We start from the raw sequence: 51,178 nt of genomic DNA, 5'->3' as shown, positions 1-51,178 counted from the left end.
CTAAATTTACGCTTGGTTCGGTATTGCATACACTTCCTCACTCTGAAGAAGTGTCTACTTATTCGGGGCCATTCCAAAAGCGCCCAGCGCCCGACTCCAAGCGCCGAGTAAGAAAAACACTTACACCACGTATGCTGTTGCAGCACGTAGCAGCGATAAATAGCGAAACACTACAGGGTCTTTATTTAGCTGGGTGCCGGGCGCTTGATGCTCGGCACTGCACTGCACTAGAGAACATAAGTTAACTGCGTCATGATGCGTCCGCATAAATTGAGGGCCTGTATAAAACGGCCACTTTTTAGCTTATGCTGAACTGATGCTGCTGGACTAATGCTGCTGGACTAATGCGTTAGCAATTATTTGTCACTTATATTGAGGTTTGCCATGACACCCATCTGGATTAAAAAAACGCCGCTGTGTTTAGCTCTAGCACTGTTCGCGTTACCGGCCATGGCCGACAATATTTTTAGCGGTGTGGTTAATTTCGGACGTGAAATATTGGATGAAACACGAAAGCTGGCCCCTGGCATTCAAAATGATCGCCGCACCGAATCGCCTGCCGACGTGCGCTCTGCGCTTAATGATGGCCGTGATCGCCCCGCCATCGAAATGCCGAGCAGTAATCAAGCTAGCAACAACCAATCTGGCAACCATCAGCCGACTAATAATCTGCCTAGCGTTAATCAGGCTGGTAATACTCAGCAGAGCTATAACCAAAACGGCAGCCGTCAGTCCAATATCGAAGTGGCGCCGCCGGTCAATGGTCAGCCCACCGGCTCTAACCTAAATTACACCTATGGCGAGAGCCAGCGTTCCAAGACGTCACGGGCAGCCAACGCTGGGGCTAATGCAAACAACAATGCTGTTAGCAACCATAGCGTCAGTAACAGTGCATCCAGCAATAATGGTTACAACGATAATCGTCATTCCGACGGTAACTCGGGTGCAAACGACAATTATGGTTCGAGCGACAGCTATAATTCTAATCAGGGCAATAACCAAGGCCAACAGCAGCAAGCTCCACCATCTAACTTTGGTTGGCAAGAAGAAAGTAATTTATAACCCCTAGCTTTACGCTGTAGGCCGTACGCTATACGCAAAGAGCAAAACAGGGCCTCTGAACAATATAGAGAGTACATAGCGTAAGCTGCTGTTCTGCCCTGAATTTAAAAGCCCCGAACTGCATACAGTTCGGGGCTTTTTTATGCGCTACCCACGCGGGAAGGGTCAACGCTCTGCGACTAGTCGCAGTTGTAATACCAATCTGTAAAACTAACTGATCAAAACCTTTTTGCCACACTTCTTTGTAACGAGAGGCACGGAAGAACAGGTCAAAATAGTGATCAGATCTGAAAAGACCACGGTATGGGTAAGAGCGAAACATCACAACCTGAACGAGAGGAGCTCTTACCATATACAGTATTGATCACTTGTCGCACGTGAACTTCGTCCGTGCCTTCTGTGTTCTTCCGTGGCAAAAATAGTCTTTGATCTTTAGTTTTTGCCTTAATGTAAATCGATCAAATACTTACTTTGGTACGGCGCAAAACGTAAGGCGTAAGGCTTTGTTAATTAGCATAAACCAGCGCCAACATTTGACTCGTCAAGATTAAGGACTAGTAATTAACGGTTTTTCATCCATTAATAAAATGTTATGGTAAAAGCTCATGCATTTAAAGAACGATATAAAAAGGAGCGCACATGAAAACCACTTCAGTAGCCCTATTTCTTGCACTGAGCGCCGGTTATTTAGGCGTAGCCAATGCCGCATCACTCACCAATAATATGCCGCGTGCCGTCGATACCCCCCTCGCCTGTGAGCACGATACTGAGTCCCAAAAAAACAGCGTGGCAGCGGTAAATAAAAAGCAGCGGTAAATAAAAAATAACACCCGCGCTAAACGATAACACTCGCCCCTATGTTCAGCTTGCTCACTATTCTTCTGTGGGAGAGGTTGTTTTTTCTCTATTCCTTAGCTGATAGCTTACGGCTTAACGCTTCTAGCCATGTATTAACTTACCAATCAAAGCTTAACTGTTGACGTTCGGCGTCGGTATTGTCTTCTGTGTCATGATCCAGCTCTACACTCACCCCCACTAGACGCACGCTTCGCCCCTGCGCCCGTTGCCACACTTCAACACACAATTGCTCTGCTAATAACACATCCAACACGCTGGTACGCCGCGACAAGGTAGTCTGGGTAAAATCACTAAATTTAAGCTTCAGGCATAAGCCTTTAATAGTCCGCTCGTTTAGCCGTTTCACTAATTCCGGCCATAACTCCGCCAGCACAATTACCCCTTGCTCTGGCTGCTGAATATCTTCCAGCAGCGTGGTTTCTACGCCCACCGACTTTCGAATGCGGTGCGGTTGTACCTCCCGCTCATCAATACCCTGGGCACGTTGCCATAGCAGAGCGCCAAATTTACCAAAGCGAGCCACCAGCTCGGCTTCACCAAAAGCCAACAGTTGATGGCAATGGGTTAAGCCAAGGGCATTTAGCTTTTCGGCAGTTTTAGCCCCCACGCCGGGTATCTTTGTCAGCGGCAGCTGATACACAAAATCTGCCACCGCTTCTGGCGGTAACACAAATAAGCCATCAGGTTTATTTTCATCGGAGGCGATTTTGGCTAAGAACTTATTGGGCGCCACGCCGGCGGAGGCGGTGAGATCTAATTCTTGCTCAATAGTATGACGAATGTGTTCGGCGATGCGGGTGGCACTGCCGGCAAACCAAGGGCTGTCGGTGACATCCAGATAGGCTTCGTCTAAAGACAAGGGTTCGACTAAGTCGGTGTAACGATGAAAGATTTCACGAATTTGCAGCGACACGGCTTTGTAGCTGGCCATGTTGCCGGGCACTAATAATAAATGCGGGCAGCGTTGCAGCGCTTGATGGCTAGACATAGCCGAGTGAATACCAAACTTACGGGCAGGATAATTACAGGTGGTGATCACACCACGTCGCTCACGCAGACCGCCCACCGCCATGGGAATATCGCGCCACTCAGGATGAGCGCGCATTTCCACTGCCGCATAGAAGCAGTCCATATCCACATGAATGATTTTACGCATGGCTAACAGACGGTGAGGAGTGAGGTGTAAAGGGTGAAGAGTAAAACACCACCTCGATTAGCCGGCGGCGTTTTTTGTAGGCGTTTATTTATTGAAAACAAGTCATTGAATCAACTCATTAAACAGCAAGCGGTCGAATAAATTCGACCATACATACAGCGACATTTATGTTCAGCGCCTGGCGCCGTATGTTTACGCCTCTCGCCTCACCCTTCACGCCTCACAGACCTTAAATAATTCGGTTTTCTTCGAGCATCTGGCGTTTGGCTTCTGCTTTGGCGATTTTCTTCTTGCGATTCTCACAAGGGTCATCGCAATCACAGGCTTTTTCAATACCGACGCTACCTAAGCCACCGCAAGAACCGGCTATGGTCTTGCGCTGTAAAATATAACCTATGGCCATGGCAAAAAAGACCAGACCAAATGCGGCAAAGGTTATCAGAAAGTACATCATATCAACCTCTTAAATACTTTTTAAAGGCAGGGGTCATATCTACTTTAAAGCCATCATCCGTTTTGGTCAGCAGATACACAGCCAGCTCATGCTGCTCGGCAAAGGCCAGAGCACGCTCGGTGCCCATTACCGTCAATGCCGTAGCAAGTCCGTCTGCAATCATACAGGACGGGTGAATTACTGTCACGGACGCCAAGTTATGAGTAATAGGATGGCCGGTTTTGGGGTCTATGGTGTGCGATAAACGCTGCCCGTCCAGCTCATAATAGTTACGATAATCGCCCGAGGTGGCCACGCTATTATTGCCCGGCAGCACCACTTGCTGCACTAACCCCTCGCCGGCCCCTGGTTTTTCAACCGCTATGGACCACGGCTGGTGGTGGCCATTAAGGCCGCTTAGGCGCACTTCACCGCCAATTTCGACTAGGTGATTACTGATGCCCTGCTCGCTTAAATACTCAGACACGGCATCCACGCCAAAACCTTTGGCAATCGAGGATAAGTCGACATACAGCTCAGGAATGGCCTTGTATAAATACTGGCCCTGAACGTCATAGGCCACACGCAAGTGTTGCAGCCCAGTGTGCGCGCGAGTGTCGTCTAGCTGTTGTGGTGTTGGCACCTGTTGTGGCCGTGCATCTGGACCAAAGCCCCAGAGATTAACCAGCGGTCCCACAGTCACATCTAAGGCGTGGTCGGTTTGATGGCCCAGCTGCAGCGCCGCCGTCACTACCTTGGCGGTATCCGCTGATACGGCAAAGGGACCGGGATCACCAGACTGATTAAAGCGGCTCAGCTCAGAGTCCGTCAAATAGGTCGACATCTGTTGATTAACCGTGTCTAGCCGCTTATCAATCTGGACTTGTAAAGCCTCGGCTTGAGCGGCGTCCACACCCACAATTTTAATCGAATAATAGGTGCCCATGGTGTTGCCGGTGAGGTGTTGCTGGGCATTGGCCATGGGTATTGCAGTATCGGCCGGCTTACAGGCGACCAATAAAAAGGCCAGCCCCATTGGGGCCAGCCATTTAGTTACATAAGAGCTCATTTAGATCTCATCATCTGGTTTGAACAAAGGATGTAAGCGGCTGTGCTATACAGCCGCTTACTCGCCTCTTTAACCGCCAAAGTCATCCAACATAATGTTGTCTTCTTCTACGCCCAAGTCTTTGAGCATATTAATGACGGCAGCGTTCATTATTGGTGGTCCACACATGTAGAACTCACAATCTTCCGGCGCTTCGTGATCCTTCAGATAGTTTTCATATAACACGTTGTGGATAAAGCCTGTGTAACCGGTCCACTCATCTTCAGGCGTGGAGTCACTTAAGGCCACATGCCATTGGAAGTTATCGTGATCCGCGGCCAAGCCGTCGAAATCTTCCACATAGAACATTTCGCGACGTGAACGGGCACCGTACCAGAAGCTGATCTTACGCTTAGAGTCTAAGCGCTTGAGCTGGTCGAAAATATGCGAACGCATCGGCGCCATACCGGCACCACCGCCCACAAACACCATTTCTGCATTGGTATCTTTGGCAAAAAACTCACCAAATGGACCCGAGATAGTGGCTTTATCACCCGGCTTCAAGGACCAGATGTAAGAAGACATCTTGCCTGGAGGCGCATCCCAGTTACGCGGTGGCGGCGTGGCGATACGCACATTAAGCAAGATCAAGCCTGCTTCTTCCGGATAGTTGGCCATGGAGTAAGCGCGGATGGTTTCCTCGTCTACTTTTGACTCAAGTTCGAAGATCTTAAACTTGTCCCAGTCTTCACGGTACTTTTCGGGTACATCAAAATCTTTGTACTTAACGTGATGCGGCGGCGCTTCAATTTGAATATAACCACCCGCACGGAAAGGTACGCTTTCACCGTTCGGAATTTGTAGCTTCAATTCTTTAATGAAGGTCGCTTTGCTGTCATTCGACAACACTTCGCAATCCCACTTCTTGATGCCGAATACTTCTTCTGGCAGCTCAATTTTCATATCTTGCTTGACGTTTACCTGACAAGACAAACGCTCGCCATGGCGTGCTTCGCCTTTAGAGATATGATCAAGCTCGGTCGGCAGAATTTCACCACCGCCGTCCAAGATGCGCACTCGACACTGACCACAAGTACCGCCGCCGCCACAGGCAGACGAAACGAAGATGCCGTTATTGGCCAAGGCGCCCAGCAATTTACCGCCAGCACCCGTGGTAATAGTCTTGTCGGGATCATCGTTGATGCTGATGACCACATCCCCTTCCGCGACCAGCTTGGACTTAGCAAACAGGATAATGCTTACTAGGACCAGCACGATCACGGTGAACATGACCACGCCTAGAATGATTTCCATCGTTTATTCCTTTTCTATCACCGGATTACAGGGATATGCCAGAGAAAGACATGAAGCCAATTGCCATCAGGCCGGCTGAGATAAAGGTAATCCCCAAGCCACGCAGCCCTTCAGGCACATCTGAATACTTCATCTTCTCGCGTATACCGGCTAACAATACAATTGCCAGCATCCAGCCTACACCTGAGCCAAAGCCGTAAACGATGGACTCGGCAAAGTTATAATCGCGCTGCACCATGAAGGACACACCACCGAAGATGGCGCAGTTTACGGCGATCAAGGGTAAGAAGATGCCCAAGGCGTTATAGAGAGCCGGGAAGAACTTATCTAACAACATTTCCAGTATTTGAACCAGTGCTGCAATAACACCGATAAAGGTAATGAAGTTCAAAAAGCTCAAATCAATGCCTTCAACCAAGGCGCCGTCTTTCAACACATAGTTGTAAACCAAGTTATTGACCGGTACTGCCAAGGTCAACACCACGACCACAGCTACGCCCAAACCAAAAGAGGTTTTTACCTTTTTCGATACGGCCAAAAAGGTACACATGCCGAGGAAGAAAGCCAATGCCATGTTTTCGATGAAAATGGCACGAACAAACAAACTAATAAAATGTTCCATGCTTACTCCTTCGCCTCAACCTGTTCGGGACGCATGGTACGCAGTACCCAGATAATGCCGCCGATAATAAAGAAAGCACTTGGGGGTAACAGCAGTAAACCGTTCGCCTGGTACCAACCACCGTTCTTAATCAACGGCAGGATTTCGATGCCAAACCAAGTACCAGAGCCAAACAACTCACGGATGGTCGCAACGATCAGTAAGATCAGACCATACCCCATGCCGTTACCGATACCGTCATAAAACGACATCAAAGGTGGGCTCTTCATGGCATACGCTTCGGCACGACCCATAACGATACAGTTGGTAATAATCAAACCGACGAATACCGACAACTGCTTAGAGATGTCATAGGCGTACGCTTTAAGGATCTGATCCACCACTATTACCAAAGAGGCAATGATCGCCATCTGCGCGATAATTCGCACCGAGTTTGGGATCTGATTACGCACTAATGAGATAAACAGGTTTGAAAACGCCGTTACCGAAATTACCGCCAACGACATCACGAATGCAGTTTGCATCTGTGACGTCACCGCCAAGGCCGAGCAAATGCCCAGCACCTGCAGCGTAATGGGGTTATTGCCGATAATAGGTCCAAAAAGAACCTTTTTAACTTCTGCTTTATCAGCCATTGTTGAGCTCTCCTTTCCGTACCTTAGTCAGGAAAGGACCAAAGCCCTTGTCGCCTAACCAGAAATCAAAGGTATGCTGCACACCGTTAGAGGTTAAGGTAGCGCCAGATAAACCATCGACACTTGAAGGCGCATCGGCAGGTGCACCGCCTTTCACGATTTTAATCGCGGGCGTACCATTTTCGTCATACAGCTTCTTACCCACAAACTGAGCGCGCCAGTTAGGGTTTTCCACTTCACCACCCAAACCAGGTGTTTCGCCCTGTTCGTAGTAAGTGATGCCTTTAACGGTGTTGCCATCGGGTGCGATTGCAACGAAGGCGTACATGGTAGACCACAGACCCTGACCGTGAATGGGCAGAATAATACTGTCCAAGTTACCGTCTTCGTCTTTGGCCATATACACAGGCACCAAGTTCGCACGACGACGAATACTACCTGGATCTTCGCTGGCGTTTAACTTAATGCTGGTGTCGTTTTCTTTGGCAGCGGCGCGTTGGTCGTAACCTTCAGCCGACTTATCAGAAAACTCGCCTTTTTCGATGTCCCACAAGCGAGCATCTATGTATTTACCATAGTTTTCTGCCACGTTTGCACGGCCAAGGCCGGCGACGTCTACTATGTTGGTTTGCACGTCCAGCGCTTTGTTAAGTTCTTGAGTCGGCTTGAGCAATACAGCTGCCCCAGATACCACCACAGAACACACTAAGCACAAGACGATAATGACAGTAAAGGTTCTGCCAACAGATTCTTTCTTAGCCACGAGCCAGTCTCCGTTTGATATTCGCTTGCACCACCAAGTGGTCAAACAAGGGAGCGAACAGGTTGGCGAACAAAATAGCCAGCATCATACCTTCAGGGAAGGCGGGGTTAACCACGCGGATCAGCACAACCATCACGCCGATCAATGCGCCGTACCACCATTTACCTTTATTGGTAAAAGAAGCCGATACCGGATCTGTCGCCATAAACATCATACCGAACGCGAAGCCGCCCACCACCAGATGCCAATACCAAGGCATGCTGAACATGGCGTTGGTGTCGGAGCCGATGAAGTTAAACAGCGCAGACATGGCAACCATGCCCAGCATAACGCCGGCCACTATCCGCCAAGATGCGATGCCCATGTAGACGATAAAGCCGCCGCCCAGCAAAATAGCTAAGGTAGACACTTCACCAATCGAGCCTTGCATATGACCAATAAAGGCCTGCGTCCAGCTGATTGCGGTATCTGTGTTCACGTCCATCAAGGCCGAAACACCACCTGCAGACCACTGGCCAAGTGCAGTTGCCCCCGAGAAGCCATCTACGGCAGTCCAGACGGTGTCACCTGAGATTTCCGCCGGATAGGCGAAAAACAGGAAAGCACGGCCAGCCAACGCTGGGTTCAAGAAGTTCTTACCGGTGCCGCCAAAGATTTCTTTGGCCATCACCACACCAAAGGTGATACCTAAGGCTGCTTGCCACAAAGGCAAAGTGGCAGGAACAATCAAGGCGAACAGCACAGAGGTCACGAAGAAACCTTCATTCACTTCATGCTTGCGCACTGTGGCAAAAATGACTTCCCAGAAACCACCAACAATAAATACAGTGGCATAGATAGGCAGGAAGTAAGTGGCACCCAATAGCAACTTACTGCCCCAGCCTGCGCCTTCACCTAAGGTTGCCCCTAAGGTTTGCGCAAGGCTGTAACGCCAGTTGCCATCAATAATGCCGGCCAGATCCGCTGGGCTATACATGTTCATTAGGGCAGCAATAGTTTGCCCACCTGAGTTGTACATACCAAAGAACATGGCAGGGAACGTTGCCAACCAGACCATGATCATGATGCGCTTCAAGTCGATACTGTCGCGCACATGAGAGGCATTACGCGTGACCATACCTGGGGTATAGAGCACGGTAGCGACCGCTTCATACAGGGCGTAAAACTTTTCGTATTTGCCACCCGGCTCGAAATGGTGTTCAACCTTTTCCAGAGTGTGTTTTAAGCTCATTACTTAACCCTCTAGCTCAATTGTGGTCAGACACTTGCGCAGCGCTTGGCCATAATCGTATTTGCCTGGACACACATAGGTACAGAGCGCCAGATCTTCTTCATCCAACTCTAAGCAACCTAAGGTGACGGCACTGTCGGTGTCGTTAGACAATAAATCACGCAGCAACAGGGTCGGTAAGATATCCAGCGGCATAATGCGCTCGTAGTTACCGATTGGCACCATGGCTCGTGAAGAACCATTGGTGGTGCTGGTCATGTCAAACAACTTGCCCTTAGTTAGATGGCTCAGGTAGGCACGGGTGACCGAGAACTTATTGCTGCCTGGTACTAACCAGCCAAACAATTCTTTCTCACGGCCTTCAGCAATGACAGATACCTGCAGGTGGTAGCGACCTAAATAAGCATGAGGACCATTTGCGGCTGTGCCGTACAGCACAGAGCCGGAAATAACGCGGTTCTCACCTTCTTGTAGCTCACCACTGGTCAGTGTTTCTAATGAAGCACCGATGCGGGTACGCAATAAGCGCGGCTTTTGCACCACGGGACCTGCCAAGGCAATCACGCGATCGGTAAACAACTCACCACTAGTGAACAATTTACCCACTGCAATCACATCTTGGTAATTAATAGACCACACCACTTTGCCCGGTACTATAGGGTCAATAAAGTGGATATGCGTGCCCGGCAAACCGGCAGGGTGCAGGCCCTTGAACACGTGATCTTGGATGTTAGCGGCTTGTGCTTGCGGCAGGTTGCCCTCGCCCTTACAGACGTTAACCTTGCCATCGGTTAAGCGGCTTAACACTAACAGACCATCGGTAAAGGCTTGCGCGTTTTCCTTGATGATCAGCTCAGCGTTAGCGCTCAACGGATTGGTATCCATGGCGGTCACGAAAATAGAGCTAGGGGTCGAGCCTACAGCAGGAACTTTGCTGAACGGACGCGTACGCAGTGCCGTCCACATGCCAGATTCAACCAGCTGCTCACGCACGGTATCGCGCTCTAGTGTAGAAAGCTCTGCAGAAGCGTATTTTGAAAAAGTAATCTGCTCTTCACTGTCATCAACGGCAATCACTACCGATTGCAGTACTCGCTTGGCGCCACGGTTGATTTCAACCACGGTACCGGCGGCGGGAGCTGTGAATTTAACGCCAGGATTCTTCTTATCTTCGAAGATAACCTGACCCTTTTTAACATGATCCGCTACCTTGACATACATGGTAGGGCGCATGCCCACAAATTCTTCACCGAGCGTAGCAACGCGCTTGATGGCAGGGCCATCGTAGATTACTTGCTCTGGTGCCCCGGTAATCGGGAGGTCCAGTCCTTTTTTTATTGTAATCATACTCACTTGCACTACTTGTTAGAGGAAGACAGGTACTTGCCATGTCAGACATGACAACATGCTGATGAGTCGCTACCGGTCTGTCCACTATCATGTCATCAACAGCCTGACCACAGTCCGGTAACATCCAGCCCGAAATTAAGGGCGCGTAATGTTACCACTTTTCACACACTGGCTGCCATGGCAAATCCCAACATTTAATGCCTGTTTACATAAACCAATAGCCGTTATGTAAAACTGACACAAAAATCAGGTAATCACTGGCGGTGCGTTAGTAGACAGTTGGCTTTTTACATGATGAGTGGACATTCACTAATGGTAGTGCTCGTCAATAAAGGGCCAGTGAAGTTAGGTCGATACGCCTCCTTGACCGCGACACGGCGGGCTCTCGGGTACTGTCTCTCGGGCTTGCCATTCACTCGGCGTAAGCGTGTGTAGCGCCAAGGCATGCACACCTTGATTAAGTTCATCGGCCAGCAATTGATTTAACATTCGATGGCGCGCCAGTAAGCGCTTACCCTCGAATTGTTCACTCACCAGCACAACTTTAAAGTGCGTTTCTGAGCCAGGTAGCACCCGGTGCATGTAACTTTCATTAATCACTTCCACGTGCTGGGGCATAAATGCCGCCTGCACTTTCTGCTCAATTTGAGCTTGTATCGACATGATTAACTCCCAGATAAGGGCAATGAATTAAAGACCGTGCGCGGCAAAATTCGCTTTCAGGCGTACGGATTATTTGCTCAGCCAGCGAAATGTTAAATTGATACGCGGTTCTCGGCAGGCGGCCATTTTCGGTAAGGCGTGCTGCCAATGATGCTGCATTTCGCCGGCCATCACCAGCAAACTGCCGTGACTTAATGGTAACTCTGTGAGCTCGCCTATGTGATGACCTAACTTATGCCTAAGTTTAAAACGCCGCGTGGCACCAAGACTGACCGAGGCAATGGTGGGATTTAGGCCCAGCTCGGCTTCATCGTCCGCATGCCAACCCATGCTGTCTTGACCATAGCGGTATAAATTAAGCAAGACGCCATTAAACGGCTGGCCGCAGATCTGACTCACCCGCCGCCCAATATCTTGCACCAGTGGCTGCCACGGCACGGCTAACCGTGTTTTGCCCGAATAGCGATAAGGCTGCTCGCCCATCCAGCACGACAAACGGGGCTCATTGAGTTCACGGCCAAACATGCGCAAACTATGTTGCTGCCAAGGAATATCATTTTCTAACTGTGCTAGCCACTGGTCGGCCTGATCCACGAATGCGCTGGGCCACCATAATAGCTTCCCTTGAGGTAATAACAACCAAGGCGGTGGGCTAAGATCTGGTGGCGTTTGGGGCTCAGTGAAGAGTGGCATGCTGCTTTTCCTCTAGTAACTGTTAAAATGGCTTTTTTCCTATGGGCCTAACTTGTATGAATCACCATTTTCCCCTGCCTGCGGGTGGCGAGCTGTCGTTACTCCGTTACCCTCGTAAAGCTCAAGACAAGCTGCAAGCCTGGGAAGCCGCCGATGAATATCTGATAAACCAGCTGGCCACCTTGGAGTTAGACACCAGTGCTCAGGTGTTGATTTTAAATGACGGCTTTGGTGCCCTTACCTTGGCACTGCATCAATATCGGCCTTATAGCCTGAGTGACTCACGCATTAGCGAGCTGGCTTGCGCCGCCAACGCCCATGACAATCAACTTTCTGAAAGCTGGCAAAATCTGTCGAGCCTAGCAACTTGGCCTGCGGGCGATGAGGCACCGGATGTGGTGCTAATCAAGCTACCCAAAAATAATGCCATGCTCGAATATCAATTGGCGCAATTAAGCCAGATAGTGACGCCCACTACCCGAGTGATAGCGGCCGGCAAAGCCAAAGATATTCATAGCTCTACGCTAGCCTTATTTGAGCGCCACCTTGGCCCCACTAAGACCAGTTTGGCGTGGAAGAAAGCGCGTCTGATCTTCTGCACCCCAGATCCTAAACTTAAAGCGGCCACTTTGCCCGAACCAGTAGCCTGGCCCTTAGATGGCACAGATTTTACTCTTTATAACCATGCCAACGTATTCGCGCGCGCCAGCTTAGATATTGCTGCCCGCTTGTTTTTAGAACATCTACCCAAAGAGCAAAGCGGTCACATTATCGACCTAGGTTGCGGTAATGGTGTGCTCGGCTTAATGGCCTTGGTGCATAACCCACAAGCCGAGGTGACCTTTACCGATGAGTCGTATATGGCCATCGCGAGTGCACGGCACAACGTGCGCCATAATTTACCGAAAGCCGAGGCTCGCGCACATTTTTCCGTCAATAATTGTCTCGATGGTGTGGCCTCGGACAGCATAGATCTTATCTTGTGCAACCCGCCGTTTCACCAGCAACAGGCCATTACCGACCATATTGCGTGGGAAATGTTTGTGGATGCCAAGCGAGTGCTGCGCTCTGGCGGTGAGCTATGGGTGGTAGGTAACCGCCATCTTGATTATCATCACAAATTAATCCGTTTATTTGGCAACCAAACGGTCGTGGCCTCTAATCCTAAATTCGTTATTCTTAAAGCCATTCAACCTCGTTAAGGACGCATTATGAAAGTAATTAAGTGGTTAATAACAGCGGCTGTTGCGCTAAGCCTCACGGCTTGCGCCAGCTACTACCCCGTAGGCGTGAATGTACAGCCTAGCGTCAGTGAGCAAGGCGGTGTCTATCGAGGCCAAGCCGTCAGTGTCAGCAGCCAAGATAAACGCAGTAACGACTACATAATACAGATTGAGCAAAACAATAAAGCGCCGGTCGTGGTAGTTGCCAGTAATAATCTCAAGGTGCAACTGGAGCAAGCATTAGCCCAAGGGTTAAGCCAACAAGGCGCCTTTATTGAGCAAGGCTCAAATAGCCAGATACAGCTGGAAATAGATGAAGTGTTGGCGCGGGTGATCCGTGGTCACATTAGTTATGACGTAGTACAACAAATGCGCATAAGACTGGTATTAACTCGCGATGGTCGCAACTTAAGCAAAATATTTAGCCGTAAAGCCCAGGCTGAGTTTCCGGGTCGCCTGCACCCTGAGCTAGATAAAGTAACAGCCGCCATCGACGAGCAATTATCCTTGATCTTGAAAGAGATGCTGTCTGATCGTGACGTACAGCAATTTATTGGAGCTCAATAATGAAATCGGTACTCATATTTGCTGCCAGCCTGCTGGCAGCCACAGCTGCGTGGGCCGGTCCTAAAGTCGAATTAGTGACCAACTTGGGCACCCTGCAAGTAGAGCTGAATGAAGCAGCAGCGCCGGCGACAGTCGCTAACTTTTTACGCTATGTAGACGACGGCAGTTACGATGGCAGTATTTTTCATCGTCTCATTCCCGGCTTTATGGTGCAAGGCGGCGGCTATGATAGCGAGTATCAGACGCTCCCTACTTATAGCCCTGTGGTTAACGAGTCCAACAATGGCTTAGCCAACGTCGTCGGCAGCATTGCCATGGCGCGCACTCAAGATCCTAACAGTGCCACCCGTCAATTTTATATCAACTTTAGCAATAACAAATCCCTCAATGGTGGCCGTGCCGCCGGTTATACGGTATTTGGTCAAGTCACGGCAGGCAAAGAAGTGTTAGAGCAAATGGCGCTTGTGCCCACCGGCATGAATTTAACGCTGCGCGCCCGCGACGTGCCCAAGCAAGCCATAGTATTGCAAAGTGTGCGCCGTTTAGACGTAAAGAGTGAAATAAAGAGTGAAGCACAGAGCATGGCGACTAAGGCAAATGCAAACGCAGCTCCAGCCGTAAAACCTTAAGTCGATGATGCCTATTAGCGATACCAAACCCAGCTGGACGCAACAACTGGCGCTCTATACCGAGCGCCGTGTGCTCACCTTATTGGCGCTCGGCTTCTCCGCAGGGCTGCCGTATTTATTGGTATTTGGCACCTTGTCGTTTTGGCTGCGCGAAGCCGATGTTAGCCGCACTAGCATTGGCTTTTTTAGTTGGGTAGCCTTGGCTTATGGGGTAAAAGTGTTGTGGGCGCCTTTGGTCGACCGACTGCGCTTGCCGATTTTGGCCAGGCTTATGGGTCGGCGGCGCAGTTGGATGCTACTCTCGCAGCTGATTATTATGGCGGCGCTGGTTGGCATGGCTTATACAGATCCCAAGACACAACTGGTGTATTTGGCGGTATTTGCCTTAAGCGTGGCCTTGGCCTCGGCCACCCAAGACATAGTAATCGATGCCTATCGCATAGAAGCGGCACCCGTGCATTTGCAAGGCGCACTGGCCGCCGCCTATATGATGGGCTATCGGTTAGGCATGATTTTGGCGGGTGCTGGCGCGCTCGCCATCGCCGCGTGGATGGGCTCTGATCTGGGCTATAGCCTGATGGGTTGGCAAACCGCCTATCTGTGCATGGCGGGTTTTATGTTAGTGGGCGTGTTCACTTGCCTGATACTGCACGAGCCAGACGTCGACTTACAAACCCAAGCCGCCAGCCAAGCGCAACACTGTGCGCGGTTAATTGCGGCAGGCCGCTCAGTCAAGACGGCCAAGGCACTGTCGTTTCTGTACAGCGCCTTAGTGGCACCCTTTCTCGACTTCTTTACGCGTTTTGGCAAACAAGCGCTGCTTATTTTGGCGCTGATCGCCTGTTATCGGGTGTCAGATGTGGTGATGGGGGTGATGGCCAATCCGTTTTACGTGGACATGGGCTTTAGCAAGTCACAAATTGCCACAGTGACCAAGGTATATGGCGTCATTATGACCTTAGTCGGCGCGGCGTTAGGCGGCGTGCTAGTGAGCCGTTTTGGCACGCTGCGTATCTTAATGTTGGGTGCTGTATTAGCCGCCGCCACTAATTTAATGTTTGCGCTAATGAGCCAGTTTGGCCCGAATGTGCAGCTGTTAACTGCGATTATCTCACTGGATAATCTCAGCGCAGGTATTGCGACAGCGGCCTTTATTGCCTATTTATCTAGCCTGACAAATGTGGCATTTTCCGCCACTCAATATGCCTTGTTCAGCTCCATTATGATGTTGTTCCCTAAATTTTTGGCGGGCTTCTCCGGCGTGGCGGTGGATGCCTTTGGTTATGCTCCCTTCTTTATCGCCACCGCCGTGATTGGCCTGCCAGTATTATGGTTGATCTGGCAAGTGCATAACCGAGTGCCCAGCGCTGAGCGCAAAGCTAGAGACAGTGTTGAATTGTAAATATTGAATGTTGAATGAAAAAAAACACCAGCCCAAATTGAGCTGGTGTTTTTTTTGAGATCGAGTTTATTTGACCACTTTGAGTTTTGCTACGCAAAAACGGCCGGCTCACAAGCGGCCTCTACCCGAACCTCATGCCTCACGAATAAAAGATTAATCGCGAAAGTTATTAAACTGCAGCGGTTGCTCTTGCTCAGAGCCGCGCAGTAACGCCATGACTTGCTGTAGATCATCGCGCTTTTTGCCAGTGATACGTAGCTGCTCACCCTGAATAGACGCCTGCACCTTAATTTTACTGTCCTTGATTTGCTTGACCAGCGTCTTAGCAAGCGCCGTCTCGATACCTTGTTTGAACCCCATTTCCTGAATATGACGTTTACCTGAGCGCACTATGCTTCCCGGATCCAATACCTTGGTATCTATGCCTCGCTTAATCAAGGCTCCCCGCAGTATGTCTCGCATCTGTTGTAACTGAAACTCAGCGTCAGCACTCAGCTTTACCTTCTCATCTTTCAGCTCAAAGCTGGCTTCAACACCACGAAAGTCAAAACGGGTTTCCAATTCGCGGTTGGCATTCTCCACCGCATTACGTACTTCATTCATCTCAACTTCAGACACAATATCAAAAGACGGCATGCTGGCTCCTTTAAATGGTTTTATTAACCGACAGCGATAAAAAAATACACTGGCAACAATGAAAATTCACAGCTAACGTATATGCTTAACTACACATGCATAATAACAAAATTTAGGGAATAGAGTGATGACGGAATGGACCATTCTTGGAGCTGGAGCTCTGGGTTGTGTTATCGCAGGTCAACTCCACCAAAAAGGTGAACGAGTTGGTTTTATGCTTTCTGAGCGTCATCGTGGTCATTTCCATCCTAATCTGGATTTGATTACGCTCAGTGGCCGCCACCAGTTAATTCAAAGTCAGCCTAGATTCCCTGAACATGCGCGCAAAGTAGAATGTTTAATGGTGTTTACTAAGGCTTATCACGTGCTCGGCGCCCTTAAAGAGCTGCAGCATTTACCTAAAAGCACACCCATTATTTTATTTAACAATGGCATGGGTTTAACCGAGCAAGTTAAAGAGTTAATGCCCGACAATCCCTTACTGGTTGGCGTGTGTAGCCACGGCGCCATGAAAGAACAAGACTGGCTGGTGCGCCATACGGGCAAGGGTGAAACCTGGTTAGGTGCCTTAAATGAAGCCGGTAAAGAATGGGCTCATTTACTTAAGCCGTTAGCGGCCGCCTTAGGTCATTGTGAATGGAGTGACGATATTGCATTACACCAACGCCGTAAGCTGGCCGTGAATGCTATTATAAATCCCCTCACCGCTTATAACAATATCAGCAATGGCCAACTCATTGAGCCCAGATTTAATGATGTACTAGAGCAACTCACAGACGAAGTTTATCAAGTGATAGCCCGTATAGATGGCAGTGACGCCGAACCTAAAGATGCGCTACGCCGTCGCTTGCATCAGGTGATAGAGGAAACGTCTATTAACCATTCTTCAATGCAGCAAGACTTGGCTAATAGTCGTAAAACCGAGATTGATTACATCACTGGGTTTATTCTCAAGCACGCAGACGGTATTCCTGTGCCAGTGAGCCAGCAATTGTATGATGAAATTAAGCGCTGCGAAGCGTAAGGTCGTCAACGGCAGTGTTGAATGTTGAATGTTGAATGTTGAATGCTTAACTTAATGCTTAACTAACCGTTTAACACTACTCCACTGACCATAAAAAACGCCATCCGATTAAGGATGGCGTTTTTGTTTGTGGAACTTTAGCTCAGTGCTCAGCGCTTCTTTTAACGCCTCACGCCTCACGCTTCACACCTTACTCTTCACCCGTAGGTTAAGGCTTATACACCTTAACATTATCAAAGCCTTGCTCTTTTAAATGAATGGCCTGCAAACGGCTCATCACGCCGCGGTCACAATATAAAAGATAGGTTTTGCTGGCGTCTAACTCAGCAAACTGGCTCGACAGCTTAAAGAAAGGGATCACCTTAATTTCACGGCCAGCAACGCTTAAGGGCGATGCTTCTTCTTCTTCGGGAGGCCTAATATCTAAGATAATCTCATTAGGCTCGCCATCGCCCTCGCTGGCAGTAAACTCCACCTCAGCCAAGACTCGCTTATGCTCAAGGGCACGGATATCTTCCACAAAGGCGGAGTCAATGGCATTTTCTAGCACACTGAAATCGAAGTGACCCTCTGCTTCCGTCACTCGTCCCATCTTGGCTTTAATGGTGGGGCTGCTGGAAATGACGCCACAATACTCAGGCATTTTTTCTGCATAAGCGGCACTACCAATGTGACGAGCTATGTCTATGATGTCTTGCTTATCGGTTGCCACTAACGGGCGCATGATCAACATGTCGGTCACCCGGTCGATCACATTTAAGTTGGTCACGGTTTGACTAGACACCTGCCCCATGGCCTCTCCTGTCACTAGGCCATTAATATCCAGCCTTTGTGCCACTACGGCTGCGGCGCGCATCATCATGCGCTTGAGGATCACCCCCATATAGCCGTTTTCAACTTTCTCTAGGATCTCACCTACTACGCCCTCAAAAGGCACAGAGATAAACTTAACGCGGTGCGAGGCACCGTACTTTTTCCACAAATAGTAAGTGACTTCACGCACGCCCGCTTCGTGCTCAGGGCCACCAAGATTGAAGAAGCAGTAATGCACCCGGCTACCGCGCTTAATAAACTGATATGAAGACACACCCGAATCATAGCCACCCGATATGAGGCTAAGCACGCTTTCTTGACTGGCAATCGGATAGCCGCCTAAGCCTGCATACTGTTGATTAACCAAGTACAGGCGCTCACCGTCCAGCTCAAGATTTACCTGTATATCAGGATTTTTTAACTTAACACCCGCGGTATTACAACGCTGGTTTAAGCCGCCACCCACGTAGCGCTCCACATCCAGTGAACTAAATATTTGCTGCCCTCGACGCTTAGCGCGCACACAAAAGGTCTTGCCTGCCAATTGCGGCCCAAATACCTGCTCGGTGTGGGTTAAAATTTCATCTAGGGTGCTAGCTTTATGTTCTTGTACTTCTAAGAAAGATTGTATGCCAGGCACGCAGGCCAAGACATCGATCATGGCTTGGCGATGTTCATCTTGCTGACTGCGAACGATCAGCTTGTCCCATTCGGAGCGGATCTTGACGTCTTCATCCAGATGTTTAACGACATTGCGAATGTTGCCCTGCAGCAGTTTGCACATGCGCTGGCGCACCGAGCGACTCTTAATGGTGATTTCTGGATGAAGCTTGATAATAAATTTCATAAATTCGACGCGCCTAGCACTGGGTAAAAAGACAGATCAAAACAACTAAAAGAGAGATCTGCATAAAACTAAAGCCGAATATGATACACCCTTTCGCCGAGATTTTGTGCAAAAAAAGTACATGAGGGTGAGGCAAAACTCTCTGTTTGGTAGTGTGCCAATTGATTCGGCACTGTGTATTCAGCACTGTCTTGTATTGAGCTGGCACTATTGTTACTGCGCCTCACTCTTTACTCTTTACCCCTCACGCCTGACCGTTTTCTTAGCGCGGTGCAGTTACATCCAATGGCGGCGTAAATTTAGGTTTGCCTTGGGAGATAGTGATCTCGACGCGACGGTTACGACGACGATTATCGCTGGTGTCGTTCGTGGCCAAGGGGCGCGTACCCGCCATGCCCATCACCACCATGCGATCTTCGTTAAAGCCGTCCACTTTAAGCAGCTGCTCAGCCACCGCCAAGGCGCGCTGGGAGGATAGATCCCAGTTAGAACGAAATAACTCGTTGTGGCTACGGATATCATCGGTGTGACCCGACACTAAGATTTCACCGGGAATATCTTTGATTAACGCACCAATCTTACGGACCACAGGCCAAAACTGCGGCTGCAAAAACGCTGAGCCTGAAGAAAAAGACGCATTTTCTTTAATGCGGATCACCACCTGTTGGCCGAGTGCTTCGATCTCGATGGCATCTTGTTCAATGGACTCGCTAAGCTCTGCTGCCAACTCTTGGGCGACGACCATAGTTTCTTGATCTACAGGCGGCGACTCTTGATCCTCGGCACCATCTTGATTACCGGTTTCTCGACTTTGACCCGCAGCGCGGTCCGACTCACCGGGCTGGAAGTCCAACTCCGCTTGCGTGGAGTCTGTGGTGTGTTGCATGATCACGTCAATCGGTGTGGGCTGGGGTTGGCCGGGACGAAATTCCAGCGCTATCACAGAGGTCCCCTTAGGGATCTCCGATACCTCTAATTGGTTTTGCACACCAAAGGCGTATTTCATGCTACCTGCCACTTGCTTAAACTTCACCACGTCCATTTCGGCAAAGGCGAGCAAGAGCACGAAAAAGCTCATCAATATGGTAGCCAAGTCCGCAAAGGTGGCCATCCAAGCCGGCGCACCTGCCGCTGCTTGTTTACACTTCTTGGCCACTACTCCTCCTTCGACCGCTTGTTATCGGCCAAATAGTTTTCTAGCAAGCCTTGTAACACCCGCGGGTTTTGGCCGTCTTGGATGCCTAATACCGCATCTAAGATTAAGGTACGATTCAGTCGTTCTTCTTCTGAGCGCAGCTCTAATTTATCGGCAATCGGCAGCGCTATCATATTAGCCAGCATGGCGCCATATAAGGTGGTCAGCAAGGCAATAGCCATGGCCGGCCCTATGGCTTTAGGGTCATCCATGTTGGCTAACATGGCCACCAGCCCAATCAGCGTACCTATCATGCCCATGGCCGGTGCTACATCGCCTAACGCGCGGAATATTTTGGCACCTTGTTCTTGGCGTTCGGCGTTGAGGTCGATGTCTTTTTCTAAGGCTTGTTTCACCACGTTTTGTTCGTGGCCATCCACTAGCATGTCCACGGCTTTTTGTAAGAAGGGATTGGTAATTTCCGCTTCTTCTAGCGCCAAAAACCCACCTTTACGGGCCGAATCGGCCAGTACTACGACGCGCTCAATCAAGTCTTCGGGTTTTTCTAGCTTAAATAGAAAGGCTTTAGCCGCTATTTTAGCCGCTCCCAAAAACTGACCAAAGTTAAACTTCATCATCACCACGAACAGGGAGCCGACGAACACAATAAAAAACGACGGCACATCAGCATACATGCCTAGGCTGCCTCCTAGGATCATGGCCATGCCCACAAAGGCTAATCCACCGATTAATCCGATTATTGTTGCTAAATCCAAAGCAATGCCCCCGTGGCTGATTTGATAACACTAAAATAAGGTCATAATGTTGACTGAAAAAATAGGTGTCAATCTTACCTTGTTATGCACCGTTTTGTCGCTACCGGTATTATCTGCATGCAGCGCCCATTTTAAAGGCTCGAATAACCATTGTGCGCTGCCCAGCCATAATTTTCGCCAAAAGCCGAACGGCAATGGTACTATTAGCCCTTATTTTGCCGTTTAATCACAGAGGATGCCCGTGGCTACTAAAAAACCTGAAAACATGGATTTTGAAAGCGCCCTCGCAGAACTGGAAAACTTGGTCAATCAGCTTGAAGAAGGTGACCTGAGCTTAGAGCTATCGCTTAAGTCCTTTGAACGCGGCGTACAGCTAGTGCGTGCGGGTCAACAGCGTTTGAGCCAAGCCGAACAGCAAGTACAGATTCTATTGCACCAAAATGATGAGCTGGCGCCCTTTGCCCTCCCCGAGGAGCAATAACGTGAGTAAGCAAAGCTGTCACCAAGTTGCGGTGAGCCAATTACAAGCACAGTATCAAGCGCGCATTGCCGCTGTATTGAGTCAGGCCATAGCGCGGCTCAGCCCCTTGGCACCACAGCTCAAAGCGGCCATGGAATACGGTCTGCTGCAAGGCGGCAAACGAGTGCGTCCCTTGTTGGTGTATGCCACAGGAGATCTCTTAGGTCAGGGCGATTTATTCGCTCAGGCCAACGCCGCATCCGTCAATAACACAGCCTTAGATGCCGCCGCCGCCGCCGTAGAGTGTATTCATGCTTATTCTTTAATTCATGACGATTTACCGGCCATGGATGACGACGACCTGCGCCGTGGCAAGCCCACAGTGCATAAAGCTTTTGATGAAGCCACCGCCATCTTAGCCGGTGATGCCTTGCAAGCCTTAGCCTTTGAACTGCTTAGCCAAACAAATTTAGGCTTAAGCGCCGAACGCCAACTGCGCATGGTGCAAGAACTGGCGGTAGCGGCGGGCTACCATGGCATGTGTGGCGGCCAAGCCTTAGATATTCAATATGAAGGCCAAGCCATTGATAGCGCCGCACTCGAGCAATTGCATTGCCACAAGACCGGCGCCTTGATCTTGGCGGCGGTGCGTTTAGGCGCGCTCTGTACTCCTGACCTGCAAGAGCCACATTTACAGGCACTCAGCCAGTATGCACAGGCCATAGGACTGGCGTTTCAAGTACAAGACGATATTTTAGATATTACCGCCGACACCCAAACGCTAGGGAAAACGCAAGGCAAAGATATCATGCAGCAAAAAAGTACCTATCCGGCTTTATTGGGGCTAGAAGGTGCGCGCCAGCTTGCGGATCAGTTGTTAGACCAAGCCTTATCTGCGTTAGCTGATATTCCCTACCCTACTCAAACACTGGAAGCATTCGCTCACTATATCGTGAAACGCGATTTTTAGGGCGAGGATAACAATACGCTTATGAGTCTGAATATTGCCGATTACCCGACCTTAGCCTTGGCAAACTTGCCCGATGAGCTACGCAGTCTGCCCCAAGACCGCCTACCCGCGCTATGTGCTGAGCTACGATCTTACTTATTACATTCAGTAAGCAGCAGCAGCGGACATCTCGCCTCAGGCCTAGGTGTGGTGGAGCTTACCGTTGCCCTGCACTATGTCTATAACACACCCTTCGATCGTTTGGTGTGGGATGTGGGCCATCAAGCTTATCCCCATAAAATTCTTACCGGTCGGCGGGATCGATTGCCAAGCATTCGCCAATTTCAAGGCTTGCACCCATTTCCGTGGCGCGATGAAAGTGAATACGACACCTTAAGTGTGGGGCACTCCAGTACCAGTATCAGTGCCGCGCTCGGCATGGCTATTGCCGCCGACCAGGAACAAAAAGGGCGCAAGGTGGCCGCCATTATTGGTGATGGCGCCATTACCGCAGGCATGGCTTTTGAGGCGCTTAATCACGCCGGTGATATTCATAAAGACATGCTGGTGATTTTGAATGATAACGAGATGTCGATCTCCGAAAACGTCGGCGCCCTCAATAATCATTTAGCACGCATCATGTCTGGCTCCTTGTACAGCACGCTACGAGAAGGCAGTAAGAAGGCATTAGAGATATTGCCGCCGCTCAAGGCGCTGGCCAAACGCACAGAAGAACACCTCAAAGGCATGGTGATACCTGGCACCTTGTTTGAAGAGTTTGGTTTTAACTACGTAGGCCCCATAGATGGCCACGACATTAATACCCTAGTTGAAACGCTGCGTAATATGCGCAAGCTCAAAGGTCCGCAGTTTTTACATATCATGACGCGCAAGGGCAAAGGCTACTTACCTGCCGAGCAAGACCCTATTGGTTATCATGGCGTGCCCAAGTTTGATCCCGCCCAAGACTTCTTACCTAAAGCCACCACCACCAGCCCCAGCTATTCCAAAGTATTTGGTGACTGGCTGTGCGACATGGCAAGCACCTGCCCTGAGCTGATGGCCATTACTCCTGCCATGCGCGAAGGTTCAGGCTTGGTACGCTTCTCAAAAGAGTTTCCTAACCGTTACTTCGATGTGGCGATTGCCGAGCAGCATGCCATCACCTTGGCGGCTGGCATGGCCATAGAAGGCAAGAAGCCGGTGGTCGCTATTTACTCCACCTTCTTACAGCGTGGCTACGACCAACTTATTCATGATGTGGCGCTACAAAACTTAGATGTGCTATTTGCCATCGACCGCGCCGGCATAGTGGGCGCCGACGGCCCCACCCATCAGGGCGCTTACGACTTAAGCTTTATGCGTACCATTCCTAATATGGTGATCATGACGCCGGCGGATGAAAATGAGTGTCGCCAAATGCTCTACTCCGGTTATCAACATTCAGGCCCGGCTGCGGTGCGCTATCCGCGTGGCACAGGCCCCGGTGTTGAAATTCAACAGCAAATGACAGCCCTTGAAATAGGTAAAGGGCGCATTGTTCGCCAAGGTAGCAAGCTGGCGTTACTTAACTTCGGCACCCTGCTCGCCGAGGCCGAAATTGCCGCCGAGCAGTTAGGCGCCACCTTAGTCGATATGCGCTTCGTGAAGCCGCTCGACGAAGCCTTACTGTTATCGCTATTGGATGAACATGAGTTGCTGGTAACGATAGAAGAAAACGCCATCATGGGTGGCGCCGGCTCGGCGGTAAATGAATGCCTGATGCGCAATAAAAAACTGGTGGCGGTATTAAATCTTGGCTTACCTGACATCTTTATTGAGCAAGGCAGTCAGGCACAGATTTTGGCTAAGCTAGGCTTAAATGCCGATGGCATAGTGCTGTCCATCAAAGAATATCAAGCACCTTAAGTAACCAGCATATAACCATAAAAAAGGCGCCGTGATTAACTCACGGCGCCTTTTTCTTATGCCCACCAATCCTATTCAGGCATAAAAAAACCGCAGCCTTGGCTGCGGTTTTATATAGAGCTTAAAGATTAAGCGCTATTACTTCTTGGCTTCAGCCGCTTTACGCTCTGCAACCTGAGCAACAACCTTTTCAGAGATGTTGTTCGGGCAAGCTGCATAATGTGAGAACTCCATGGAGAACTGGCCACGACCTGAAGTCATAGTACGCAGTGAACCAATGTAGCCAAACATTTCTGACAGAGGTACGTCTGCCTTAATGCGCACACCCGTCACGCCGGCCATTTGATCTTTGATCATGCCACGACGACGGTTCAAGTCACCAATAACGTCACCCACGTGATCTTCAGGAGTGAACACATCAACCTTCATGATAGGCTCAAGCAGTTGTGGCTTGGCTTTAGCGATAGACTGACGGAATGCGCCTTTAGCAGCGATTTCAAACGCAATGGCTGAGGAGTCAACCGCGTGGAAAGCACCGTCTAACAGGTCGAATTCAACGTCCAACACAGGGAAACCAGCAATGGTACCTGTGTTCATCATGCTGCCGAAACCTTTCTCGATTGCAGGCCAGAATTCTTTAGGAACGTTACCGCCCACTACAGAAGACTTGAACACGAAGCCAGTGTTTTGCTCACCAGGACGGATCTTATAGTCAATCTTACCGTATTGACCTGAACCACCAGACTGCTTCTTGTGGGTGTAGCTGTCTTCAACTTCGGCAGTAATAGTTTCGCGGTAGGCAACCTGTGGCTCACCTACAATCAGCTCAACGCCGTAGGTACGCTTCAAGATGTCAACTTTGATGTCCAGGTGCAATTCGCCCATGCCTTTCAGAATGGTTTCGCCTGAATCAATGTCAGTTTCTACGCGGAAGGTAGGATCTTCGGCAATCATCTTACCGATAGCCGTACCCATTTTCTCAGAACCGTTCTTATCTTTAGGCGCTACTGCGATAGAGATAACTGGCTCTGGGAACACCATGGCTTCCAGTGTACAAGGGTGCTTCACATCACACAGAGTGTGACCAGTTTGCACGTTCTTCATGCCCACGATAGCGATGATGTCACCGGCTTGCGCGGAGTCTAATTCATTACGCTCATCGGCGTGCATTTCAACCATGCGGCCAACGCGCTCGGTTTTGCCGGTGAAGCTGTTCAGGATGGTGTCACCCTTCTTAATACGACCGGTGTAGATACGTACGAACGTCAGGGCACCGAAACGGTCATCCATCACTTTAAAAGCCAAGGCTTTGAAAGGCAGGTTTGCATCAACGATAGCGAATTCGCCAGTTTCTGCGCCTTCTTCGTCGGTCAACGGCTGTGGATCAACTTCCATTGGGTTAGGCAGGTAGTCAACTACTGCGTCCAAGATCAGCTGCATACCTTTGTTCTTAAAGGCAGAACCACAGTAAGTTGGGAACAAGGCCATGGTACGAGTACCCTTACGGATACAACGCTTCAGCTCGTCGATAGAAGGCTCGTTACCTTCCATGTAGGCTTCCAGCAAGTCGTCATCTTGTTCAACGGCGCTTTCTACCAGCATTTCGCGGTATTCTTCAACCTGGTCAACCATGTCGGCTGGCACGTCTTCGATAGTGTAGTTCTCTGGGTCACCAGAGTTGTCCCACACGTAAGCTTTACGGGTCAGCAGGTCAACAACACCCTTGAACTCGTCTTCACGGCCAATTGGCAGCACCATTATGATGGGGTTAGCGGCCAGCACGTCGCGAGTCTGTTGTACTACGCGCAAGAAGTCAGCACCGATACGGTCTAACTTGTTTACGAAGATAATACGGGCAACTTCTGAGTCGTTCGCATAGCGCCAGTTAGTTTCAGACTGAGGCTCAACGCCGCCTGAACCACAGAATACACCGATACCGCCGTCCAGTACTTTCAGTGAACGGTAAACTTCAACGGTGAAGTCAACGTGTCCTGGAGTATCGATAACGTTAAAGCGGTGATCTTTCCAGAAGCAACTAACAGCTGCAGACTGGATAGTAATTCCGCGCTCAGCTTCCTGTTCCATGAAGTCAGTGGTGGATTCACCATCGTGGGTTTCACCCGCTTTGTGAATACGGCCGGTAAGTTTAAGGATACGCTCGGTTGTGGTGGTTTTACCCGCATCAACGTGAGCGAAGATACCAATGTTTCTGTATTTGGATAATTCGGTCATGATTCAACTTTAAATGATGAGTTTAAGAAGTAGACGGAGCATCCAAAATTCACTGACACACCGACACAGTTTTAGGTCGCATATTATGAATGAAAAGCTAGGGCTGCGCAAATGAGAAGACGAGGTGAAGCACACTTTTTAAGCAATTAAGTCATAAGTATAGAAAAATCAAAAGGCTACACACTTTCCTTGGTATGCTATTTGGCAAATTTTGTGCCTAATAGGCCGCAGATTTCCTCTACATGCGCCCACTGGCGACTTTGTAGTAAACCCAGACAAATAAACCAGCAAAGAGAACCACCGTCAGCGCTATCTTTAACAACATAAATTTCATCTTCATCTCCTTATCAGTGAGTGTTAACGCTTACCTTTTCATCGCATACGTTATAGGCCTAACAGTGCCGCCAAGAGATAAATACCGGCGATCACGCACACAGACATCAGCCCTAAGTAGCTCAAGTTCCAGCGCATTAAAGCAAACGAGTCCACCCCATAACGCCCCTGAAATGCCAAATTGATGCCCGATAAAGGTCCGGTCGCCGTGCCTAACGCCCAAGCGCTTAAAAATACTAAGGCCAGCAAGCTATGATCGGGATTTAATGGCGACCATAGGCTGGCCGCCAAGGTAATGCACACTATGGGATGAATACCCAGCAAGGCCAACAGCACAATACCCAGATAGGTGACGCTGGCCGCCAAAGCTCCGAAGTGACTAACGGGAAGCTGCCAATGGGCACTTAACAACAAGCTTTCTAGCCCATAAGCCAAGATACCCGCCGCTAAAAACAGCACTAACTCATTGCCCATTTGCGGTAAGCGGCCATTCACTAACTGCTTAATGCCCGTGAGCGGCGAACGCGCGGTCAGCGCCAACACACTTAAGCTAAACAGCGGGGCCAGCAAGGTGATCACCGCCAAAATAGATAAACTGGGCTGTAACTGATGCAGTAATAACACAGCCCCCGCCAGCAGCAAGGGCAGCCAAAGCGCACTTAAATGTAACGGATAGCCCACGAAGTTGCCTACTGTATCCTTAGCATATGGCACAGCAAGGACGGCATGGGAGTTTGGCTGTTGACGGGCGAGTTGCCAGTAGGTTAAGCCAAGAGAGAGTCCGGCCAATGGCATGCTCACCAACCACAACTGCCCCAATTGAGCCTTTGGCGCCACACTTAAGGCCACCCCCATGGCGGCAAAAAAAGGCGACCAAAACGCGGCGGCGCTAAAGCCCCGCACCAAGACAATAGACTGCTCACGACTGAGTTTGGTCACTTGCGCCAAACGGTCGCCAATAATAAACACCGAGGAGATATTAATCACAGCACCAAAGGCGTGAATGGCCGCCAGCGTAGAGGCCAAGGCACCCCGCCCCCGCGGCAACGGCTTGTCTTGCTCATTAGCCGGCCGACTCACCAAACTTAAGAAGCTGACCGCAACCAGCATCGACAAGATGCTAACGTTACTACTAAAGAAACGCGACCACGCCAGCTCACCGCCCAGCCATGCACTCAGACCCAAGCAGATCACGCCCACAGCCAACAACAAACTAGCTTGGCGGCGATTACGTGCCGATAAGCTCGGCCACAACAAGGCTGCCGCTAACCAATACGCCACACCGGCCTCACTCACCACCACCGGCAAGCCGAGCAGGCTAGCACTTACTAGTAGCATGCCAACTAAGATCAAAAGCCCAGCTAAAAATGACCGAGCAGTAATTAAACGAGCCAACAAGGGAGAGTCCTTTATGTCGGTGATGCGTAAAATAGTGAGGTGTGAGGAGTAAATATCGAGCTGTTAGGGAACTAGGTTTCAAGGAAGTTACACCTCACTCCTCACGCTTCCCTCCTCACTAGCTCAACCCTTATAAAACTTCGGATTAAACACATCCCGCAGCCAGTCGCCGAGCAGATTGATCACTAACACCAACACCACCAAATACATACCGGGAAAGGCGGTGATCCACCAAGAGCCGGAGAAAATATAGCTAAATCCCATGCTGATCAAAGAACCCAACGAGGGTTGATCAACCGGCATGCCTAAGCCTAAAAACGACAGCGCCGCCTCGCTCATAATGGCGTTGGCTACCTGTACCGTGGAGATCACCAAGATAGGCGATAAGCAGTTGGGCAGAATATGACGAAACATAATACGCCCCGATTTAAAGCCCATCACCTGTGCGGCTTCTACGTATTCTTTTTTCTTTTCCGCCAGCACTGTGGCTCTAATGGTGCGCGCGTATTGCGGCCACTCGGCAAGCCCAATAATGATCACCAGCATCAGTACCGCATATTGGCCGTAAAACTCTGCCCCTAAGGTGGCTTTGAAGACCGCCGAGACGATAATGGCCACCATCATGGTGGAAAACGATAACTGCACATCGGCCACGCGCATCAATAAATTATCGAGGCGACCACCAAAGTAACCTGCGGACAAGCCAACGATAATGCCAATCAGCAACTGCAATGCCACAGCACCTAGGCCTATCATCAAGGACACCCGAGAGCCGTAAAGAATGGTGCTAAAAATGTCGCGACCTTGCACATCCGTGCCCAGCCAAAAGCGCCCATCTCCCATTTCTAACCAAGATGGCGGCAGCTCTGAGTCTAAAATATCTATGGTCGCCAAGTCGTAAGGATTATGGGGGGCGATCAGCGGCGATAAGAAGGCGGCGATCAAAAAAGCCACAAACAGCGCAAAGCTAATCATGGCTACCTTGTCACGGCGAAAGTGATAGATAAAATCCGACTGCGTAAAGCGTGCCCATGAGCTTGCGGTAACGGGTGAATTCATCTTGCGCTCATTCATTTTATTAAGCCTTAGCCGCGAGATTAACCGTGGGATTAATCAGGCCGTAAATTAAATCCACTAGGGTATTGGTCAGCACAAACACGAAGCCGACAAAAATAACATAGGTGGTGATCAAAGGCGTATCTACCCGGTTAATGGCATCTAAAAACAACAAACCTATGCCCGGCCACTGAAACACGGTTTCGGTTAAAATGGTGTAGGCCACCATGGTGCCGATTTGCACCCCGCCCACGGTAATCAGTGGTAACAAGGTGTTCTTCAAGGCATGCACAAACCAGATCCGGTATTTATTTAGCCCTTTAGCCCAGGCAAACTTCGCGTATTCGGCGCTAAGCTGCTCGAGCATTTCCGAGCGTACCAAGCGAATAAACAGCGGTAGCATAATAGACGACAGCGCTATGCTTGGCAGAATCAGATTGCGAAAGCCTTGCCAGTTAAATAATCCCGACTGCCAACCCAAAGGACTGGTGAGCTCGCCACGGCCATACGCAGGCAACCAACCTAACTCGATGGAAAATACATACATCAACAGAATGGCGGTTAAAAATACCGGCACCGAAATGCCCACTATGCTCACGCCCATCACGAGCCGCGAAAAAAAAGCGCGCGGCTTAATGGCACAATACACCCCCAGCGGAATGCTCAAACCAATAATCAGCACGCTAGCGCAGAGCACCAGCTCCAAGGTGGCCGGCAACTTGTCGAAGATCACCTCTAAAGTGGGCTGCTTATACACATAGGAGGTGCCAAAATCTCCTTGCAGCGCATTGCCCACGAAGCGACCATATTTTATTAAAAATGGATCGTTTAGCCCTAAGTCGGTGCGCATTTGCTCACGCACTTGCTCAGACACCGACTGCCCCACCAACTCACGCAGCGGATCGCCTAAATTATCCTGAATCGAAAACGCCACCAAGCTGATGACAAACATCACAGCTATCACTTGGAACAGTCGTTTCAATAAGAAAGTTAACATTATTTATTCCAATAAAAAAAGCGCCCGGCGCCCAGAGCCCAGCACCAAGAAACACAAAGAGCGCTGTCTTCTTTTAGCTGGGCGCTTGGTGCTGGGCGCTAGATTATTATTTCCGTGGCGAGAAAGTCGTTAATCTTTCACCACTAAATCACCCAAATACGGGAAGTCCATGGCGTTGACGATGGGCTCGGCCAGCACATTATCACGGGCACCCCAAGCTAGGTCTTGCCAATGTAAAGGCACGAAGGCTGCATCGTCATAGAGGATTTGCTCGGCTTGTTGCAACATAACGCCGCGTCTTTCTTCATTGGTTTCCAGATTTGCCGATTCAATCAGCTCGTCTAATTCAGGGTTAGCATAATGACCGCAGTTATATTGGCCACGGCCGGTTTCTTCGTTGCGGCTCATGGTTAAAAACTCTGAGAAGTTAGCCGCATCTTCGGTGTCGGACTGCCAGCCAATCATCAGCATGTCCGCATTACACTTATCAAATTCCGGCCAATATTGGGCGATAGGCATGGTTTTTAAGTCCACATCGATATTAATGCGCGCCAGCATCGCTTTTACCGCTTCGGCAATTCTAAAGTCATTCACGTAACGGTTATTGGGCGCGATCATGGTGATTTTAAAGCCGTCTTTATAGCCGGCATCCGCCATAAGTTGCTTGGCTTTTTCCACATCGTAACGGGGTTTTAAATCCGGATTGTGGCCCACATACGCAGGCGGTGTTTGTTGTGATGCCGTAGTGCCAAAGCCGCGCATGATGCGCTCTACTATGCCGTCTTGATTAATGGCGTAGTTCACCGCTTGACGCACCCGCAGATCTTTAAAAGGCGCAAAGCGTGCTTGGTTCATCTGAAAGCTGATAATTCGCGTACCCGATTGGGTAATTAATTTTACCCCTGAGGCAGACTGCACGCGCTTGTGGTCGTTGGGCGACACCGGCTTAATGAAATCCACATCACCGGCTAACAAGGCGGCGACGCGGGTCGCGTCTTCTTTAATGGGCACTAGCGTTAATTTTTGCACATTGCCGGGCGATTTTTTATCCCAATAATTGGCGTTGCGCTCATATTCCACTTTCACGCCTTGTTGGCGAGAAACCAACTTAAACGGCCCCGTGCCTGAGGTATGAGTCGAAGCAAAAGAGCTACCGTGCTTAACGATGACGCCCTTGTCTTTACCGCCTTCTTGGCCACTGTAAAATTTGGAGTCCATTGGAAACAAGAAGGTCATGGTATTGAGCACTAATGGATAAGGTCCCTTAGTGACTATGTCGACTGTATGTTCATCCACTTTGCTGACGGCACTAAAGGAGTCGAAGATGGCTTTAAAATCAGGGGAGGCTTTTAAGCGATTAAAGGTCCAAACCACATCGTCGGCGCCAAATTTATTGCCGCTGTGAAACTTCACGCCCTTGCGCAGATAAAAACGCACGGTATTTTCATCACGGCGCTCCCATTTTTTCGCCAAGCGCGGCTCGCTTTGAAAGTCTTTGGTCCAGCGTACTAAGGGATCAAACAACAAGTGCGACATTTCCATGGTCGCGCCAGAGAGTTGCTCGTGCGGATCCATAGAGATAGGGTCCGCATCATAGGCGATGGTGATATCTGCCGCTTGTACACTGAATGCCAGCCCTGCGACTAGCAAGATCAGACTTACCTTATTGAGTCCATTTTTCATGAAGCACTCCATTCAAATTTAAAATCATTGAAATCTAAGGCCATTTAAACTTAGGGTTGACCAGAGCTAATGGCAGAAATATCTAAGCCTGCTTGTGACATGCCTTTAAATTCTGGCATTAAGCCGATTAAAGCACGGCTGTACGGATGGCTGGCATGAGTAAAGAGTTGTTCGGTGTCGGCCACTTCTAACAAGTGCCCCTGCTGCATCACCCCAATACGGTCACACATTTGGCGGATCACCGGTAAGTCATGGCTAATAAATAATAAGGTCAGCTTAAGCTCATCTTGTAAGTCTTTCAAAAGATTTAAAATTTGCGCCTGTACCGATACATCCAGCGCCGAGGTCGGTTCATCACAAATCAGCAAGCGAGGTCGCGTAGCCAAGGCGCGAGCAATGGAAATTCGTTGGCGTTGACCACCGGAGAATTCATGGGGAAATTTAAGACCAGCCCCCTGCCCTAAGCCCACATAATCGAGCAAATCGCGCACAATGCCACGCACTTGGGCTTGATTCTCGGCCAATTTATGAAAGCGGATCGGCTCGCCAATTATGTCTGCCACCCGCATCCGCGGATTAAGTGATGAATAAGGATTTTGAAACACCATCTGCATTTGCCGACGCAAAGGCCGCCGCGCTTTTTCGCTGTTAATGGCGGTGAGATCTATGCCTTCAAAGCAAATTTTTCCGCTATCTGGCGGATACAAGCCGGTAATGGCGCGCGCTATGGTCGACTTACCTGAGCCTGACTCGCCCACCAAACCAAAGGTTTCGCCCTCATGGATCTCAAAGCTGACATTGTTCACCGCCTGCACATATTGCCGACCAGACGCAAACAAGGCGTCTTTGGTGACAAAGCGCAGGTTACACTGCTCAACTCGTAATAATGGGCCCGAGTAGGCGCGTTGGTCTTGGCTTTGGCCCAGCCAGTGAGTTTTAAGATCGAGACGCTTATGCTCTCCAGCTTCTTCTATATAAGACACCAGCGGAAAACGACGCAACTTAATATCTGAACGCGGCACGGCCGAGATCAAACTCTTGGTGTAAGCATCAGCCGGGGTCTGCAGCACTTTTTCCGTGGGGCCAATTTCCATTAGCCGCCCTTGGTACATCACCGCCACTCGATCGGTCACGTTAGACACTACACCCATATCATGGGTGACCAGCATGCACCCCACATTGCGCTCTTTGCATAGGGTGCGGATCAGCGTCAAAATTTGGTCTTGAATCGACACATCCAGCGCCGTGGTGGGTTCATCGGCAATGATCAATTCGGGGTCGCAAGACAGGGCGATGGCAATCACCACCCGTTGGCGCATGCCACCGGAAAACTGATGGGGATACTGCTTAATACGCAGCTCAGGTTGCGGTATGCCTACCGCATCTAATAGAGAAATTGACTTAAGCCGAGCGCGAGCACGTGTGGTCTTGGTATTGACGAGCAGGGTTTCGACCATTTGCGTTTCAATCGTTAATAACGGATTGAGTGAGGTCATGGGGTCTTGAAAGATAAAACCGATGCGCCGACCGCGAATACCGCGCATCTGGCCGGACGTCAGCCCAGAGATGCGCTCTTTATCGAGATAGACTTCACCACTGGCGATGCGCCCCGGCGGGCTTAACAGATCGATAATAGCATTGCCAATGGTGGACTTTCCGGCACCAGACTCGCCTACTATGCCGAGAATTTCCCCACGCTCGAGATGAAAAGATAAATCTTCTATGGCGGCCATGATGCCTTGGCGAGACGGATACTCAATTCTTAGGTGTTTCACTTCTAATAAAGACATCTTGTTCCTTAAGCCGCCCAGCCCTTGATCCGCACTCTTGTATAGAGCAATTGCTCACATCTTGTTACTTCACTTAAAAATATTCAACTTTAAAAATGAGAGAGTGTGAGGCGGGAGGGGAGAAGTGAACGAGAAAGACGCGATGCGCCATACGTAAGAAAAACGCCGTAGCGTTAAGCTGAACGCTGTAAATCAAAAAAAGACTGCCGTCGTCTTTGACCTAGGGCGTACGGCTTGAGACAGAAAGCGTAAAAGACGCGAGGGTTTACCCCTCACGTCTTACTCCTCACTTTCGTTTAAAAATACTTGGCCAGCAGCTGCAAACAACCGAGCGCAAATAAACCGGCAATCACATCATCCAGCATAATGCCAAAGCCGCCATGCACGCGCCGGTCAAACCAACTGATCGGCCAAGGTTTTAAAATATCGAAAAACCGAAACAGCACGAAACCAACCAGTATCCAAGCCCAACCGGCAGGCGCCATAAACATGGTAATGCCAAAACCAATGATTTCGTCCCAGACGATGGCGCCGTGATCCGGCTGACCAATGGCTTTGGTAGCGGCATTGCAAAACCAAATACCGACAATAAAGCCCAGCACTAAGATGGCGATATACCAAGGTGCCGCCAAGCCCTGTATCAACAGATACAAGGGAATGGCGGCTATGGTGCCCATGGTGCCGGGCATAATCGGGCTTAAGCCACTACCAAACCCCAAGGCCAGCAAGTGCAGCGGGTTAGACAGCTTTAACTTAGCGAGCTCTGGTTTTCTCATTGAAGTATTCCTTACATGAATGTGAAGGGTGAAGAGTAAGGGGAAAAACCAGCGCCGAGCGCCCTGCGCCAAGCACCCAGCTTAACAAAGAGCTAAAGATTAAAGAATTTCTTGCAACGAAAGAACACGAAATCCACAGAAAAATTAAGCTGAGATGGGCTCGAAAAAGACAATAATAATCATTAGTAATAGCTAATATAAAAACCCATTTCAGCCTTGTGTTATTAGCCGTAATTTTAATCTTTACCTATTAAATATCTTTTCAGATTTGATCTCTATTTTTTCGTGGATTTCGTGCTTCTCGTAAACAAAGAGGCGTTGCAAAAATAGCTTTAGCTCTTAGATTTGGCTCTTAGGATTAGCTGGGCGCCGGGCGCTTGGGGCTCGGCGCTATCCCTCCTTCACGCCTTACTATTTTCGACTTATGCCTTCCGAAAATGATCCCAGCTTTGGCTGACGATTTGGTAAGGCTGGCCATCATGTACCAAGTCGACACTGGGCTCACCGGAAAGCATGCGACCTACGCGGCTAAATTTCACGCCGCAATGAGCCAAGGCCGTTTCTAACTGGCCGCGATAAAGCTCAGGTACGGTAAAGCATAACTCGTAATCATCACCACCGGTCAACGCCAGCTCCCAAGCTCGCTCTTGGCTAACCGAGGCTTGCATGGCCTCGCTAAGCGGCAATTGCTTCACTTCTATCTGCGCTCGCAGGTTTGATGCCCGACAAATATGCGCCAAGTCGCCGGCCAAACCATCGGATAAGTCCAAGGCACTGGTGGCCATATCACGCAACGCCTGCCCCACCAAAATACGCGGATGCGGATGCTCGAATTTATTGCGCACAAATTCTTGATGCTCAGCAGACACCGCAATGTTGCCCAGCACTTGCTGCAAACCTAAAGCCGCATCACCTAGGGTGCCAGTCACATAAATACCATCACCAACACCGGCGCCTGAGCGCATTAGGCCTTTGCCTTCGGGCAGCGTACCTTGCACCGTCACAGTAATCGACAGCGGGCCCTTGGTCATGTCGCCGCCGATCAGCGCCACGTTGTAATATTCGGCTAGCTCAAAAAAGCCGGCACAAAACTGCTTGATCCAGGCTTGATCCACTTCAGGTAAGGTCAGCGCCAGCGACACCCAACAAGGATCGGCCCCCATGGCGGCCAAGTCTGACAGGTTGACTGCCAAGGCCTTGTGACCGAGGGCTGCGGGATCCATATCGGCAAAGAAATGCACGCCGCTGACTAGCGTATCAGTGCTCACCGCCAATAAGGTATTGGCCGGCACTTGTAAGATGGCGCAATCGTCACCTGGGCCCATAAGCACATCTTTACGATGGCTGGCTTTGGTGAAATAGTGCTTAATAATATCGAATTCATTCATAGAAAATGAAAAGCCAGCGAGTGGCTGGCTTTTTTCCCGTGCTTATTGTTATTTTTTCAACTGCTTGATGACTTTATCAAGCACGCCGTTTACGAAACGATGGCTTTCTTCGGCGGCAAACGCCTTGGCCAGCTCAATGGCTTCGTTGATGACTACGCGATAAGGCACATCTTCACGTCGTGTTAGCTCGTAAGTGGCTAAGCGCAACACCGCTTTATCAACCATGTCCAAGTCGTCTAACGGGCGCGACAGGAAAGGCGAATAAATGCCATCCAGCTCTTTGGTGTGTACAGAAACACCGTACAGCAGGTCACGGAAATAATCCATGTCGACGCCTTTGGTGTCCTGTTCCAGCGCAAATTGCTGGGCAATATCGGCCACGTTATCCTTGGTGATCTGCCATTGGTAAATGGCTTGGGTAGCGAGACGGCGGGCCTTGCGGCGTTCAGACGGTTTCAATGCAGTACTCCAGTATTAGTCCAGCTGCTGCAGGACATTAATCATTTCAAGTGCGCTGAGGGCAGCCTCTGCGCCCTTGTTGCCCGCCTTGGTGCCAGCGCGCTCTATGGCTTGTTCAATATTTTCGGTAGTTAGCACGCCAAAGGCGATGGGCACTTCAAAGTCCATCATCACATTGGCCATGCTACTGCTGTTTTGATTGGCGACCAAGTCGAAGTGGTAAGTGCCACCGCGGATCACACAACCCAGCGCCACTATGGCGTCATAGTCGCCGGTTTTGGCCAACTTTTTACACACCAAGGGCATTTCAATGGCACCCGGTACTTTTACCAGGGTGATATTGTCATCTTTTACTTGGCCTTGACGTATTAATACGTCCAGCGCGCCATTCACTAAGCTGTCGTTAATAAAGTTATTAAAGCGTGCGACAACGATCGCCACACGGGCGTTAGGAGTGGCCATAAGCCCTTCGATTACCTTCATGGAAACCTCTGCTCTGACAAAAGTGCGCACATTCTATCACAACCTGAGGGTGACAAAAGTCATTAGATGTCGCCAAGTTAACATCCTTGATCGCCAAGACGGCGCCATAGGCACACTAATGGCGCGATTTGGGCTCTTCCTCGGTAAATTCCTCTTCATCAAAGCTGTCTTGCAACTGGAACAGCACAGCCTCTCCGGGCATGCTGATGTCGGCTTCTTCGAGCGTATGCTTAATGGTTCTGATCACCTGCGCATGCACTTGCGTCACGTCCGCCTTATGGCTGCGTGTCCACCAGCGTACTTTTATGGTCACCCAGCTGGGGGCTAAATCCCAAGGCAAAGCTTCTACCATGGGCGCTTGCTCTACTTCGGCCACTTTAGACACGGCAGCCACGAGCAAGGCGCAGGCGGTATCTAAGTCATCGTCGTAGCCAATACCGACTTGGTATTCGCTGCGCCTAAATTCATGGGCGGTGAGCACCCGTACCGCTTGCGTATAAATATCACTGTTGGGTACCACTATCCGCTGACCATCGTAGGTTTTAATGATGGTGGCGCGGGTTTCAATACGCTCTACCGTGCCCTCGTGGCTGTTAATGGAAATTTGGTCATTAATATCAAAGGGCTGGCGCAATAAGATCAACAAACCCGCCAGCCAGTTTTGTAAAATGTCTTTAAAGGCAAAACCAATGGCTACCGAGCTCACCCCAAGACCGGCAATCAAATCACTGGGCTTAAGGCTGGGTAAGACGATGGTGGCAGCCAATAAAAAACCCAGTAAAAAAATTAGCCATTTAACGAAGCCGCCCAGCACCTCGCCTAGGTTATCCCGCTCGCGTCTGTGCATCTGGCGCACAATGAGCCGGCGCACCAGCAAACCCACCCCGTAAAAAATCAGCAGCAACACGGCGGCCACCACCAGATTAGGCAGCAAGCGAATGGCACCATCCACCCAAGCATCAATGCGCTCCAGTGCCACGCCAAAGTCTAAGTTTATTGCTTGGGGCACATCTTGTACCACACTGTTTGCGGCGCTTGTTTCTGCCATATTTGACTCCTAGGTATTTTTCTACATCTAGTGACGGCCAAGGTAAAGCTAGCAGGCTAGATCACGCCCTGTAAGCTTGTGATAGTTAAAATAACAGCGGAATACAGCAGCCATGAAGACCAACGGCAGAAAATAACGCTTAACGCCATCACATCCTTGGTTTCTGCTATAGAATAGCCAGTAGTGAGCGCGCTATTAATTTTTTAGCGCAACTTATAGCAGAAGCGTTTACTCGTCATAATCTAAAAAATAAGCGCTAACACCAGCAGGAGTCAATATGCAGCCAGAACGGCGTGGCGATTTATTAATTTTAGCGGCGACTCTACTGGCTTCCATCGGTTGGTTGTTTTCAAAAGAAGCCATCTTAGGGCTGCCACCCGCCGGTTTTGTGGGGTGGCGCTTCTTATTGGCCGCCCTCTTGCTGCTGCCGTTTTGCTATCGTGCACTGATGCGTACCTCGCCTGAATTGCTGTTCAAGGCCGCCGCCATTGGCTTGGTAATGACCCTAAATCTTATCTTCTGGATACAAGCCATAGCGCACAGCTCAGGCATAGGCGAAGGCGCTTTTATCATGAGCTTGGCCATGCTGATGGTGCCGCCGTTGGCGTGGGTTTTGTTTAAAGAACGCCCCTTGCGCCAATTTTGGATAGCCTTGCCTATCGCCTTGGTAGGCTTATTTTTATTGACCATGGGCAATGGCCTTAGCTTATCGCTCAGTCAGCTGTTGTTCTTGCTCGCCTCGCTATCGTTGGCTTTGTATTTTAATTTAAACAGCCGCTTTGCGCGGCGCATCGATCCCATGGCGCTGACCTGTATTCAGCTGGCCGTGACCGGTGTGATGCACTTATTGTATTCCGCAAGCTTTGAGCAATGGCCCGCCAGCATAGCGCCTATCACTTGGGCTTGGTTTGCGGCCAGCGTCTTGTTGGCCACTTCGTTGCGCTTTGTGCTGCAGAGCATGGGACAAAAATACAGCCCAGTGGCCAATGCCGCGCTGATCATGATGTTGGAGCCGGTATGGACGGTATTGATCAGCGTGTTTTGGTATCACGAGCCGATGCCGCTACCGAAAATGTTAGGCTGTACGCTGATTTTAGTGGCACTGCTCAGCTATCGCAGTCGTAATATTCTCGAATGGTACCGTAGCCGTAAAGCACTTGAGCTTTGAGCTTGTTTTTTATTGCGTACTTGGCATAAACAATTCTTTCGCTTTAAACAACAATACCACCAGCAAACCCACAGCTAGGCCTACCACCATATGCAGTAATAGCGGGGTTAACCAAGCTAACACGCTCCCTATGGCCGGCAGCCCCAGAGTAAGTTTGGCGACGGCTTCTACCCCATGCTCCAACCAAAAAAGGCCGTGTACTAAAATACCGCCCCCCACCAAAAACATGGCAATGGTGCCGACTATCGATAAAGCGCGCATTAAATAAGGGCAAGCGGCCAATATGGCGAGCCCTAACTTTTTCAATGCCCCGGCTTTTTGGGTGAGATACAAGCCTAAATCGTCCAGTTTAACAATACCGGCCACCAAGCCATACACGCCTATGGTCATAGCTACCGCTATACCGGCCAACACCATCACCTGCTGCATAAAAGGCGCATCCGCCACTATGCCTAAGGTGATCACGATAATTTCTGCTGACAACACAAAGTCGGTGCGAATCGCACCTTTTATCTTATCGCGCTCATAGGTCAGCACATCCGCATTAGGATCCAGCTTGGCGTCTGGGTGTATTATTTTTGGAGAAGGGGGGACTGCTAACGGGGGGAATTCAGCTAAAAGCTCAGCGTTTGATGGAGGCTCACTTTGCACAGCCGTGGTGGCAGACGTGGATTGTGTTTTTTTATGAAGAAAAGAATGCACCAATTTCTCGGCGCCTTCATAGCATAAATAAGTACCGCCCAACATTAACAGCGGCACTATGATCCAAGGAATAACGGCGCTAATGGCTAAGGCAGAAGGCACTAAAATCAATTTATTACGCATGGAGCCTTTAGCTACCGCCCACACCACGGGCAGCTCTCGATCGGCTTTCACCCCGGAAACTTGCTCGGCATTCAGCGCTAAATCATCGCCCAGTACACCGGCGGCTTTTCTGGCCGCTACCTTGGTCATGAGTGAAACGTCATCCAGTAAACTGGCAATATCATCAAGCAACGTCAATAAGCTAGCGCCGGCCATAGGTGAGTTCCTTACGAGAGTTTTAGACTTAAGTTTTAACTTTTGGCTTGGGCTTTAACTGCTAATGGCGACCCTTGATAGTGAATCCCAGCCCAGCCGTGTTTAATGAAGTTACGGATATTTTGGTGCCCCTGTCCAGTCGGGTCTGCTAATACACCACGATAATGCTCCCCAAAACCGGCTACAGCTTGTTCGACACTTAGCTGATGTAATTGGCCAAAGGCAAAAATCTTGCAAGAGCCATTATTTTCTCCGGCCGCATTGTCTAACTCGCCATTGGTAAAGGCGGTAGGCGTAAAGTGATACGCGCTATCAATCACCGCCAGCGTTTCGGCAAAGCTCAGTTGCTCCGGACTATGTTGCAGCGCGTGGAGCAAGTCTTGTTCAGTCATTAAGAATCCTTGGTTTAATGTGAGGGGAAAACAGCGCCAAGCGCCCAGCATAAACAAAGAGCGATAAAGATTATCTCGCCACGGAATCCACGGAACCCACAGAAAAATAAAGCTGATATAAGATCGAAAAAGACAGAGATCTTACTTGGTAAGTACAAGTCCTTCAGTCACGGTTTTGTAGGGACTCCTATGTACGAGAAAAGTATTCAACCAAGCTTTCGCCCTTAAGGTTTTACAAATTAAATATCTTTTTAGATCTGATCTCTATTGTTCCGTGCTTCTCATAAATAAAGAGCTGTGGATTCCGTGGCAGATATACCTTTAGGTTCGGTGTTTGGGTTTAAATCGTTCCGCCTACGGCGAAATGCGAGAGCAAGCGTTCGCCTACAAAAGACCAAAGCGAGATCATGACATGCGTCAGGATGACGGCTTAAAAATTAACACCGCCCTTGGGTTGGCTTGGTACTGTTTTAGCCCGTTCGCCTCACGCCTCACCCTTTACGCTTCGCGGCTTTCAAGCCCTAAACACTCGCTGAAGAAACGGCTGATGTCGGCCACTTCGGCACCGCACACGCTGTGCTCCATATTGTAACTGTGAAACTCAGGCGCATAGCCCCAACTTTTGAGCTGCTGACACGCACGGGTGCCCAACGACTCGGGCACGACTGTATCGCGGCTGCCGTGTAATACCTGAATAGGTAAAGCCGCATTAGCCGCGTTGCGTTCTAGGCTGTTGGCAGTGGCTAGATAAGTCGACATGGCCACCAAACCACCGAGCGGTTTATCAAAGCTTAATGCCGCCTCATAGGCCACGGCTCCCCCTTGAGAGAAGCCCGCTAAAATGATGCGGCGGCTGTCGATGCCCTGCTCAATTTGCTGCTCAATTAAAGCCTGTATGGCACGGGCAGACACTCGCAACTGCCGCTCATCCACTTCGCGGTCTATGTTCATGGCAATAATGTCATACCAAGCGGGCATGCGATGACCGCCGTTAACGGTCACCGCTATTTGCGGCGCATGAGGGAAGATAAAACGAATCGCACTGCCCGTAGGCAAACCTAGCTCAGGCACTATGGGCTCAAAATCATGGCCGTTGGCACCCAAGCCATGCAGCCAAATAATGCAAGCATCGGGATCGACTGCGGTGTTTTTGATAATGGCATTCAGTGTCATTTAGCGTGTCCTTATCTGATAATTTTTAGCTTATCTTGCCCATTGCCATTGATCTCGACCATTCTGCTTCGCTGAAATTAAAGCGCCGTCGGCACGATTAATAGTAACGTCCATGGCTTCATTGGCATGATATTGCGTGATACCTGCACTAATGCTTAACGAGACCGTTTGATCATCGCGCAACTGCAATAAACGTATGGCCTGCATCACTCTTTCTACCATATGAATGGCTTGTTCTGAGCGTGTATCAGGCAACAGCAACATAAACTCTTCTCCGCCCCAGCGTGCACAAAGATCTGTCTCTCGTAGCTGCTGCACTATGGCCTTGGACATCATGCATAAGGCTTTATCACCCATATCATGACCAAACACATCGTTAATACGCTTGAAATGATCCACATCTAGCATCACCACACTCAAAGGTTGCTGATGTCGCCGACTGCGCTCTATTTCTTCATTTAATCGCGACATTAATAAACGACGATTGGCTAATCCCGTTAACGGGTCACGCAAGGCCACTTCTTTGAGCTCTTCATTCAGCTCCAGTAGATTTTGCTGATAACGATCAGAGATGCGGGTGATCTTTTCTAAACGACGTAGCTGTTTATCATATTGGTGAAGTAAGTCATGACTCTGCGTTCGCGCTAAATCATCACTGCAGTCGGCAATGCGCAGCAAACGATCTAAGCGTTGCTGGTGCATTTGCTCTCGCTTTCGCAATAGCTTGAGCGCCGGCAGTAAGGGATTATCTTGATGTTCTGGCGCCAGCAGTAAGCGCTCCAGTTCAGCATCCGTTAATGGGTTAGTCATGGGGCTTAATATCAAAAGGGAAGGTACAGTCTTCTTTAAACTCTTCGGCCAGTTCGACTACACGTTCGTTTTCCGGATCGTAGTACCAGCACACACTGACGGCGCGAGCTTGCTCATGGGCGGCTTCCAGCAAGTCGAAAATATCCATCATGGCTTTCACACTGCTGGTATTCATGTAGATAAGGCGTAACTCTAGGTGCAAGGGCAAACTGGACTGTTGTAAAAACTGCTCCACCCAACTGATGATCTCACTAAAAAACTCAAATGAGTTTTCTGGGTAAGAGTCGCCCTGCATGGTCATCAGCCCCAAGGCTGGATCACAGTGAATGGTCGGGGTCGACTGTCCGCCCGCAATCGTTAATATTTTCAGGTCTATATCTGTTTTCAGATCCATATCTGGTTGAATATTCATATCACCGCCAACAAGCTTAAAAAACCACGATTCGAGCCGGTATCCACTAACTTAGCCACCATGGGCTGAGTGGATTTTCTGGCTACATCCAGCAGCCCAAGACCGGCGCCGCTGAGCGCATCCTCTTCGCGAGGTTGGCGTAACTGTGTTTTATAGGCCTTTTTCAATTCCGCTTTATCTAACTCAGCCAACTCACTGATACGCTCACACAATGACTGACCATCAGCCAACTCCACCTGATTACCCGCCAACACTAAGTAGTTACCCTCAGCATTGCGTGCCACCACCACGGTCGCCGAGCCTTCTGCTTCGCTGTAATTCAAGCGGTTAGCGTAATGACGAATATTCTGGGTCAGCTCAATATATACGCCAAATACATCTTGTGCCGCATGGGGCAAGGCGTTGTCTGCATGCAGATAATTTTTTAATGCGTTTCCTATTTCTTCGATCAAACTGCGAGAAATAGGGCCATTGAAACACAAGAGAATATGATTCTTATTGAACTGTTCTCTTATCGATAATAAATCTATGGATAACATAGCAATGTCCTTATTTTAACGAATCCACTTTAAAGGCCAACAAGGTAATGTCGTCACGCTGAGGAAAATCCCCTTTATATTCCTCCAACGCCAACTTAAGAGACTGCGCCTGTTCAGCTAAAGGCAAAGTGGCATGATTTTTTAATAACTCACAAAACCGGCTGTTCCCCAAGCCAAATCCTTTGTCACCACCCGCCTGATCCAAATAGCCATCGGTGGCTAAATAATAAATATGTTCTGGCTGCAAGGGGATCTGGGTATCGCTAAATTCTACTAAACGTCGATCAAGCAGCGGGCGACGATGGCCCTTCACTTCAATTACCTGCTCACCATCGCTGTGATAGAGCGACATCTTAGCACCGGCAAACACCAGTTGTTGTTGATCGGGCATCACACAAGCCAGACCCACATCCATATTGGTAGCCAGCCCACGTGGTAGCTCACAATCTTGCATCATACCGCGCAAGATAAGGTCGGTCTGCTGCAAAATGGTGGCCGGCGAAGCAATACCACTATCATGAATGGCATGATCCAGCGCCGCCCGCGCCAGCATGGTCATTAATGCTCCTGCCACGCCGTGCCCCGCACAATCGACGACCCCAACTAAATAGCGGCCATGCTCTGCGGGGTGAAAAACATAAAAATCCCCCCCCACCACATCGCGGGGGTGCCACAATACAAAGTGCTGTTCGCCCAAAGTTTGTTTTAGCTGCTGATCGGGCAAAATCGCTTTTTGTATTAAACTGGCGTAATCAATGGAGTCATTAATCTGTTGATGCGCTTGGCGCATCTGCTGATTGGCGGCTTCCAGCTCACACGTACGACTGCGCACCTTGTTTTCCAGCTCTTGGGTGTGCGTCTGCACCTTGTTGGCCATCACCCCAAACGCCGTGCTCAAGTCGCCTATTTCATCACCTGTTGAGGGCGGTAACGACACCTGATAATTGCCATTAGCGATGGCACTGGCCGAGCTTTGTAAGCGACGCAAGGGCAATAACATCAGTCGCTCTACCGCGTAAGCCAAGGCCAACAGCAACAACACCAAGATCAGAATAAAGGCCAACAGAGAGAGGGTTAACCAACCCGGCTCCAGTATCTGCGCCGCATCCAGATCAATGGCGGTCACCACATACCAGCTCAATTCGGGTATAAAACTGAGCGCCACTAATTGGCGCTTATCGGCCAAGGTAAAGTGGTCAAGACTCACTTGCTGGGGATTTTTTTTAGCCTCAGCCATCAAGGTGCGAAGCCGCGCCTGCTGGGCCTCGGGCAATTGCGCCAATAAGGTTCTTTGTTGCACCTCGGCTCCTGCGGCCGAGCCAATGGCGATAGTGTCTTTGTCGGGATGCGCCTGAAAGGCACCTTGCTCATCGATAATCATAGGTGTGACGCCCACTTCATCGGTCGCAATAAACTGCTCGATAAACTGGGTCAGATCGATGCCGGTGCCCGCCATGCCCAACACCTTGCCTTGGGCTTCAATCAGAATATTTAACCAAACACGCGTCGTTTGCAGCCGCGCATCTCGGTTAACGTTAATATTCACCTGTTGGCCATTAGCCAGCACATTGTAAAACCAGCTGTCATCGGGGTTGTTGGCTTTAAGGGTATACTCGGGTTGGCCATCGAACGCTTTATTGGCTTCTCGATAGTAATAAGCCCCAGATTGCGTACTGATAATAAAAAAGGAATGGCTACTGAAATCCTTGAGATAGCCTTCGCTCTCACGAAATAACAGCGCTTTGTCTTGTGGATTATCTTCTTGGCTCAACCACTGCTGCATCAGGATAGAATCAGCAAAGCGTTGCGCCAGAGCTAAATCTCGAGACAGAGGCACTAAAATATTTTGTCGGTTTAGTTGCGTGAAATTAAGGGCAAAAGCACGGCCAAAGTGCTCTTGCACCCCTGACACTAATTGCCAGCCCATGGCTGCTGCTGGAATAAATATCAGTAGACAGGCACCAATCACAGCCCACACCGCCTTAGCTCGTAGTCCTTTTCCCCAAGTGGCCATTAGCTTCCTTGCCTGCTAGTAATGTAATTCAGTTGAGGCCGCCATTGTTGACGTTTGTGCATCAAAACTCAACCAACAGCTCAAAAAAAAGCCCACTTAACGTGGGCTTTTTTAAAACAAACAGCTATTGATCATCAGTCGGTAACGTATTCCACTACCTCAAGGCCAAAGCCCGACAGTGCGTGATAACGCTTCGGCGAGCTAAGCAACTTCATCTTGCCCACACCCAATGCCTGCAAGATTTGCGAGCCCACACCCACGCGGCGTGAAGTACCGCGCCACTTGGGCGCTTCTGCCTGCTCGCCCTTATCGACCGCTTCAAATTGGCGTACCAAAGACAACAGCTGATCGGTTACCTGATCTTGGCCTAATACCACCAACACGCCGCCCTCATCGGCAATGCGCTGCATGGATTTGGCCAACGGCCAAGTGCGCGCAGAATGACGGTCGGTCATCAGAATATCGGTAAACACGTCGTGAATGTGCACCCGTACTAAGGTCGGCTGGTCCGCCTTAATGTCGCCTTTTTTCAGCGCAAAGTGCACTTGGTTATCGATGGTGTCTCTAAAGGTCAGCAGTTCAAACTCGCCAAATTCGGTGGGCAGTTTACAGCGCGCGACTTGCTCGATAGTGGTTTCGTTTTGATTACGGTATTCGATTAAATCGGCAATGGTGCCCAATTTAATACCGTGTTGTTCGGCAAACACTTCTAAGTCGGCGCGCCGCGCCATGGTGCCGTCTTCATTTAAGATTTCCACTATTACGGCTGAGGGCTCTAAGCCCGCCAAACGCGCTAAATCACAGCCAGCTTCCGTATGGCCGGCGCGGGTCAGCACACCGCCGTTTTGTGCTTTGAGCGGGAAAATATGTCCAGGCTGCACTAAATCAGCGGGTTTAGCATCCGGGGCCACCGCCGCTTGCACGGTGCGGGCGCGGTCGGCGGCAGAAATGCCGGTAGTAACGCCAACGGCCGCCTCAATGGATACCGTAAAAGCGGTAGAAAACTGCTCGGTATTGCGGCTCACCATTTGCGGAATATTCAACTGACGACAACGAGCTTCGGTTAGGGTCAGGCAAATTAACCCGCGGCCATATTTGGCCATAAAATTAATGTCGTCGGGGCGTACATGGTGCGAGGCCATGATCAAGTCGCCTTCGTTTTCGCGGCCTTCGTCATCCATTAAGATGACCATTTTGCCCTGTCGAATATCGTCGATAATGTCTTGGGTATTGCTTAAGGCCATGGGAGGCTCCCTTAATATTTAACTTAAATTGACTGACAGTTCGCTCGCCGCGCCTCAAGGCTATCGGCAAACGACTGATACATGCCGTGAATAATAGTCACAAGCCAATGCGGTTACTGTTAAGCAGACCTCATTCGAGAGCAAGCCGCTTGCTAATGCGTGCGGTGAGCTTAAGATCTGCACCTATTTGGCGCACGTCTTGCCATTGCAAGTTAATCACCTGCTGCATGTCGGTAACATTAGGTAAGTCGAACAAGCCACGCGCACTGCTGCCCATCAGCTTAGGTGCTTGATACAACACCAGCTCGTCTACCAGTTGTTCGTTAAATAAGGCACCACACAATTGCGCGCCCGCCTCGATCCACAACCGATTAATCTGGCGCTTACCCAGCTCTATCATTAAGGCGTGCAAGTCTAGTTTACCCTGAGCTGTAAGCGGCAAGATGCACTCTTCGACTTGTTCGTTAAAGCATCCACTCACTTGACCTCGCAATAATAAAATCGGGCCAGGTAAACTGAATAGCTTGAGATCAGGCGTCAGCCGATTGCGGGTATCGATAATCACCCGCAGCGGTTGGCGTAACTGTGGCTCATTTGATGGCGGCTCGATTGTTGATTCACTTGATAGAGAATCAGACAAAGAGCTAGGCAACACATACTGGCCGTACTGTTTCTGCACGGACTCTGGCAGCTCAGACCAGCGCACATTGAGGCTAGCATTATCCATTAATACCGTATCGGCACCGGATAAAATGGCGCAACTCAAGGCTCTATGGCGCTGCACATCGCGGCGCGCCGCCGCCCCCGTAATCCACTTACTTTCGCCATTTGCTAAGGCCGTACGACCATCCAAGCTGGCGGCCAGTTTCACCGTCACATAGGGTAAACCGCTGCGCATACGCTGCATAAACCCGGCATTAATGGCCTCGGCCTCCGCCGCCATTAAGCCTGCTTCTGCGGCAATGCCGGCGGCCTGCAACATGGCAATGCCTCTGCCCGACACTTGCGGATTCGCATCCAAACAGGCCACCACCACCCGTGCCACGCCTGCATCAATTAGCGCTTGGGCGCACGGTGGCGTGCGGCCCGTATGTGCACAAGGCTCCAGCGTCACATAGGCAGTGGCACCTTTTGCCAAGCTACCTGCTTGTCGCAGCGCAAACACTTCGGCATGAGGGCCGCCCGCTTGGCGATGAAAACCTTCACCTACCAAGTGCTGTTCACCTGTCAGCTGATCTTTTTTAATCAGCACACAGCCCACGGCAGGATTAGGACTGGCAGTAAAACGGCCACGGCGCGCCAATTCTAAGGCGCGAGCCATCCACTGCGCATCTTGCACATCAAACAGAGAGTCGAACTGAGAGCCGGACTGAGAATTAGATCGAGAGTTAAACACTTATTGCTCCAAGCGGGCGATTTCTTCACCAAATTCGCGTAAGTCTTCAAAGCAGCGATACACAGAGGCAAAGCGAATGTAAGCCACCTTATCCAGCAGCTTCAGCTCTTCCATCACCAAATTACCGATCAGCTCGGACTTTACTTCGCGCTCACCCGTGGCCCGCAGTTGCGACATAATGCGCAGCACCGACTGCTCTATGGCTTCTATGCTTACCGGACGTTTTTCTAACGCCCGCTGCATGCCGGCTTCTAATTTAGCTTCATTAAAAGGCTCGCGAATACCGTTACTTTTAATAATGCGCGGCATGACCAATTCGGCGGTTTCAAAGGTAGTAAAACGCTCTTTACAGGCGAGGCACTCGCGGCGACGGCGCACCTGTAAACCTTCACCCACTAAGCGTGAGTCAATCACCTTAGTGTCGGTGGCTTGACAAAAGGGACAATGCATAGCGACTCCCTAAGCTAAATTCGGTCTTCAGTGTAAATAAGCGGACTTAAGATTGCCAGTGGCTTAGGGCGCGTGAGGGGTGAAGCGTAAAGTGTGAGGAGCAAACACCTAATACCTAGAGCCTTAAGACTATTTGCCACTGAATACACGGAAAAATAGTGATCAGATCTAAAAAGGTCAAAGCTGAGATAAAACGATTAATAGTAAGAGCCAAACGCCTCATCATCAGAGAGCAAGCTCTTACCATAAAATATCTTTGGCTCTTGTCGCTTGTGAACTACGTCCGTGGTTTCCGTGGATTCCGTGGCAAAAATGGTTCTAGGTTTAGTTTTTGGGTGTGTGTCGTCCTCTTTGCCCTTAACCCTTTACACTTAACCAAACAAAAACGGGACCCTAGGGTCCCGTTTGCTGTCAGCATCTAGCTAATCTATCGAGCTTAGGCAATTAAGCGTAAACAGGATGACGACGGCAGATGTCTTGCACTTGCTCTTTAACAGAAGCAATGACGGCATCGTCGTTGATGTTATCTAACACATCACAAATCCAACCGGCTAACTGGCGCACGTCGGCTTCGTTAAAACCACGACGAGTGACCGCAGGTGTACCGATACGAATACCTGAAGTCACAAAAGGTGAGCGAGGATCGTTAGGTACTGAGTTTTTGTTTACCGTGATGAAGGCTTTGCCCAAAGCGGCGTCTGCATCTTTACCAGTAATGTCTTTGTCGATTAAATCGAGCAAGAACAAATGGTTGTAAGTGCCACCTGAAACCACTTTATAACCGCGCTTGATGAATTCATCGGCCATGGCTTGGGCATTTTTCAATACTTGGCCTTGGTAAACTTTGAATTCAGGCTCCATGGCTTCTTTAAAGGCCACGGCTTTGCCGGCGATCACGTGCATCAGGGGGCCGCCTTGGCCACCAGGGAAGACAGCTGAATTCAGCTTCTTCTCCAGATCTTCGTCGTTTTCGGCCGATAAAATCAAACCGCCGCGTGGGCCTGCCAGCGTTTTATGGGTGGTAGTGGTAACGACGTGGGCATGCTTAATCGGGCTTGGGTAGTGACCGGTGGCAATCAAGCCGGCAACGTGGGCCATATCAACCATAAACCAAGCGCCAATTTTATCGGCGATCTCACGCATGCGCGCCCAATCAACGATACCAGAAAACGCAGAGAAACCACCGATGATCATCTTCGGCTTGTGCTCAATGGCTAAGCGTTCCATTTCTTCGTAGTCGATAACGCCGGCTTCGTTGATGCCGTAAGGAATGATGTTGTACATTTTGCCAGAGAAGTTGGCAGGAGAGCCGTGGGTCAAGTGGCCGCCGTGAGCCAAGTTCATGCCCATTACGGTGTCACCTGGCTTTACCAGCGCCATAAATACCGCAGAGTTAGCTTGTGAGCCAGAATGTGGTTGCACGTTGGCATAGGTAGCACCAAACAATTCTTTAGCACGATCAATCGCCAACTGCTCGGCGATATCTACGTATTCACAGCCGCCGTAGAAGCGCTTACCAGGGTAGCCTTCGGCATATTTATTGGTGAGCTGTGAGCCTTGTGCTTCCATTACGCGCGGGCTGGTGTAGTTTTCTGAAGCGATTAACTCAATATGCTCTTCTTGACGCTGAGTTTCATCACACATGGCTTGCCACAACTGGGGATCGTAATCGGCGATATTCATGTCACGCTTTAACATTGTCTCTCCTGACGCATGGGGGGATATAAAAGGTTCTGTTAAATTTTCCCATCAGTTTACCCTGTAGGGGCTGTGTGGCCTAGCCCTACGCGCGGGGTTAGCCAGACTTATTTATCTTTACCTTAAATAATTATTAACGCTGACCGGCGAATTTTTATTTATCTTTTTGTTTATGTTTTTGTTTATCTACAAGTTATTACTGTGTTTCAGGGTAGATCTGCGCGTTAAAGCCGATAGAATAGAGGCTTTTTAGCCGAGCTAACGGCATTGAGCGGCTACTGGCCGCCACTTGGGAGGAATATGCAAGACTTCATCGTGACGTCACAACGCCGCGCCGAGCTTTATCATTGGTTTACCGCATTATTGTCGGCGCCCTTAACCAGCGAAGAGCTGCAGGAATTTAGCGGCTACGACATGCACGCCTTCTTAACTAGCCTGGCCACACTCGACCCTTTGCATGACGCCGCCGAAGCTTTTCGCCAGCAAGCCGGCTTGGTGTTAGCGCTGAATGAGCCAGAAAAGCAACTTAACGGCCATTATCAACGCTTGTTTGTTGAACAAGGTTTGCTCGACACCTCCTCTTTTACTCAGCCTTCTCAAGAGTCATTGTTTTTAATGAGTATTTTGTTGCATCAACACGGCACGCAACTCAAGGATGATGACCCGCTCAATGTCTGTAATCAGCTAGAAATGATGGCAAGCCTAGCGCTAGCTGCTACACAAGCGCAAACCGATGAACAGCGTATTGGCTTGCTCGACCAGCAAAGAGAGTTAGCCAATGAGCTGATGCTGACTTGGTTGCCAGAATTAGTCGAGGCCTGCGCTAAAAACGATCCTTTTGGTTTTTATCAAAGCGCCACCCAATTGCTATTAGCCGTGTTTAGCATGGATATTCATTATTTAAATAATGTGGCGCCTTAATGAATCAGCCGAAACACACTAAAAACCGTCCATCGCCCGAAACTGCGGCCGAAGCCGAGCGCGTGGCCAAGGCCACACAAAAGCCCGGCCAAACCAAAGAG

52 protein-coding genes (1 of these 52 only partly in view) are annotated in these 51,178 nt (G+C 49.8%); 14 read left to right on the top strand and 38 right to left on the bottom strand.

Going from position 1 to position 51,178, the window contains the following annotated elements:
• Positions 1-120: 120 nt before the first annotated feature.
• Entirely contained in the window at positions 121-267 is a 147-nt protein-coding gene (locus ACEN2G_RS07720) for a hypothetical protein (RefSeq protein ID WP_442020902.1), read from the bottom strand.
• Between the two features lie 117 nt (positions 268-384).
• Between ACEN2G_RS07720 and ACEN2G_RS07715 the strand changes: the two genes are divergently transcribed.
• Positions 385-1,062, top strand: a complete 678-nt coding sequence (locus tag ACEN2G_RS07715) for a hypothetical protein (RefSeq protein WP_442020901.1) — start codon at positions 385-387, stop codon at positions 1,060-1,062.
• Positions 1,063-1,701: 639 nt separating this feature from the next.
• Positions 1,702-1,878, top strand: a complete 177-nt coding sequence (locus ACEN2G_RS07710) for a hypothetical protein (RefSeq protein ID WP_442020900.1) — start codon at positions 1,702-1,704, stop codon at positions 1,876-1,878.
• A gap of 139 nt (positions 1,879-2,017) precedes the next feature.
• Here the strand turns inward: ACEN2G_RS07710 and dinB are convergent, their stop codons facing one another.
• The 11 genes from dinB to ACEN2G_RS07655 all read right to left on the bottom strand — a co-directional run bounded on the left by dinB (position 2,018) and on the right by ACEN2G_RS07655 (position 11,828).
• The gene (dinB, locus tag ACEN2G_RS07705) at positions 2,018-3,076 is read right to left on the bottom strand and encodes a DNA polymerase IV (RefSeq protein ID WP_442020899.1); all 1,059 of its coding nucleotides are present in this window, start codon (positions 3,074-3,076) and stop codon (positions 2,018-2,020) included.
• 229 nt (positions 3,077-3,305) lie between these two features.
• The gene (nqrM, locus tag ACEN2G_RS07700; protein ID WP_442020898.1) at positions 3,306-3,530 is read right to left on the bottom strand and encodes a (Na+)-NQR maturation NqrM; all 225 of its coding nucleotides are present in this window, start codon (positions 3,528-3,530) and stop codon (positions 3,306-3,308) included.
• Position 3,531: 1 nt separating this feature from the next.
• Positions 3,532-4,578, bottom strand: coding sequence for an FAD:protein FMN transferase (locus ACEN2G_RS07695; protein ID WP_442020897.1), 1,047 nt, complete (start codon positions 4,576-4,578; stop codon positions 3,532-3,534).
• Positions 4,579-4,647: 69 nt separating this feature from the next.
• Complete coding sequence (gene nqrF, locus ACEN2G_RS07690) at positions 4,648-5,871, bottom strand: NADH:ubiquinone reductase (Na(+)-transporting) subunit F (RefSeq protein WP_442020896.1); 1,224 nt, start codon at positions 5,869-5,871, stop codon at positions 4,648-4,650.
• A 25-nt stretch (positions 5,872-5,896) separates the two neighbouring features.
• Positions 5,897-6,493 (bottom strand): NADH:ubiquinone reductase (Na(+)-transporting) subunit E, encoded by a 597-nt coding sequence (gene nqrE / locus ACEN2G_RS07685; protein ID WP_442020895.1) that lies wholly within the window; start codon positions 6,491-6,493, stop codon positions 5,897-5,899.
• Between the two features lie 2 nt (positions 6,494-6,495).
• A complete protein-coding gene (locus ACEN2G_RS07680; RefSeq protein ID WP_442020894.1) occupies positions 6,496-7,128 on the bottom strand; it encodes an NADH:ubiquinone reductase (Na(+)-transporting) subunit D in 633 nt (210 codons plus the stop codon).
• A complete protein-coding gene (locus ACEN2G_RS07675) occupies positions 7,121-7,891 on the bottom strand; it encodes a Na(+)-translocating NADH-quinone reductase subunit C (RefSeq protein ID WP_442020893.1) in 771 nt (256 codons plus the stop codon). The genes ACEN2G_RS07680 and ACEN2G_RS07675 overlap by 8 nt, the downstream gene beginning before the upstream one ends.
• On the bottom strand, positions 7,884-9,122 hold the full coding sequence (locus tag ACEN2G_RS07670) for an NADH:ubiquinone reductase (Na(+)-transporting) subunit B (protein WP_442020892.1): 1,239 nt from the start codon (positions 9,120-9,122) through the stop codon (positions 7,884-7,886). The genes ACEN2G_RS07675 and ACEN2G_RS07670 overlap by 8 nt, the downstream gene beginning before the upstream one ends.
• Before the next feature lie 3 nt (positions 9,123-9,125).
• Positions 9,126-10,469 carry a Na(+)-translocating NADH-quinone reductase subunit A gene (locus ACEN2G_RS07665; RefSeq protein ID WP_442020891.1) on the bottom strand — a complete coding sequence of 448 codons (1,344 nt, stop codon included), beginning with the start codon at positions 10,467-10,469 and terminating at the stop codon, positions 9,126-9,128.
• 348 nt (positions 10,470-10,817) lie between these two features.
• Positions 10,818-11,135: a transcriptional regulator BolA gene (gene bolA / locus ACEN2G_RS07660; RefSeq protein ID WP_442020890.1), complete on the bottom strand. Its 318-nt coding sequence runs from the start codon at positions 11,133-11,135 to the stop codon at positions 10,818-10,820.
• A 69-nt stretch (positions 11,136-11,204) separates the two neighbouring features.
• Positions 11,205-11,828, bottom strand: a complete 624-nt coding sequence (locus ACEN2G_RS07655; protein ID WP_442020889.1) for an alpha-ketoglutarate-dependent dioxygenase AlkB family protein — start codon at positions 11,826-11,828, stop codon at positions 11,205-11,207.
• Positions 11,829-11,884: 56 nt separating this feature from the next.
• Between ACEN2G_RS07655 and ACEN2G_RS07650 the strand changes: the two genes are divergently transcribed.
• The 4 genes from ACEN2G_RS07650 to ACEN2G_RS07635 are packed head-to-tail and all read left to right on the top strand — an operon-like array spanning position 11,885 to position 15,649.
• Positions 11,885-13,030, top strand: a complete 1,146-nt coding sequence (locus ACEN2G_RS07650) for a methyltransferase (RefSeq protein ID WP_442020888.1) — start codon at positions 11,885-11,887, stop codon at positions 13,028-13,030.
• A gap of 9 nt (positions 13,031-13,039) precedes the next feature.
• Positions 13,040-13,618, top strand: a complete 579-nt coding sequence (locus tag ACEN2G_RS07645) for a YajG family lipoprotein (RefSeq protein ID WP_442020887.1) — start codon at positions 13,040-13,042, stop codon at positions 13,616-13,618.
• On the top strand, positions 13,618-14,247 hold the full coding sequence (locus ACEN2G_RS07640) for a peptidylprolyl isomerase (protein WP_442020886.1): 630 nt from the start codon (positions 13,618-13,620) through the stop codon (positions 14,245-14,247). Before ACEN2G_RS07645 ends, ACEN2G_RS07640 begins: the two co-directional genes overlap by 1 nt.
• A gap of 4 nt (positions 14,248-14,251) precedes the next feature.
• The gene (locus tag ACEN2G_RS07635; RefSeq protein ID WP_442020885.1) at positions 14,252-15,649 is read left to right on the top strand and encodes an AmpG family muropeptide MFS transporter; all 1,398 of its coding nucleotides are present in this window, start codon (positions 14,252-14,254) and stop codon (positions 15,647-15,649) included.
• A 153-nt stretch (positions 15,650-15,802) separates the two neighbouring features.
• Here the strand turns inward: ACEN2G_RS07635 and ACEN2G_RS07630 are convergent, their stop codons facing one another.
• Positions 15,803-16,285 carry a YajQ family cyclic di-GMP-binding protein gene (locus ACEN2G_RS07630; RefSeq protein ID WP_442020884.1) on the bottom strand — a complete coding sequence of 161 codons (483 nt, stop codon included), beginning with the start codon at positions 16,283-16,285 and terminating at the stop codon, positions 15,803-15,805.
• A gap of 127 nt (positions 16,286-16,412) precedes the next feature.
• Here ACEN2G_RS07630 and ACEN2G_RS07625 point away from each other — a divergent pair, with 127 nt between their 5' ends.
• Complete coding sequence (locus tag ACEN2G_RS07625; protein ID WP_442020883.1) at positions 16,413-17,309, top strand: ketopantoate reductase family protein; 897 nt, start codon at positions 16,413-16,415, stop codon at positions 17,307-17,309.
• Positions 17,310-17,517: 208 nt separating this feature from the next.
• Here the strand turns inward: ACEN2G_RS07625 and thiI are convergent, their stop codons facing one another.
• The 3 genes from thiI to pomA form a co-directional block, all read right to left on the bottom strand.
• Positions 17,518-18,969 carry a tRNA uracil 4-sulfurtransferase ThiI gene (gene thiI / locus ACEN2G_RS07620; protein ID WP_442020882.1) on the bottom strand — a complete coding sequence of 484 codons (1,452 nt, stop codon included), beginning with the start codon at positions 18,967-18,969 and terminating at the stop codon, positions 17,518-17,520.
• 262 nt (positions 18,970-19,231) lie between these two features.
• Positions 19,232-20,125 (bottom strand): flagellar motor protein MotB, encoded by an 894-nt coding sequence (locus tag ACEN2G_RS07615; protein ID WP_442020881.1) that lies wholly within the window; start codon positions 20,123-20,125, stop codon positions 19,232-19,234.
• Positions 20,125-20,880, bottom strand: a complete 756-nt coding sequence (gene pomA, locus ACEN2G_RS07610; protein ID WP_442020880.1) for a flagellar motor protein PomA — start codon at positions 20,878-20,880, stop codon at positions 20,125-20,127. Before pomA ends, ACEN2G_RS07615 begins: the two co-directional genes overlap by 1 nt.
• 46 nt (positions 20,881-20,926) lie before the next feature.
• On the opposite strand from pomA, the gene ACEN2G_RS07605 reads away from it, so the two are divergent.
• Genes ACEN2G_RS07605 through dxs form a run of 4 tightly spaced genes read left to right on the top strand, consistent with a single transcriptional unit; the run spans position 20,927 to position 24,197 of the window.
• Positions 20,927-21,106 (top strand): hypothetical protein, encoded by a 180-nt coding sequence (locus tag ACEN2G_RS07605; RefSeq protein ID WP_442020879.1) that lies wholly within the window; start codon positions 20,927-20,929, stop codon positions 21,104-21,106.
• Positions 21,107-21,121: 15 nt separating this feature from the next.
• Positions 21,122-21,361, top strand: a complete 240-nt coding sequence (gene xseB / locus ACEN2G_RS07600) for an exodeoxyribonuclease VII small subunit (RefSeq protein ID WP_442020878.1) — start codon at positions 21,122-21,124, stop codon at positions 21,359-21,361.
• Position 21,362: 1 nt separating this feature from the next.
• Entirely contained in the window at positions 21,363-22,310 is a 948-nt protein-coding gene (ispA, locus tag ACEN2G_RS07595; RefSeq protein WP_442020877.1) for a (2E,6E)-farnesyl diphosphate synthase, read from the top strand.
• Between the two features lie 21 nt (positions 22,311-22,331).
• Positions 22,332-24,197: a 1-deoxy-D-xylulose-5-phosphate synthase gene (dxs, locus tag ACEN2G_RS07590; RefSeq protein WP_442020876.1), complete on the top strand. Its 1,866-nt coding sequence runs from the start codon at positions 22,332-22,334 to the stop codon at positions 24,195-24,197.
• A gap of 138 nt (positions 24,198-24,335) precedes the next feature.
• Here the strand turns inward: dxs and fusA are convergent, their stop codons facing one another.
• The 11 genes from fusA to ACEN2G_RS07535 form a co-directional block, all read right to left on the bottom strand.
• The gene (gene fusA, locus ACEN2G_RS07585) at positions 24,336-26,429 is read right to left on the bottom strand and encodes an elongation factor G (protein WP_442020875.1); all 2,094 of its coding nucleotides are present in this window, start codon (positions 26,427-26,429) and stop codon (positions 24,336-24,338) included.
• Positions 26,430-26,813: 384 nt separating this feature from the next.
• A complete protein-coding gene (locus tag ACEN2G_RS07580) occupies positions 26,814-28,160 on the bottom strand; it encodes a hypothetical protein (RefSeq protein ID WP_442020874.1) in 1,347 nt (448 codons plus the stop codon).
• 123 nt (positions 28,161-28,283) lie between these two features.
• Entirely contained in the window at positions 28,284-29,219 is a 936-nt protein-coding gene (locus ACEN2G_RS07575; protein WP_442020873.1) for an ABC transporter permease, read from the bottom strand.
• A gap of 19 nt (positions 29,220-29,238) precedes the next feature.
• Positions 29,239-30,213 (bottom strand): ABC transporter permease, encoded by a 975-nt coding sequence (locus ACEN2G_RS07570; protein ID WP_442020872.1) that lies wholly within the window; start codon positions 30,211-30,213, stop codon positions 29,239-29,241.
• A gap of 129 nt (positions 30,214-30,342) precedes the next feature.
• Positions 30,343-31,896 (bottom strand): ABC transporter substrate-binding protein, encoded by a 1,554-nt coding sequence (locus tag ACEN2G_RS07565; protein ID WP_442020871.1) that lies wholly within the window; start codon positions 31,894-31,896, stop codon positions 30,343-30,345.
• 50 nt (positions 31,897-31,946) lie between these two features.
• The gene (locus ACEN2G_RS07560) at positions 31,947-33,686 is read right to left on the bottom strand and encodes a dipeptide ABC transporter ATP-binding protein (protein WP_442020870.1); all 1,740 of its coding nucleotides are present in this window, start codon (positions 33,684-33,686) and stop codon (positions 31,947-31,949) included.
• 296 nt (positions 33,687-33,982) lie between these two features.
• Entirely contained in the window at positions 33,983-34,462 is a 480-nt protein-coding gene (locus tag ACEN2G_RS07555; RefSeq protein WP_442020869.1) for a phosphatidylglycerophosphatase A family protein, read from the bottom strand.
• 422 nt (positions 34,463-34,884) lie between these two features.
• A complete protein-coding gene (gene thiL, locus ACEN2G_RS07550) occupies positions 34,885-35,850 on the bottom strand; it encodes a thiamine-phosphate kinase (protein ID WP_442020868.1) in 966 nt (321 codons plus the stop codon).
• A gap of 48 nt (positions 35,851-35,898) precedes the next feature.
• The gene (gene nusB, locus ACEN2G_RS07545; RefSeq protein WP_442020867.1) at positions 35,899-36,309 is read right to left on the bottom strand and encodes a transcription antitermination factor NusB; all 411 of its coding nucleotides are present in this window, start codon (positions 36,307-36,309) and stop codon (positions 35,899-35,901) included.
• 15 nt (positions 36,310-36,324) lie between these two features.
• The gene (gene ribH / locus ACEN2G_RS07540) at positions 36,325-36,792 is read right to left on the bottom strand and encodes a 6,7-dimethyl-8-ribityllumazine synthase (protein ID WP_442020866.1); all 468 of its coding nucleotides are present in this window, start codon (positions 36,790-36,792) and stop codon (positions 36,325-36,327) included.
• Positions 36,793-36,907: 115 nt separating this feature from the next.
• The gene (locus ACEN2G_RS07535; protein ID WP_442020865.1) at positions 36,908-37,840 is read right to left on the bottom strand and encodes a mechanosensitive ion channel family protein; all 933 of its coding nucleotides are present in this window, start codon (positions 37,838-37,840) and stop codon (positions 36,908-36,910) included.
• A 277-nt stretch (positions 37,841-38,117) separates the two neighbouring features.
• Between ACEN2G_RS07535 and ACEN2G_RS07530 the strand changes: the two genes are divergently transcribed.
• On the top strand, positions 38,118-39,008 hold the full coding sequence (locus ACEN2G_RS07530) for a DMT family transporter (protein ID WP_442020864.1): 891 nt from the start codon (positions 38,118-38,120) through the stop codon (positions 39,006-39,008).
• A 9-nt stretch (positions 39,009-39,017) separates the two neighbouring features.
• Here the strand turns inward: ACEN2G_RS07530 and ACEN2G_RS07525 are convergent, their stop codons facing one another.
• From ACEN2G_RS07525 to glyA, 11 genes are all read right to left on the bottom strand, one after another.
• The gene (locus ACEN2G_RS07525; RefSeq protein WP_442020863.1) at positions 39,018-40,028 is read right to left on the bottom strand and encodes a DUF808 domain-containing protein; all 1,011 of its coding nucleotides are present in this window, start codon (positions 40,026-40,028) and stop codon (positions 39,018-39,020) included.
• 35 nt (positions 40,029-40,063) lie between these two features.
• Positions 40,064-40,420: a HopJ type III effector protein gene (locus tag ACEN2G_RS07520; protein WP_442020862.1), complete on the bottom strand. Its 357-nt coding sequence runs from the start codon at positions 40,418-40,420 to the stop codon at positions 40,064-40,066.
• 498 nt (positions 40,421-40,918) lie between these two features.
• Positions 40,919-41,593 carry an alpha/beta hydrolase gene (locus tag ACEN2G_RS07515; protein ID WP_442020861.1) on the bottom strand — a complete coding sequence of 225 codons (675 nt, stop codon included), beginning with the start codon at positions 41,591-41,593 and terminating at the stop codon, positions 40,919-40,921.
• Positions 41,594-41,623: 30 nt separating this feature from the next.
• A complete protein-coding gene (gene siaD, locus ACEN2G_RS07510) occupies positions 41,624-42,403 on the bottom strand; it encodes a biofilm regulation diguanylate cyclase SiaD (RefSeq protein ID WP_442020860.1) in 780 nt (259 codons plus the stop codon).
• Positions 42,396-42,815 (bottom strand): biofilm regulation phosphoprotein SiaC, encoded by a 420-nt coding sequence (siaC, locus tag ACEN2G_RS07505; RefSeq protein ID WP_442020859.1) that lies wholly within the window; start codon positions 42,813-42,815, stop codon positions 42,396-42,398. Before siaC ends, siaD begins: the two co-directional genes overlap by 8 nt.
• Positions 42,812-43,354 carry a biofilm regulation protein kinase SiaB gene (gene siaB, locus ACEN2G_RS07500; protein ID WP_442020858.1) on the bottom strand — a complete coding sequence of 181 codons (543 nt, stop codon included), beginning with the start codon at positions 43,352-43,354 and terminating at the stop codon, positions 42,812-42,814. Before siaB ends, siaC begins: the two co-directional genes overlap by 4 nt.
• Positions 43,355-43,364: 10 nt before the next feature.
• Positions 43,365-45,368 carry a biofilm regulation protein phosphatase SiaA gene (gene siaA, locus ACEN2G_RS07495; protein WP_442020857.1) on the bottom strand — a complete coding sequence of 668 codons (2,004 nt, stop codon included), beginning with the start codon at positions 45,366-45,368 and terminating at the stop codon, positions 43,365-43,367.
• 134 nt (positions 45,369-45,502) lie between these two features.
• The gene (gene ribBA, locus ACEN2G_RS07490; RefSeq protein WP_442020856.1) at positions 45,503-46,612 is read right to left on the bottom strand and encodes a bifunctional 3,4-dihydroxy-2-butanone-4-phosphate synthase/GTP cyclohydrolase II; all 1,110 of its coding nucleotides are present in this window, start codon (positions 46,610-46,612) and stop codon (positions 45,503-45,505) included.
• Between the two features lie 130 nt (positions 46,613-46,742).
• A complete protein-coding gene (ribD, locus tag ACEN2G_RS07485; RefSeq protein ID WP_442020905.1) occupies positions 46,743-47,960 on the bottom strand; it encodes a bifunctional diaminohydroxyphosphoribosylaminopyrimidine deaminase/5-amino-6-(5-phosphoribosylamino)uracil reductase RibD in 1,218 nt (405 codons plus the stop codon).
• Positions 47,961-48,008: 48 nt separating this feature from the next.
• Positions 48,009-48,458, bottom strand: coding sequence for a transcriptional regulator NrdR (nrdR, locus tag ACEN2G_RS07480; protein WP_442020855.1), 450 nt, complete (start codon positions 48,456-48,458; stop codon positions 48,009-48,011).
• A gap of 444 nt (positions 48,459-48,902) precedes the next feature.
• Positions 48,903-50,156 (bottom strand): serine hydroxymethyltransferase, encoded by a 1,254-nt coding sequence (glyA, locus tag ACEN2G_RS07475; protein ID WP_442020854.1) that lies wholly within the window; start codon positions 50,154-50,156, stop codon positions 48,903-48,905.
• A 300-nt stretch (positions 50,157-50,456) separates the two neighbouring features.
• Between glyA and ACEN2G_RS07470 the strand changes: the two genes are divergently transcribed.
• The gene (locus tag ACEN2G_RS07470; protein WP_442020853.1) at positions 50,457-51,077 is read left to right on the top strand and encodes a molecular chaperone TorD family protein; all 621 of its coding nucleotides are present in this window, start codon (positions 50,457-50,459) and stop codon (positions 51,075-51,077) included.
• A protein-coding gene (locus ACEN2G_RS07465) for a DUF2956 domain-containing protein (RefSeq protein ID WP_442020852.1) crosses the window boundary here: on the top strand, positions 51,077-51,178 show its start. 246 nt of this gene lie beyond the right edge of the window; only the first 102 of its 348 coding nucleotides appear in the window; its start codon is at positions 51,077-51,079; the stop codon falls past the right edge of the window. The genes ACEN2G_RS07470 and ACEN2G_RS07465 overlap by 1 nt, the downstream gene beginning before the upstream one ends.

Origin of the sequence: Oceanisphaera sp. W20_SRM_FM3 (genome assembly GCF_052119705.1) — a bacterium.
GTDB lineage: Bacteria > Pseudomonadota > Gammaproteobacteria > Enterobacterales > Aeromonadaceae > Oceanimonas.
The sequence above is the reverse complement of the archived record's forward strand: the minus strand, read 5'-3'. Positions and strand labels throughout refer to the sequence as shown.

What these genes read in the sequence shown, in the direction of transcription:
- ribBA (WP_442020856.1), bottom strand. Translation starts at nt 46,612, where the DNA reads ATGGCCTTAAGCAATACCCAAGACATTATCGACGATATTCGACAGGGC.
- ACEN2G_RS07630 (WP_442020884.1), bottom strand. Translation starts at nt 16,285, where the DNA reads ATGCCGTCTTTTGATATTGTGTCTGAAGTTGAGATGAATGAAGTACGT.
- nqrE (WP_442020895.1), bottom strand. Translation starts at nt 6,493, where the DNA reads ATGGAACATTTTATTAGTTTGTTTGTTCGTGCCATTTTCATCGAAAAC.
- fusA (WP_442020875.1), bottom strand. Translation starts at nt 26,429, where the DNA reads ATGACCGAATTATCCAAATACAGAAACATTGGTATCTTCGCTCACGTT.
- siaB (WP_442020858.1), bottom strand. Translation starts at nt 43,354, where the DNA reads ATGTTATCCATAGATTTATTATCGATAAGAGAACAGTTCAATAAGAAT.
- siaC (WP_442020859.1), bottom strand. Translation starts at nt 42,815, where the DNA reads ATGAATATTCAACCAGATATGGATCTGAAAACAGATATAGACCTGAAA.
- ACEN2G_RS07680 (WP_442020894.1), bottom strand. Translation starts at nt 7,128, where the DNA reads ATGGCTGATAAAGCAGAAGTTAAAAAGGTTCTTTTTGGACCTATTATC.
- ACEN2G_RS07575 (WP_442020873.1), bottom strand. Translation starts at nt 29,219, where the DNA reads ATGAATTCACCCGTTACCGCAAGCTCATGGGCACGCTTTACGCAGTCG.
- ACEN2G_RS07665 (WP_442020891.1), bottom strand. Translation starts at nt 10,469, where the DNA reads ATGATTACAATAAAAAAAGGACTGGACCTCCCGATTACCGGGGCACCA.
- thiI (WP_442020882.1), bottom strand. Translation starts at nt 18,969, where the DNA reads ATGAAATTTATTATCAAGCTTCATCCAGAAATCACCATTAAGAGTCGC.
- ACEN2G_RS07560 (WP_442020870.1), bottom strand. Translation starts at nt 33,686, where the DNA reads ATGTCTTTATTAGAAGTGAAACACCTAAGAATTGAGTATCCGTCTCGC.
- ACEN2G_RS07650 (WP_442020888.1), top strand. Translation starts at nt 11,885, where the DNA reads ATGAATCACCATTTTCCCCTGCCTGCGGGTGGCGAGCTGTCGTTACTC.
- ACEN2G_RS07635 (WP_442020885.1), top strand. Translation starts at nt 14,252, where the DNA reads ATGATGCCTATTAGCGATACCAAACCCAGCTGGACGCAACAACTGGCG.
- dinB (WP_442020899.1), bottom strand. Translation starts at nt 3,076, where the DNA reads ATGCGTAAAATCATTCATGTGGATATGGACTGCTTCTATGCGGCAGTG.
- ACEN2G_RS07645 (WP_442020887.1), top strand. Translation starts at nt 13,040, where the DNA reads ATGAAAGTAATTAAGTGGTTAATAACAGCGGCTGTTGCGCTAAGCCTC.
- thiL (WP_442020868.1), bottom strand. Translation starts at nt 35,850, where the DNA reads ATGAATGAATTCGATATTATTAAGCACTATTTCACCAAAGCCAGCCAT.
- ACEN2G_RS07470 (WP_442020853.1), top strand. Translation starts at nt 50,457, where the DNA reads ATGCAAGACTTCATCGTGACGTCACAACGCCGCGCCGAGCTTTATCAT.
- dxs (WP_442020876.1), top strand. Translation starts at nt 22,332, where the DNA reads ATGAGTCTGAATATTGCCGATTACCCGACCTTAGCCTTGGCAAACTTG.
- ribH (WP_442020866.1), bottom strand. Translation starts at nt 36,792, where the DNA reads ATGAAGGTAATCGAAGGGCTTATGGCCACTCCTAACGCCCGTGTGGCG.
- ACEN2G_RS07525 (WP_442020863.1), bottom strand. Translation starts at nt 40,028, where the DNA reads ATGGCCGGCGCTAGCTTATTGACGTTGCTTGATGATATTGCCAGTTTA.
- ACEN2G_RS07520 (WP_442020862.1), bottom strand. Translation starts at nt 40,420, where the DNA reads ATGACTGAACAAGACTTGCTCCACGCGCTGCAACATAGTCCGGAGCAA.
- siaD (WP_442020860.1), bottom strand. Translation starts at nt 42,403, where the DNA reads ATGACTAACCCATTAACGGATGCTGAACTGGAGCGCTTACTGCTGGCG.
- nrdR (WP_442020855.1), bottom strand. Translation starts at nt 48,458, where the DNA reads ATGCATTGTCCCTTTTGTCAAGCCACCGACACTAAGGTGATTGACTCA.
- ACEN2G_RS07565 (WP_442020871.1), bottom strand. Translation starts at nt 31,896, where the DNA reads ATGAAAAATGGACTCAATAAGGTAAGTCTGATCTTGCTAGTCGCAGGG.
- ACEN2G_RS07670 (WP_442020892.1), bottom strand. Translation starts at nt 9,122, where the DNA reads ATGAGCTTAAAACACACTCTGGAAAAGGTTGAACACCATTTCGAGCCG.
- nqrF (WP_442020896.1), bottom strand. Translation starts at nt 5,871, where the DNA reads ATGGAAATCATTCTAGGCGTGGTCATGTTCACCGTGATCGTGCTGGTC.
- ACEN2G_RS07715 (WP_442020901.1), top strand. Translation starts at nt 385, where the DNA reads ATGACACCCATCTGGATTAAAAAAACGCCGCTGTGTTTAGCTCTAGCA.
- ACEN2G_RS07530 (WP_442020864.1), top strand. Translation starts at nt 38,118, where the DNA reads ATGCAGCCAGAACGGCGTGGCGATTTATTAATTTTAGCGGCGACTCTA.
- ACEN2G_RS07640 (WP_442020886.1), top strand. Translation starts at nt 13,618, where the DNA reads ATGAAATCGGTACTCATATTTGCTGCCAGCCTGCTGGCAGCCACAGCT.
- ACEN2G_RS07720 (WP_442020902.1), bottom strand. Translation starts at nt 267, where the DNA reads ATGCGGACGCATCATGACGCAGTTAACTTATGTTCTCTAGTGCAGTGC.
- ACEN2G_RS07515 (WP_442020861.1), bottom strand. Translation starts at nt 41,593, where the DNA reads ATGACACTGAATGCCATTATCAAAAACACCGCAGTCGATCCCGATGCT.
- nqrM (WP_442020898.1), bottom strand. Translation starts at nt 3,530, where the DNA reads ATGATGTACTTTCTGATAACCTTTGCCGCATTTGGTCTGGTCTTTTTT.
- bolA (WP_442020890.1), bottom strand. Translation starts at nt 11,135, where the DNA reads ATGTCGATACAAGCTCAAATTGAGCAGAAAGTGCAGGCGGCATTTATG.
- glyA (WP_442020854.1), bottom strand. Translation starts at nt 50,156, where the DNA reads ATGTTAAAGCGTGACATGAATATCGCCGATTACGATCCCCAGTTGTGG.
- ACEN2G_RS07655 (WP_442020889.1), bottom strand. Translation starts at nt 11,828, where the DNA reads ATGCCACTCTTCACTGAGCCCCAAACGCCACCAGATCTTAGCCCACCG.
- ACEN2G_RS07605 (WP_442020879.1), top strand. Translation starts at nt 20,927, where the DNA reads ATGTTGACTGAAAAAATAGGTGTCAATCTTACCTTGTTATGCACCGTT.
- ACEN2G_RS07625 (WP_442020883.1), top strand. Translation starts at nt 16,413, where the DNA reads ATGACGGAATGGACCATTCTTGGAGCTGGAGCTCTGGGTTGTGTTATC.
- ACEN2G_RS07535 (WP_442020865.1), bottom strand. Translation starts at nt 37,840, where the DNA reads ATGGCAGAAACAAGCGCCGCAAACAGTGTGGTACAAGATGTGCCCCAA.
- ACEN2G_RS07555 (WP_442020869.1), bottom strand. Translation starts at nt 34,462, where the DNA reads ATGAGAAAACCAGAGCTCGCTAAGTTAAAGCTGTCTAACCCGCTGCAC.
- ACEN2G_RS07710 (WP_442020900.1), top strand. Translation starts at nt 1,702, where the DNA reads ATGAAAACCACTTCAGTAGCCCTATTTCTTGCACTGAGCGCCGGTTAT.
- siaA (WP_442020857.1), bottom strand. Translation starts at nt 45,368, where the DNA reads ATGGCCACTTGGGGAAAAGGACTACGAGCTAAGGCGGTGTGGGCTGTG.
- ACEN2G_RS07570 (WP_442020872.1), bottom strand. Translation starts at nt 30,213, where the DNA reads ATGTTAACTTTCTTATTGAAACGACTGTTCCAAGTGATAGCTGTGATG.
- ACEN2G_RS07695 (WP_442020897.1), bottom strand. Translation starts at nt 4,578, where the DNA reads ATGAGCTCTTATGTAACTAAATGGCTGGCCCCAATGGGGCTGGCCTTT.